Here is a 51,995-nt window from a genome sequence, read left to right as displayed (position 1 = left end):
CATACTTTCAAAACCAAATCGGATTCGGAAGTAATTGTGCATTTGTATGAAGAATTTGGGTATGATTTTCTAAATCAATTAGATGGCGATTTCGCTTTTGTGGTTATAGATGGCGACGATTATATTGCTGGTCGTGATCCAATGGGTGTAAAACCTTTATATTACGGACTTGACGAAAGAGGTAGAATATATTTCGCTTCAGAAATGAAACCTATTGCCGACCAATGTAAAACTTTTTCAACTTTTCCTCCAGGACATTATTATACGCCAAAAACAGGATTTGTTAAATATTACAAACCAGAATATGATGATTATAGAAAAGCAACCAGCGAACTAGATTTAAAATTGATTCGAGACACATTAACCGAAGCAACTCGCAAACGATTAATGAGTGATGTGCCCATTGGAGTATTGCTTTCAGGAGGATTAGATTCGTCATTAACATCATCAATTGCTTCAAGGTTATTGAAAGAAAAAGGCAAAACTTTGCATTCTTTTTCTATTGGTTTAGATGCCGATGCGCCCGATGCCAAAGCTGCTCGTAAAGTAGCTGAATTTTTAGGAACTCAGCACCACGAAGTGCATTTTACTATCGAGCAAGGAATTGAAATTTTAGATAAATTAATTTGGCATTTAGAAACCTACGATGTGACTTCGGTAAGAGCAAGTACACCTATGTATTTCTTATCGAAAGCAATTACCGACATGGGAATAAAAGTAGTGCTTTCGGGAGAAGGAGCTGATGAGATTTTTGGAGGTTATTTATATTTTAGAAATGCACCATCAACAGAAGATTTTCAAAAAGAAACTATAGAAAGAGTTCAGAAACTATTCACTGCCGATTTGCTTCGTGCCGATAAATCGACAATGGCGCACGGATTAGAAGCTCGTGTTCCATTTCTTGATAAAACTTTTTTAGATGTTGCTATGCTGGTTAAACCAGAGGAAAAACAACCAAAAACATACGACGGAAAAGAGAAATATATTCTTCGTAAAGCCTTTGACACTTCTGACAATCCATATCTTCCGGATGAAGTTTTATGGCGTCAAAAAGAACAATTTTCTGATGGAGTGGGTTATAACTGGATTGATCAATTAATCGAATATTGTGCATCAAAAGTGACCGATGAACAATTGGATTCGGCCAAAGAATTATTTTCTTACAACACACCAACAACTAAAGAAGCGTATTTTTATAGAACCATTTTTCATAAATATTATCCACAGCAAAGTGCTGCCGAAACAGTACGAAAATGGATTCCAAAATGGCAAGAAAACGAAGATCCAAGCGGTCGTGCTAATGCGGCACATGTACAAGCTGATGTAGAGATTGCAAAATCAAATATATTAGCCTAACAATTTTAAATTTTTCTCTTAAAAACGTCTTGAAAAAATCAAGACGTTTTTTTATAATTATTAATAAACTGTTGATAACTTCATCCCTAAATCGTAGGTTTTGGTTTCAAAATCGTTCCTAATAGTATATATTTGCGTGTTAGACAAAAATTACATTTTTTAGAATAAATTTATATGAGCGACGAAATTAAGAAGGATAATTATTCAGCAGATAGTATTCAGGCATTAGAAGGAATGGAGCATGTTCGTATGCGTCCGTCGATGTATATTGGAGATGTAGGTGTTCGTGGTTTGCACCATTTGGTTTATGAAGTTGTCGATAACTCTATCGATGAAGCAATGGGAGGTCATTGTGATACGATTCGAGTAGATATAAATGAAGATGGTTCGGTTTCTGTAGAAGATAATGGTCGTGGTATTCCGGTAGGAATTCATAAAAAAGAAGGTGTTTCGGCTCTAGAGGTTGTAATGACTAAAATTGGTGCTGGAGGAAAATTTGATAAAGATTCGTATAAAGTTTCTGGAGGACTGCACGGAGTAGGGGTTTCTGTAGTAAATGCTTTGTCAAATCACTTGAGAGCGACAGTTCACAGTAGTGATGGTAAGATTTATGAACAAGAATATGAAAAAGGAAAAGCGCTTTATCCAGTAAAACAAATTGGAGAAACCAGCAAAAGAGGTACAATTGTAACTTTTTATCCAGACGATTCTATTTTTACACAAACAACCGAGTTTTCTTATGATACTTTGTCGGCTCGTATGCGTGAATTGTCATTTTTAAATAAAGGAATTACAATCACTTTTACAGATAAAAGAGAAAAAGATAAAGACGGAAATTTTGTTTCGGAAATTTTTCATTCAACAGAAGGACTAAAAGAATATATTCGTTATTTAGATGGAAATCGTGAGCCAATTATTGCGCACGTAATTTCGATGGATAACGACAAAGGAGAAATTCCTGTTGAAGTTGCCTTGATTTACAATACAAGTTATACAGAGAATATATTTTCTTACGTAAATAATATCAATACGCACGAAGGAGGAACGCACTTGCAAGGTTTTAGAACAGGTTTAACTCGTTCTCTAAAAAAGTATGCAGATTCATCTGGAATGTTAGATAAATTGAAATTTGAAATTTCGGGTGATGACTTCCGCGAAGGATTAACTGCTATTATTTCGGTAAAAGTTGCTGAACCTCAATTTGAAGGGCAAACCAAAACAAAACTTGGGAATAGAGAAGTAGTTTCTCCAGTTTCTCAAGCAGTTGGAGACATGATTGAAAATTATTTGGAAGAAAATCCAAATGATGCTAGAATCATTGTTCAAAAAGTAATTTTGGCTGCACAAGCACGTCATGCTGCTAAGAAAGCACGTGAAATGGTACAACGCAAAACCGTAATGGGTGGCGGAGGATTGCCAGGAAAGCTGTCAGATTGTTCAGAACAAGATCCAGCAAAATGCGAAGTATTCCTTGTCGAGGGAGATTCGGCAGGAGGAACTGCAAAACAAGGACGTGACAGGGCTTTTCAAGCTATTTTGCCATTAAGAGGTAAGATTTTGAATGTTGAAAAAGCAATGCATCACAAAGTTTTTGAAAACGAAGAGATTAGAAATATTTTTACAGCATTAGGAGTAACTATTGGTACTGCCGAAGATAGTAAAGCATTAAACTTAGAGAAATTACGTTACCATAAAGTAGTGATTATGTGTGATGCCGATATTGATGGTAGTCACATTTCTACCTTAATATTAACGTTCTTCTTCCGATTTATGAAAGAACTAATAGAAGAAGGTCACGTTTATATTGCAACACCACCATTATACCTTGTGAAAAAAGGAAATAAAAAGGAATATGCTTGGAATGAGGCGCAACGTGATGATGCCAACGAAAGAATGGGAGGAAGCGCTGCAATTCAACGTTATAAAGGTCTTGGAGAGATGAATGCAGAGCAATTGTGGGACACTACTTTAAATCCTGAATTCAGAACTTTACGCCAAATAAATATTGATAGTTTAGCGGAAGCTGATAGAGTTTTTTCAATGTTAATGGGTGATGAGGTTCCGCCTCGTAGAGAATTTATCGAGAAAAATGCAGTATACGCAAATATTGACGCATAAAAGATAATTGATTATTTGTTGATTTGGTTAAACCATTTAACAAATAGTTAGATTAATAAATAAACGAATTACCAAATAAACAAATAAACTTAAAAATGAAAGTTACAGTAGTAGGAGCAGGGAATGTAGGAGCATCTTGTGCAGATGTTATTTCTTATAGAGGAATTGCAAGTGAAGTAGTATTATTAGATATCAAGGAAGGTTTTGCCGAAGGTAAAGCTATGGATATCATGCAATGTGCTACTAATACAGGTTTTAATACGCAATTGTCAGGAGTTACAAACGATTATTCTAAAACAGCAAACAGTGATGTTGTTGTAATTACTTCTGGAATTCCTAGAAAACCAGGAATGACTCGTGAGGAATTAATTGGCATCAATGCTGGAATCGTTAAGTCGGTTGTAGAAAACGTATTGGTTCATTCTCCAAATACTATTGTAGTGGTGGTTTCAAACCCAATGGATACGATGACTTATTTAGCTTTGAAAGCTACAGGTTTACCAAAAAACAGAATCATAGGTATGGGTGGTGCTTTAGATAGCTCACGTTTTAGATATTACTTATCGAAAGCGTTAGACAAACCTTCGAACGATGTTTCTGCAATGGTTATAGGAGGTCACGGTGATACAACTATGATTCCATTAACTAGATTGGCTTCTTATAACGGAATTCCAGTTTCTGAATTTCTTTCTCAAGAACAATTAGATAAAGTAGCTGCCGATACTATGGTTGGTGGAGCAACATTAACAGGATTATTAGGAACTTCAGCTTGGTATGCTCCAGGTGCTTCAGTTGCTTATCTTGTAGATAGTATTTTAAATAATCAAAAGAAAATGATTGCTTGTTCAGTTATGCTGGATGGGGAATACGGACAATCAGATATTTGTATCGGAGTACCTTGTATTATTGGTAAAAACGGTATCGAAGAGATTGTTAATATTAACTTAAACGATAACGAAAAAGCATTATTTGCAAAAAGCGCTGATGCTGTTCGTAATATGAATGCTGATTTAAAATCAGTTTTAGCTTAATTTACTAACTACAAATTATACTAAGAATTTCACAATGTTCACAAAGAATCTAAAAACCTAGTGAACTTTGTGAAATTCTTTGTGTTCTTTGTGGTTAAATTTATATATTTGCACGTTTTGTGAAAATAGGATATTGTTTTTCACCCTATTTTTATAATTCAAAAATAAAGAAACCAAACAAAGAATTAATTAATTTTTACACAGAATGCAGAATAGAGGACTTATTAAATTTATTGCAATAATATTTGCACTGGTAAGTATTTACCAACTTTCTTTCACATTTGTTGCTAATAAAGTGAAAAGTGATGCAAAAGCATTTGCAGCTGGAAAACCAGAAAAAGAAGTAAAATATCTTGACTCGATAGGGAAAGAAAAAGTGTTTAACTTAGGTTTTACAAGTTTTACTTATGATGAGGTAAAAACAAAACAAATTAACAAAGGTCTTGACTTAGAAGGTGGTATCAACGTGATATTGCAAATCTCTGTTAAAGATGTTTTGAAACAATTAGCTAATAACTCTACAAATCCAGTATTTGTTAAGGCTTTGGCTGATGCAAAAACAAATCAAAGAGGTAATCAGTCTTATTTAGATGCTTTTTACGAAGCTTTTGATGCAAATTCTAACGGAACTACATTGTTATCTTCTCCAGATATTTTTGGAAACAGAAACTTAGCAGAAGAGATTAAAATGCAAATGTCTGATTCTGATGCTAAAAAAGTAATTAACAAAAAAGTTGAAGAATCTATCGAAAGTGCATTTAGAGTGCTTCGTGAGCGTATCGATAAATTTGGTGTTACACAACCTAATATTGTAAAGTTAGGAACTTCTGGTCGTATTCTTGTTGAACTTCCAGGAGCAAAAGATGTAGATAGAGCTAAAAAATTATTGTCAAGTACTGCTCAATTAGAATTTTGGGAAACATTAAAAGTTGAAGAAATTGGTAATTATTTAGGTTCAGTAAATGAAGCTTTAAAGAAAACTGAAAAATCAGCAGTAGCACAAGCAGCTCCAAAAGCAACTTCAAAAATTGATTCACTATTAGTAGATAAAACTGCAAAAGACTCAACTGCAACTAAAGCAGATGCTGGGCCGTTTTTCAGTAAAATCGTTAGTGGAGGTCAACAAGGGAGTCCAGTGTTGGCTTATGTAAAATCTAAAGATACAGCGGTAATTAATAGTTATTTCAAACGTGCAGATATCAAAGCTTTATTATCAAGTGATTTAGCAGATACTAAATTTGTTTGGGGAAAACCATCTGAAAAAACAGGTGATGTTGTAGAATTATATGCATTAAAAGGAAACAGAACAAACACACCTCCTATGAGTGGTGGCGTACTTGTAGATGCTTCTAATTCGTATGACCAAACAGGAAAACCATCTGTAACGATGCAAATGAATGGTAAAGGAGCAAAAATCTGGGAAGAACTAACAGGAAGAGCTTATACTCAAAAAAGTAACATTGCTATTGTTTTAGATAATGTTGTTTACTCGGCTCCAGGTGTTTCTTCTGGACCAATTGCTGGTGGACGCTCTGAAATTTCAGGTTCATTTACTATTGATGAAACTAAAGATTTAGCTAATGTTTTGCGTGCTGGTAAATTACCTGCAGCTGCAGAAATTGTGCAATCTGAGGTGGTAGGGCCATCCTTAGGACAAAAAGCTATTGATAGTGGTTTAAATTCTTCTATTGTTGGTTTATTACTTGTTTCATTATGGATGTTAATCTATTATGGTAAATCAGGTTGGTATGCAAACATTGCATTAGGAATCAATTTATTATTCCTTTTTGGTGTAATGGCAAGTTTTGGTTTTGTATTAACATTGCCAGGTATTGCAGGTATCGTTTTAACAATGGGTACAGCTGTTGATGCTAACATTATTATATACGAGCGAGCAAAAGAAGAATTACGTGCAGGATTAAGTCTTGATGAGGCAGTTAAAAAATCTTTTAGTTGGACAGGGGCTATGCGTTCTATTATTGATGCAAACGTAACACACATTTTAACAGGATCTATCCTTTATATTTTTGGGACAGGACCTATCAAAGGATTTGCATTAACTTTATTAATAGGTATTATAACTTCATTATTTACTTCTATTTTTATTACAAGAATCTTCTTAGAAAGAGCTGTAAGTAATGGAACTAAGTTAGAGTTTGCAAACAGTTGGTCTAAAAACTGGTTTACAGGATTCAATTTTGATTTCTTGAAAATAAAAAGAGGAACTTATATTTTCTCATCTTGTGTTATTATTATCAGTTTAGTTTCTATATTCTTTGTAAATGGATTAGATCAAGGTGTCGATTTTGTTGGAGGAAGAACTTTTCAAGTTAAATTTGAAAAAACAGTAGAACCAACAGCTATTGCTGCTGAATTATCAAAGAAAGATGTTTTTGAAAGTGCTGAAGCTAAAATATTTGGAACAGACGATCAGCTTAAGATAACTACAAAATACAAGATTAAAGAAGAAGGAGTAAGTGTTGATACAGAAGTGAATCAAAAACTATATAATGCTCTTAAATCACACTTTTCTCCAAGTATGACTTATGACAAGTTTATAAACTCTTACGATGGTAAAGAACTTGGTGTATTACAAGCATCAAAAATAAGTCCAGCTATTTCAGCAGATATTAAAACAAACTCATTTTGGGCAGTTTTAGGTGCTATGTTGGTTGTAGCGCTATACTTAGTGGTATCTTTTAGAAAATTAGGATATTCATTAGGAGCATTAGCAGCTGTTGCACATGACGTTATATTTGTATTGGGTATTTACTCTTTATGTTATAAATTTATGCCTTTTCACATGGAAATGGATCAGCACTTTATTGCAGCAATCCTTACAGTTATTGGTTATTCGATGAATGATACTGTAATTGTATTTGATAGAATTAGAGAATTTCTTGCTGGTAACAGAAAAGGAAACTTTAACCAAATCGTAAATGATTCGATTAACACTACATTATCTAGAACTATCAATACTTCATTAACTATGTTATTAGTATTATTGATTATGTTCATCTTTGGTGGAGAATCAATTAGAGGATTTATCTTTGCAATGTTAGTAGGTATTGCAGTAGGAACTTATTCATCTTTGTTTATTGCAACACCAGTATTAGTTGATACAATGTCTGCAAAAGATAAAGAAGAGATAGATACAAGACATGCGAAAGCAAATGCATAATATTTAAAATTAATATATAAAAAAATCCTTCGTTGAAAAACGGAGGATTTTTTTTGTACTTTTATTTTTGATGATTTGTTTGAATATCTTTTTAAAAACATACTTATGAGCCTAATATCTTGGTCAGATTTCGAGAAAGTAGAAATGCGAATAGGAACTATAATTGAAGTAAATGATTTTCCAGAAGCAAGAAAACCTGCTTACCAGCTTATAATTGATTTTGGAAATGAAATTGGTATAAAAAAGACATCAGCACAAATTACTAAACGGTATGTAAAAGGTGATTTATTAAACAAGCAAATTGTAGCAGTAGTTAATTTTCCTGCAAAACAAATAGGGAAATTTATGAGTGAATGTTTAGTTCTTGGCTCGATAGGAAATGAGAGTGATGTTGTTTTACTTTCTCCAGACTTAAATGTTGAAAATGGGCTAAGAATAGGATAAAAAAAAGCCCAAAATTATAATTTTGGGCTTTCAATTTTATTTATATAACTTAAGCTTTAATCCAATCTAGTATCGATTCATCAATAGGAAGGGTTTGCGGGGCAACTACTTTATCAAGATGTCCATTTTCATTAATTAAATATTTTTGAAAATTCCATCGTACTGTATTATCTTCTAATCCGTTTTTTGATTTTTGTGTCAAAAATTTATATAAAGGATGCATATCTTCCCCTTTTACAGATATTTTTTCCATCATAGGAAATTTTACTCCGTAATTTTTGCTACAAAATGTTGCTATTTCTGCATTTGTTCCTGGATCTTGTTGGAAAGCATTAGAAGGAAACCCAATAATTACAAAATTGTTTTTTTGAAATTCATCATACAATGCTTGTAATTGTTCGTATTGTGGCGTTAATCCGCACTCAGAAGCGGTATTTACAATCATTATTTTTTTGCCTTTTAACGAAGCAAAATCAAAATCTTTGCCCTGAATATCTTTAACTTTAAATTGATATATAGATTCTCCAGTCATATTTGCTTGGACTATTTCTCTGTCGGAAGTTACATTTTTTAAACTTTCTTCTTGATTTTTACAACTAACTAATAAAATTAGTGATATAGCACAAAATAATTGCTTCATTGGTTTGTTCGTTTTGGTTTTCTGAAAACGAATATAAGCAATTATTAAATACGATTACAAAACAAAATGATAAAAATAGTTAAGATTTAACATTCTTAATTTATTATAACCTAATGAATATAAAATATTTATAATTGTAGTTTACAGAAATCTACTTTTTATAGTATTTTTTATAATTTGGGTAGGTTAGCAATCCAATTAATGAAATTGTTCCTAATGAATACCAAATCCAATCGAGTGACTTAGCTTCTCCGCTAGCATAAGAATGCAAACCAACCAAATGAAAATTCACACCATAATAAGTAAATAAAATAGATACAAAAGCAAACATACTCATTATATTGAAAGTCCATTTTCCTCTTAACGATGGTACAAAACGAGCATGAATTACAAATGCATAAACCATAATGCTTATTAGAGCCCAAGTTTCTTTAGGATCCCATCCCCAGTAACGTCCCCAACTTTCGTTTGCCCATTGTCCGCCAAGGAAATTTCCTATAGTTAGCATTATTAATCCAATCGTTAGAGCCATTTCATTGATGTAGGTAATTTCTTGAATATTTAAATTCATTTTTGTTTTATTTTTTTCATTGGTAAAAAAGATAAGAACCAAAGAAACAAAACCTAAAATCATACCTAAAGCAAATGGACCATAACTAGCTACAATAACTGCTACGTGAATCATAAGCCAATATGAATTAAGTACTGGCTGTAAGTTTGCGATTTCTGGATCAATCCAATTAGCATAAGCTGCTGCTAAAATCATTGCAGATACAAAAGCTGCAGAAGCTACCGTTAGTTTAGATTTTATATCGAAAGCTAATCCAAAAAACATAGTTGCCCAAGCTACATAAACTATCGCTTCATATGCATTACTCCATGGTGCATGACCAGAAATATACCATCGGGCAATTAGTGTAATAGTGTGTAAAACAAATAGTAACCCAATGACAACATGCATCGAATTGACTAAAAATGTAATTGCTTTAGATTCTTTAAAAATTTGTAAAATGGTAAAAAACAACATTAATATTGCAGCTGTAATATACCAATAAGGAAGTTTTTGAAGAAGATCATATTTATTATATAAAATTTCTGAAGAAACTTTTTTATCTGTTGGCATGACCTTACTACCATATTTTTTTTGAAACTTCTTGATTCCATCAAGATAAAAATCTGATTCTTTGTACGTATTTTTTAAAGTAGCATTTTCTAACGACATTAAATAAATAGGTAAGATTTGTTTGGTAAAAGTCGAATCCATTCCTTTTAATCCTACATGATTAAGTTCTGCATACGATGCCCATTTGTTGTTTTCGTCATTAGGAATCGGAAAAATTTTAAGAATACTTCCAGATAATGCAGAATTCATTAGGTTTACTTTTTTGTCGGTCTCTACAAAATCTTTTTCAAATTGATTAGGATTCGCTGACTTGTAAGCATCATCTAAATATGGAGACAATTTATAATTTCCTTTTTCATCGAAAAAATTAATAAATTTCGCAAATTCTTGTTTTTTATCAATCCCAATAATATTACGAATACTATCATTTCCGGGTTTAATATATATTAATGGAACTTCATACCAAACTTGTGCGAATTGTGTCATCGAGAGGAATACTTGATCAGAATTCATTTCTTTGTAAGTATCGGAATGACTAACTTTTCTAAGTAATTCTGACGAAAAGGTATTTACAGGTTTCATTCTGCCACCTACATCTTGAATAATTAATCTTCCAAATTTTTCGGCATGAACTTCACTAACTTTATATTTTTCTAATAACGAATCTATTTGTTTTTCGGTTGGCATTTTACCTTGATGATTTTGTGTAAAACCACTTAATCCAAATAATAAAAATAGAATTGTAAGATTTACTTTTTTAATTTTTACAACTTCTAATTTTCTTTTTATATCGGCAAAACGAGAATTTTTAGTAAACATAATAGCCATCATAGCAAAAAATAATATAAAATAACCAATATATGTAACCCATGTTCCCCAAAAGTCGTGACTTACAGAGAGAACAGTTCCTTTCTCATCTGGATCGAATGAAGATTGGAAAAAACGATAACCTTTGTAATCTAAAACATGATTCATGAAAATTTTATAATCAAAATCCTTTGGAGAATCCTGTACTGTAACTTGACTTTCAAACGAAGAAAAACTTTTTTCGGTTCCTGGATATTTTTGAGCAGCAAAATCATTTAGTTTTATTTTGAATGGTAATTCGTATGATTTACTCCCAAAAGAAAGAGTATAATCTAGATTTCCAATTTTTACGGATTTTGGTTCTCCCATTTTTCCTTTAGAACCTACAAGAGTTACTTCTCGTTCTTGCCCTTCCGATTTTATTGTTAAAACAAGAGCATCATCTTCTTCTTTTGCTTTATAATTATTGCTAGATTCATAACCTATTGTTCCAGTTTTTGCAGGTTCAGGAAAAACAAATTGTGCACCACCTACATTATATAAAGATCGCATCATTAGTGGTTCGGTAGCGTCTTTAGTTACTCTTCCTTGTAGTTTGTCGGCCATTCTCATAAACTGACCTTCAAACGGTGTACTTATTGTATAAGCTCCTAAAGTTGTATTGATGTTTATAGCGCCTTTTGTGTATTTATTTAAAGCAAAAAGTATATTATTGATACTTTGTACTTCACCTGATTTTAAAAAATGTTCATTACGTTTTCCGCCTCCAGATTCGACCATTTTAAAATATAAAATGCCGTTTTTATCTTCCTTTATGGTTTGTTTTGCACCCATAATAAAGTTTTTTAACTCTATCGTAAAAGGTGTTTTATCGAAAATTTCATTTAAATAAAAACTATTTCTAGTTGCTTGCGAAAACAAAACCGATTGTTCGAAAGTACGACGTTTCATTTCGCCTTTATACTGTCCATCTACATTTATAGATAGAAATGTTTTATCAGAATAAAAATGATTTTCTGAAGCGCCTTCTCGAATAGGCATCATGCCTTCGTAGCTAATATAACGAGTAATTCCAGCGCCAACAATAATAAAAACAAATGATAAATGAAGTAGCAACGTTGCCCATTTTTCTTTTTTTAATAATTGATAACGCTTTATATTTCCAATAAAGTTTATCATAAATACTAACATAATTCCTTCAAACCACCAGGAATTGTATATTAAAATTCGAGCAGTTGTTGTATTGTATTTACTTTCTATAAAAGTTCCAGTAGCCATTGCAATTGCAAAACCTAGAAATAATATAGCCATTAATCTTGTTGAAAATAATATTGATTTTAATTTTTCCATAATAAATTTTGGAGTCGTTTTTTATAAAGTGTCACAAAAATACTCAAAAATGTTTGTTTGGTATTTATTCTAATCTTTATTTAACAAGTTTTAATGAAATTTTAATTTTAGAATTATGTAAAAACGTAATTGCTAAAAAAAGTAAAGTCAAAAATATATCAATAGATATTTCCTTTATTTATTAAAAGTTGAAATAAACTAAAATTTAGATTATTGAAAGGTTTTTTATATCAAATCAAATTTAGCAGCCATTTTAATTAATAAAGCAGTGTTACTTGCATCTAATTTGAGCATTAGGTTTTGTCTATGCGTGCTAACAGTTGTGATACTAATAAAAAGTTTATCGGCAATTTGCTGGTTGGTAAGTCCTTCAGCAATTTCTATTAAAACTTCTTTTTCTCTTCTAGTAATAATGGGAGATTGATCATATTTTGAAGTATTTTGCTTCTGGTAATTGACATTAAAAAACATATTTCCTTTAGAAACTTCATCAATGGCTTGAAAGATTTCTTCTTTTGATGAATTTTTTAATAAATAGCCGCTTGCTCCATTTTCTATCATTTTAGAAACATAACTTCTATCATTAAAAGTGCTTAAAGCTAAACATTGAATTTTGGGAAACTCACTTTTTATTTTCTTGCATAACTCAATACCACTAATGTCAGGTAAATTGATATCAAGAAAAGCAATGTCGACTTCATTTTTTTTGATAAAATCGAAAGCATCGAAAGCATTTTCAGCGGTTCCAACAACAAAAACATCTTCATTTTGTTTAAGTAGGGCTTTAAAACCTTCTATAACCATGGGGTGATCATCGACTATAAATATTTTTTTTTTCATTTTATACTACTTCAAATTCAATATGTGTTGATGTTCCTTTTTCGTCCGATTTTATATCCATTTTACCATTCAAATAATCAACTCGATGTTGAATATTAGACAAGCCTATTCCGTTTTTCTTAGTTATGCTTGTATCATATCCTTTTCCATTGTCTTCAACTGTTAGCGAAATAATATTTTTATTTCTAGAAAGTTGAATGTTAATGTTTGTCGCTTTGGCATGTTTTATTGTATTATTCAATAATTCTTGTACAACTCTGTAAATTACTATTTCGGTACTTTGTTCGAGTCGTTTTTCCATTCCAAAACTTTGGTAAGAGATCTCTAATTCTACATCTTGAGAAACCGATTCGCAATAATTTTTAAGTGTGTCATTTAACCCAAATTTCAATAATGCTTCGGGCATCATATTGTGTGCTACACGGCGCATTTCAGCTATAGCGTTATCTAATTGTGAAATGCTTTTCGTGAAAGCGATGGCATTTTCTTCTGATAATATCACATTTCCTTTCATACTATTTAATTGAAATTTTACTCCGCTTAACATTCCTCCTAATCCATCGTGTAAGTCACGAGCTAATCTCGTTCGCTCTGTTTCTTCACCTTGTAGCATATTTTGGGCAGCGTCTATTTGTTTTTCGGTTTCTAATTTATTAATATACTGTAATTGTATGGTTTGTTTGTTTTTGTAATTGCGATATCCTAAAAATCCAATAATAAAAAGTGCAAAAACAGTTACAGTAAGTGCATAATTGAAGATATTTTTTTGTTTTATAGTCGTTTTTTGCAGTTTTATCTGGCTGTCTTTTTTTTCAGATTCATATTTTGCTTCACGTTCAGAAAACTGTAATGTGCGCTCACTGTTTAAAATAGTATCGTTTAATGTTGAATATTTTTTAAAATATTGATATGCTTCTTTATATCTTTTGGTCTCAAACATAAACTGATGCATTACTTCAAAATATCCTCTCTTTTCTGTAGGATCTTCACTTTGCAAATAATAATTACTACATTCATCAAAATATTTCTCAGCTTTAGCATACTGCTTTTTCTTCATTGCTATTCTTCCTAGTTGCCAGATAGAATTCGCTATTCCATCTTTAATCTTAATTTCTTTAGCTGTATGTAAGCTTTTTTGTGCAAAAATTTCTGATGAGTCTATTTTATTCATCTCAAAATATTCTTGAGAAATATTATGGTAATATCCTTGTAAATAAGTTTTTGGAATTTGTCCTTTTTCTAATTCAGGCAAATATTTCAATCTAGTATGAAGTGCTTTTTCAACATTACCGTTTTCAAAATAATTATCAGCTTTTTGTTGTGTATAAAAAGCAATAACAGTAATATTCTTATACTTATTCGCAATAGTTAAAGCTTTATTTATATACTCATCTGCTTTGGGTAAGTTTTTTAATGTGTTAAAAACAGCACTCATATTATAAAACAAATCCGATTTCCTCTTGTCAAGTATTCTATTTGTGAGTGTTTTATCTTCAAATATTTTCGGATTATCAAATATTTCTTGTGCTTTTAGAAAATAGTCGATACAACTATCATATTCTCCTTTCCAATATTTTACATTGCCCATGTTAAAATAAGCCCCAGCCATTAGATATAAATGGTTGTTTTTTTTTGCTGCCATCAATGATGATTTATGACATTCAAATGCTTTATCTTTATAATCGAAACTACTGTTCCAAAGACCTAAGAGTCTGTAACTATTAGCTATAGCATCATAGTTTTTAATAGAAATACTTTTTATTAATGCTTCTGTAATCAATTTTTTTGAGAGCAAACTATCTACTTCTCTTATATCATATCCTAAATAACTTAATTGTCTTATCTGAGAGGTGTCTGTTGGGAGTTTATGAATTTGAGTAATAATTTGTTTCAAACTATCTGATTTTTTTTGCTGTCCGAAAACCATAAGTTGTACAAAAAATATTCCAGTTATAAGTAATGATTTTCTCATCTAATAATCAATTGATTTTCAATTTTATTGAAATATTCTTCTATTTAAAATCTAAATAGAATTCTAATTAACAAAGTAACTCAAAGATTAACATCTCTTTATCCTATAAAAGTAGGATATTTAAAATCATTATTTTATATGAATACAGGTTTTTTGTTTTAAAATAATTTTACATAACGATTAAAACAATAAAAAACAGAACTATGAAAAAATTAAATTTATTATTAGCTATTTGCCTTATTGGCTTTGCTTTTTCTTGTACTCCAGACGAAGAACCTTTACCAGTATCAAATGTATTAACAGTAACAACTGCAACTCCTACAGGTATTACAGATGTTCAAGTTACATTAGGAGGAGATGTTACAAACGATGGGGGAAGCCCAGTTACGGATAGAGGTGTTTGTATAAGTCTTACCGTAAATCCAACTGTAGACGATCCTACAAATGATGATGTGTTACAAATAGGTACAGGAAATGGGGTTTTCTCTGATACTTTTACTGGCTTTCCTGCGAGTACAACTATTCACGTTAGAGCTTATGCAAAAAATAGTACAGAGACTGTTTATGGGGAAGATAAAGTCTTTACTACTTTAGCAAGTCCTGGATGTCCAGTTGTAAATGTAACAGGAAATATTAGTACGCCAACTACTTGGACAACAGGTAATGTATATGTTATAACAGGAACAATAACAGTAACATCAGACTTAACTATACAACCAGGGGTTATTATAAAATTGGGCAGCGCTGGTAATATCGATGTAAATAACGGCGGAAAAATTTTAGCTAATGGGACTTCTACTAATAGAATCGTATTTACATCTATTGCAGATGATTCCTATTGTGGAGATACAAATGGGGATGGAACGGCAACTACTCCTCAAAAAGGAGATTGGCTTAATCTTTACTTAAACGGTGGAACAGGACATATTTTTACCTACTGCGATTTTCTTTATGCAGGTGCAAATGATGGTGGTTATCGTTCTGCGGTAATAGTATCTGTTGCTGGACCATCGTTTACTTTTGATAATTGTAGTTTTGCTCATACAGCAAACGGAACTAACTTTACTGGTGGTTTTGCTTTCTATGCAGGATCATATATGAGCAATCCAAGTATTTCTGTTTTTACAAATAATGTGTTTTATGATAATTATTATCCAATTTATTTGAGCGCTACTTATTCAATAAATCCTAATAATTCCTATAGTAATCCTGCGAATCCATCACAAAAAAATGCAAGAAACTGTATTTGGATGTATCCTGATGCTGGAAATAATATAGCGGTTACAATAGATGAAACAGAAGTTCCTTATGTTATGGATGGTTATTTGCAAAAAAGTACTGGTTCTATAACTATTGGTGCTGGTGTTGTAATGAAATTCCCTACAGGAAATACTTATGGACTAAATATAGGTTCTCTATCCTTAAGCCCATCTGCTTTTCTAACTTCTATTAAAGATGACGTTCATGGTGGAGATACTAATGGTGATGGATCTGCGACAGCTCCTGCAAACAATGATTGGTACGGATATTGGAACTGGACAAACTCTGTTTGGGTCCACGGTGCAAATATTTTATATGCTGCAAATTAAAGTTTGTTTGATTTAGTTGTTTTCTAATCGTCTCGTTAAATAGATAACGAGACGATTTTTTAAAAATGAATCAAATATAAATAATATGATTTTAGATTGCCCCATGCTACTATTATCAATAAATTAAAAAATAGTCGTTATGAAAAGATTTTATACACTCATTATTTTGGCTTTAAGCTATAATTCCTTTGCACAAGTAGGAATAAATACTATAACACCAACATCTATGCTAGATGTAAACGGACAGATTACGATTGATCAAAAAAATTTCGGAGGTTATGGCGGTTTACTTATAAAAGGGAATGCGCCAGGAAGTAATTACCCGAATATTTGTTTTTCTACGACAAATACATCAGGAAACGATATTATTTCTAGTTATATAGGAGGGAACATAAACAGTAATACAGCTGGTTTCGAAGCTATGGATTTAGTTTTTCTAACGTCACAAAATGGTTTAGGAAGTCTATCAGAAAGAATGCGGATAAAAGATAATGGTTATATTGGAATTGGAAATCCAAATCCATCCCAAAAATTGGATATAACAGGCAAAATAAAAATTACCGATGGAACAGAAGGAACTGGTAAAGTACTTGTAAGTGATGCAACAGGGGTAGCTTCTTGGGTGACAACTAATTCTATCAAATCCGCAATAACTGGAGTTTTTGCTGGAGGAGGAGCTAATTTTGGGAATGGAACTCCAATTGGAGGTCAATCGGCAATGACATACTGTAATGCTTATATCGATTTGCCTGTTGGGAAATGGATGGTTTTTGGTACTTATCTACTAGCAGGATCTACTATTTTAACAAGCGGACAAAGTGCTTTTATTAGAACTTCTCTTTATTTGAGTAATACTGTTGTAGGATCAAACCCTTATATTCTGTCAGGTGGATTGATATCAGGAATTTTAGCAGGTCCAACAGAATTTGGAATCGCAAATGGACAAACAATTATAAACAATACTTCTGGAGGAGTAATAAGGTTTTACTTGTGGGCAAATATCACGAAATATGGAACTACTCCTGCAACATTTGGTATGTCTGGAGTAGGAAGTTCATTTTGGTCTGAAAATCAATTGACCGCAATTCCTATGAATTAATATTTTTATTATTTTATAATTAAGAAAAGGCTTAATGAACTTGTTAAGTCTTTTCTCATTATAAATAAAAAAGCGTTGCATATAATTAGATTTTAAAAGAACTTATTAAATGGTTAGAATTACAAAATAAATATAAAAAATAGTACATTTGTTGCTCATTATAAATATACAATATGCAACATATTATAGATCGCTTTATAAGCTATGTAACTATAGATACGGAGTCTGATCCTAACTCAGAAACTACACCAAGTACTGCAAAACAATGGGATTTAGCTAACAAATTAGTTGAAGAACTAAAAGCTATTGGTATGCAAGACGTTACTATAGATGATAAATCATACATTATGGCAACTTTGCCTAGTAACGTTTCTCACGAAGTTCCTACTATTGGTTTTGTTTCTCATTTTGACACCACTCCAGATTTTACAGGAAAAGATGTAAAACCTCAAATTGTAAAAAATTACGATGGTAATGACATTGTATTAAATGCAGAAAAAAATATAGTACTTTCTCCTAAATATTTTAAAGATTTATTGCTTTACAAAGGGCAAACATTAATCACAACCGATGGTACAACATTACTTGGTGCCGATGATAAAGCGGGAATTACAGAAATTGTTTCGGCAATGGAATTTCTTATTAAAAACCCAGAAATTAAACACGGAAAAATTCGTGTAGGTTTTACACCCGATGAAGAAATAGGTCGTGGCGCACATCATTTCGATGTGGAAAAATTTGCTTGCGACTGGGCTTATACTATGGACGGAAGCCAGATTGGAGAATTAGAATATGAAAATTTTAATGCTGCTGGAGCTAAAATAACTTTTAAAGGAAAAAGTGTACATCCTGGTTATGCAAAAGGAAAAATGATAAATTCTATGCTATTGGCTAACGAATTTATTAATGAGTTACCAAAAGATGAAATTCCTCAAGAAACAAAAGGTTACGAAGGGTTTTTCCATGTAACACAACTTTCAGGTAGTATTGAAGAAACTCATTTAGAACTCATTATTCGTGACCACGATGCAAGAAAATTTAAAAAGAGAAAAGAACTTATTCATACTATCACAAAAAAAATGAATAAGAAATATGCCAAACAATTTGGTGAAGATATTGTGATTACTGATGTAAAAGATCAATATTACAATATGAAAGAAAAAGTTGTTCCCGTATTTCATATTATAGATATTGCCGAAAAAGCCATGAAAAATTTAGGTATTAAACCACTTATAAAACCTATTCGTGGCGGAACCGATGGTTGTCAGCTATCATACAAAGGATTACCATGTCCTAATATTTTTGCTGGAGGACACAATTTTCATGGGAAATACGAATATGTTCCTGTAGAAAGTATCCAAAAAGCAATTGATGTGATTGTTCAAATTGCTCAAATTACTGCTTCAGGTGATTACAAAAAAGACACAGATAAAAAGAAATAGATTCCTAATAATCTTATAGTTTTTATGTGAACAAAAATCCTTTCAGAATTTTAACTCTGAAAGGATTTTTGTTTTAAATTCCAGCGATTTCTTTAATCTCGTCTATAATTCGTAAAGCTAATTTATCTGCTTCTTGTTGTGTTGCTGCTTCGGTATAAATACGAATAATAGGTTCAGTATTCGATTTTCGTAAATGCACCCAGTTTTCTGCAAAATCTATTTTTACACCATCTATAGTGGTAATGTTTTCATTCTTATATTTTTCTGTCATGGCAGTTAGAATCGCATCGACATCTATTTGTGGCGTTAATTCAATTTTATTCTTGCTCATGTAATATTGTGGATAACTCGCACGTAATTCAGCAACGGTTTTCTCTTGATTCGCTAAATAAGTTAAAAATAAAGCAACTCCAACCAAACTATCACGACCGTAATGTAACTCTGGATAAATGATTCCTCCATTACCTTCACCTCCAATAATAGCATTCGTTTTTTTCATTAACTCTACAACATTAACTTCACCAACTGCACTAGCTTGGTAGCTTCCGTTGTGTTTGTTCGTAATATCACGTAAAGCACGAGATGATGACATGTTAGAAACCGTATTTCCTGGCGTTTTACTCAAAACATAATCGGCACATGCTACAAGAGTGTATTCTTCTCCAAACATTTCTCCATCATTAGATATAAAAGCCAGACGATCTACATCAGGATCTACAACAATTCCAAAATCGGCTTTTTCTTCGAGAACCAATTTGCAAATATCACCCAAATGTTCTTTCAATGGTTCTGGATTGTGCGGGAAGTCTCCGTTTGGCGTGCAATATAATTTCACCACTTCAACCCCCATTTGCTCTAACAAATTAGGGATAATAATTCCTCCCGAAGAATTTACAGCATCAACTACTACTTTGTATTTTCTTTTAGCAACTGCTTCGGCATCAACTAAAGGTAAATTTAATACTTCATCAATATGAATATCCATATAAGAATCGTTAACGGTGATCTCTCCTAGAGTATCTACATCCGAGAAATCGAAAGCTTCAGCGTCTGCTATTTCTAGAATTTTTGCACCATCGTCACCGCTCAAAAATTCACCTTTGGCATTTAATAATTTTAATGCATTCCACTGTTTGGGATTATGAGAAGCAGTAAGAATTATTCCGCCATCAGCATTTTCTAAGGGAACGGCAATTTCGACAGTTGGAGTGGTAGAAAGGCCTAAATCGATTACATCAATTCCCAAACCTAATAATGTGTTCATAACCAAATTATGAATCATTGGTCCTGAAATTCTAGCATCTCTACCTATAACGACTTTCAATTTGTCTTTATTACTATTTTGTTTTAGAAAAGTTCCATAAGCCGAAGCAAATTTCACGGCATCAACTGGTGTCAAATTGTCTCCAACTTTTCCTCCAATAGTTCCACGAATACCAGATATTGATTTTATTAAAGTCATTTTTTGTTTTTTATTTTAAAATACAAATATAAAAAGGTTCAAAGAACAAAGGTGTCAAGGACTAAGTTTTTTTATATATTTACAAAAACCTTTGCAAAATAGATTCTTAGAACCTTAGCGACTCTTAAAATGAACTACCTAGCCCATATTTTTCTTTCTGGAGATAACGATTTACTAAAAATCGGCAATTTTATGGCCGATGGTATTCGAGGAAACGATTATTTAAATTTTCCAGAAGAAGTGAAGAATGGAATTATTTTGCATCGTCATATAGATACTTTTACTGATGCACATCCTATTTACCGAAAAAGTAAACATCGTTTGCACGAAAAGTATGGGCATTATGCTGGGGTAATTATGGATATTTTATATGATCATTTTTTAGCAAAGAACTGGGGTGTATATTCTGATGAAAGGTTAGAAGATTATGCTGCTAATTTTTATATGTTATTAGAAAATAATTATAATATTCTTTCTGAAAAAGCAAAAGAAATTTTGCCATATATGACAGAAAGAAATTGGTTGGTTAGCTATGCTACAATTGCAGGAATTGAAATAATTTTATTTCAGATGGATTATCGAACAAAGCATAGAGCAAACATGCAAGAGGCAGTTGTCGAATTACAAGAGTTTTATTCAGAATTTGAACAAGAATTTACTTTGTTTTTTGAAGAATTGAGAGCCTTTTGTTTAGAAAAGATAAATTAAGACAACTATATATGGAATTAGTTTTTGCTTCAAATAACAAAAATAAAATACAAGAAATACAAAGCATGCTGCCTGAAAGCATCAAAATTTTAAGCCTTTCAGATATTGGTTGTCACGAAGAAATTCCGGAAACTGCAAATACTATTGAAGGCAATGCAATCTTAAAAGCCAACTATGTAACACAAAAATATGGTTACAATTGCTTTGCTGATGATACTGGTTTAGAAGTAGAGACACTAAATGGTCAACCAGGTGTTTTTTCAGCTCGTTATGCTGGCGAACAAAGAAATGACAATGATAATATGACTAAATTATTATTTGAATTAGAAAATGAAACCAATAGAAAAGCACAATTCAAAACCGTTATTTGTTTAAATATAAATGGAGAGCAGTATCTTTTTACAGGGATTATAAAAGGAAATATTACAAATGAGAGATTTGGTAATCAAGGTTTTGGCTACGATCCCATCTTTCAACCTGAAGGTTATCAACATACGTTTGCGCAAATTTCACTCAATGAAAAAGCAAATATTAGCCATCGCGGCATAGCAACGAGACAACTTATAGCCTTCTTTGAAAATTAACTTATTGATTTTCAATTATTAATAAATTTTTAATTCTCAATTTAACATTAGTTTATCTCGTTTATTCGGTGTACTTTTGCACCGAATTTAAAAATAAATAATGAACAAATTTGAACAATTAGGATTGAGTGAGTCGCTACAACGTGCGATTATCGATCTAGGATTTGAGAATCCGACCGAAGTGCAAGAGAAAGCGATTCCTATGCTATTGGAAAAAGACATTGATTTAGTTGCGTTGGCTCAGACAGGGACAGGGAAAACGGCAGCTTTTGGTTTTCCGCTTATTCAAAAAATTGATGCCAACAACAAAAATACACAGGCGTTAATTTTATCACCTACTCGCGAACTATGTTTGCAAATTACAAACGAGATTAAAAACTACTCAAAATACGAAAAAGGTATTAATGTAGTGGCCGTTTACGGAGGTGCAAGTATTACAGAACAGGCAAGAGACATCAAAAGAGGCGCACAAATTATTGTAGCTACTCCAGGCAGAATGCAAGACATGATTAATAGAGGATTGGTAAACATTACTCAGATTAATTATTGTGTATTAGATGAGGCAGATGAAATGTTGAACATGGGTTTCTATGAAGACATTGTAAACATTTTATCGACAACTCCAGACGAAAAAAGCACTTGGTTGTTTTCGGCTACAATGCCACAAGAAGTTGCTAGAATTGCAAAACAGTTTATGCATGATCCGCAAGAAATTACGGTTGGTGCTAAAAACTCAGGTTCGGCAACTGTTTCTCACGAATTTTACTTAGTAAATGCACGTGATCGTTACGAAGCTTTAAAACGTTTAGCAGATGCTAATCCAGACATTTTTTCGGTAGTTTTTTGTAGAACAAAACGTGATACACAAGCTGTTGCTGAGAAATTAGTGGAAGATGGGTATAGTGCTGCAGCTTTGCACGGAGATTTATCTCAAGCGCAACGTGATGGAGTAATGAAAGCTTTCCGTGGTAGACAAATCCAAATGCTTGTAGCGACTGATGTTGCTGCTCGTGGAATCGATGTTGATAATATTACTCACGTAGTAAATTACCAATTGCCAGACGAAATAGAAACCTATAATCACCGTTCTGGTCGTACTGGTCGTGCTGGAAAATTAGGAACTTCTATTGTTATTGTAACTAAAAGTGAAATTCGCAAAATTTCTTCTATCGAAAGAATTATCAAACAAAAGTTTGAAGAAAAAACAATTCCTTCTGGAATAGAAATCTGTGAAATCCAATTATTGCACCTAGCGAACAAAATTAAAGATACTGAAGTTGATCACGAAATAGACAACTATTTACCAGCTATCAATAGCGTTTTAGAAGATTTATCTAAAGAAGAGCTAATTAAGAAAATGGTATCGGTAGAATTTAATCGTTTTATCAATTACTATAAGAAAAATAGAGATATTTCTAATCAATCTTCAGGTTCAGACAGACGTGAACGTGATGAAAGAGCACCAAGAGAAAACAATAATAATGGAGCAACTCGTTATTTTGTAAATATTGGTTCTAGAGATGATTTCGATTGGATGCAACTAAAAGATTTCTTAAAAGAAACACTAGACTTAGGTCGTGATGATGTATTTAAAGTAGATGTAAAAGAAGGTTTCTCTTTCTTTAATACAGATGCTGAGCATACTGATAAAGTAATGGAAGTGCTTAACGGATTCGACCTTAACGGAAGAAGAATAAATGTTGAGATTTCTAAAAATGATGGTGGAGGTTCAAGTTCTGGACGTCGTGATCACAACGGAAGAAGTTCTGGTGGTTTTGGTGGAGGAAGAAGTTCTGGCGGAGGTTTTAGAGGAGAAAGAAGTTCAGCACCAAGATCTGGTGGTGGAGCTTTTGGACCAAGAAGCGAATCAAGAAGTTCAGCTCCAAGAGAAGGTGGATTTAGTAGAGGATCAGCTCCAAGAGAAGGTGGTTTTGGAAGAAGTGAATCTTCTGATAGAGCACCAAGAAATGAGAGACGTTCAGGTTTTACACCACGCCCTTCAGAATCTGGTGCAGATTCTAGACCTAAGAGACCTAGAAGAAGCTAAAGTATAAAAGTTAAAGTCTAAAAGCCTTGAAAAAATTAATTTTCAAGGCTTTTTTTATGTAAAAAAAAAATAGTATTTGAGTTTTTTATATAAAAAAAGGATATAATGAAACTTATTTTCATCATACCCTTTTTACCAGTAGTTTTAGTAAAGTAGTTAAATCTATTAACTACATATTATAAATAAAAAATAGAAACTATTTTTTATTTAGTGCTTCACTCATTTCGTTAGAAATTGCTGAACGCTCCATTTTTAATTTCCCAGACATTGTTTCAATAATAACTGTTTTTTCTGCTAACTCAGCTACTTTTCCATGTAAGCCACTTTTTGTAACTATTTTGTCACCCACTTTTAGTGATGCTTCAAATTCTCTTTCTTTTTTTGCCTTGGTTTGTTGTGGTCTAATCATAAAAAAATAGATTACAACAAACATTAAAAGAAATGGTAAAAATTGTGTTAATTGTGCCATGATGATTTAGTTTATTTTTTTTGTAGGATTATTTTTTTCCTGTTTTTGGATTAATATTGGCTTTGAAATTAATAATCTCACTACCAATCTCTGTATTTGTCCTTAATGTTACTGTTTTTTGTTGTAAACCCATTTTTCCTTCAGAGTTAAAGCTAATTTTTACTTCACCACTTTCGCCATTTTTTATAGGAGTTTTTGTCCACTCAGGAACAGTACATCCACAACTAGCATGAGCATCTAAAATTACCAAATCGCTTTTTCCTGTATTCTTAAACTTAAATACATGGGATACCTTATCTCCTTGCGTAATATTACCAAAATCGAAATCGGAGTTTTCAATTTCAATTTTTGGATATTCTCCAGGTTTCATGATTTTCTTTGGGACAAGAGCCATTTGATCTGATTGGTCTTGCGCTACAACCATATTATTACTGTCAAGAATAATCGAGCTATTTGGGTCTTTCTTTTTACAAGATGCAGTCGATAATAATGATGCAACTACAATAAAAGTCATTATATTTTTAATCATAAATTTATTATTTTACATTAAACCTCTTCCTGTTTTTTTCAACTTACCATTTGTTTCAAATTCTTTGACTAAGTTGTCTAAAATTCCATTTATAAAAATACTACTTTTAGGTGTAGAATATTCTTTAGCAAGTTCAAGATACTCATTAATTGTAACTTTTGCAGGAATAGATGGGAATTTTAAAAATTCACAAATAGCCATTTTTAAGATAATTGTATCTATTTCGGCAATACGATCTGCTTCCCAATTTGGCGTTTTTTCTGCAAATTCTTTTGCCAACTCTTTGTCATTAAGAACTACTTTTCTAAACAGATTTCCTACAAATTCTTTGTCTTCTGTATCGTTGTATAATTTTGGGACAAAGAAATTACCATTTTCAGTATTCTGAATTGCTTTTAATTGTTTTAGAATTAATGTGTTTACTAATGGAATGTCATCTATCCAAGTTAGTTTATGGTCTTCTAGGTACTCGTATAATTTAATGTTTGGAGCAATGATTTCGGCAAATACTGAAGCAATAAAATCTCTATCTTCTTCAAAATTAGATTTTGTATTACTCATATAATTTTCGTACAAAGAACTTTCTTTGATGGCTTGTTGTAAAATTATAATGTAATCGTCGTTAAGCTTCCAATTGTTTATTTTTCTGTCTTCGAGTGCATTTAGTAATGATTTATTCTCGGTTAGAATATTCAAAACTTTATTGTTTACAAACTTTAGGTTAGGATTTTTCTCTTCTTTAGTAACTAGGTGTTTGTTACGGGAAATTTCTATCAGTGTGTCTTCTTTAGATTGAATTTCGACCAATGTAGATACCATTATTAGGTATAAATCTTGTACATTTTCGATACTTTGAAATAAGAATTTTTCTTCTTTCTCCAAATTATCTGATTGTGTTTGACGCATAGAATATAGCGTCTGCATTACTTTAACTCGAATATGTCGTCTGTTTAACACTTTGTAAGAACATTTAAAAATTAATGAAGCGAAAGAAATTCTTTCGCTTCACAAAAATACATTTTTTTTTAGATTTCTAGACATTTAAACATTTTAGAATCTAAAAATATAAGAAGTTTATAATCTATTTAGCGATTTCTTTTTTTCTTAAATCGATACGGTTTTGTGCAATTCTCATTGCAGCTTGATGTGTAGTGATTTTATTTGCATCAGCATAATCAAAAATCTCTAATGTTGTATTATAAATATTTTCGGTTCTACGCATTGATTCTGCCATGTCATAACCTACAATTTCAGCATAAACATTAATGATTCCACCAGCATTAATTAAGAAATCAGGTGCGTAAACAATCCCTTTTTCTTGCAATATTGCTCCGTGTGTGTTTTCGTTTCCTAACTGATTGTTTGCTGCTCCAGCGATAACTTTTGCTTTGATTTTATGAATTGTATCATCGTTTATAGTTGCTCCAAGGGCACATGGTGCATAAATATCGACATCGGCACCGTATAAATCGTCGCCAGTGTAAATTTGCGCTCCATATTTATTACCTATTTCTTCTAATCTTACTTGATTTATATCTGAAATGATAACTTTTGCACCTTCTTTTGTTAAGTAATCTACAAGAGTTTCTCCTACATGTCCAATTCCTTGTACTAAAACTCTTTTACCATCTAGAACATCTGAACCAAATTTATATTTAGCTGCAGCTTTCATTCCCATATAAACTCCATAAGCAGTTACAGGAGAAGGATTTCCAGAGCCCCCTTTTTCGATAGAAACACCAGTTACGTGAGGTGTTTGAAGACGGATTAAATCCATATCTCCAGTAGTTGTTCCTACATCTTCGGCAGTAATATATTTACCACTTAATGAGTTAACATATTGACCAAATTTAGCAATCATTTCTGGTGTCTTATCTACTTTAGAATCACCTATAATTACTGCTTTCCCACCACCAAGATTTAATCCTGTAATAGCAGATTTGAAAGTCATACCGCGTGACAAACGTAGAACATCGTTAAGTGCTTCCCACTCGTTTGCATATTTCCACATTCTAGTACCACCAAGCGCTGGTCCTAAAACTGTATTGTGTATACCAATTATTGCCTTCAAACCAGTATCTTTGTCATTGCAAAAAACAATTTGCTCATGATTATCGAAAGATAGTTGTCCGAAAACAGGATCAATTTTATGAAGTTCGTTAGCTTTTAAAGTTTCAGTAATCATAATATTTTTTTTTAAGTTTAGAGGCAATTTTAAAAAAGTCGATGCAAAATTACGTTTTTAATTCAGAAATTAATAATTTTTAATCCGATTGTTAATAAAAAATTATTAAATTCATAATTATATAATAATTAAAAAAATAAATAATTAACCTTTTTTGTTGTAAAAATTTGAATTTACATACAATTATTGAAATAAAATGAAAGAATTACGCTATCTAAACCCATATTTTTTTAAATACAAGTTTCATTTTTTGCTGGGAATATTATTCACCATTGCCGCAAGAATATTTTCTTTATTTACTCCAAAACTGATTGGAAGTTCAATAACTGCAATCGAGGATCATTTAAAATTAAATGCATCAAATCCAATTGTTATTAGAGAAGTTTTAGTTAAAAACATTTTGTTAATAATAGGAACCACATTATTGGCGGCTATATTAACGTTTTTAATGCGTCAGATGCTTATTGTTATGTCCAGACATGTTGAATTTGATTTAAAAAATGAAATTTTTAAACAATATCAAAATTTAACGCAAAACTTTTATAAACATAACAGAACTGGGGACTTAATGAATCGTATTAGTGAGGATGTAAGTAGAGTAAGAATGTATGTTGGGCCAGCAGTTATGTACACTATTAACACAGTTATTAGTTTTACAATTATTGTCATATATATGTATCAAATTTCTCCTTTACTTACATTATATACCCTCTTGCCTTTACCAATTCTTGCTTATTTGATTTTTAAGTTAAGTACTGAAATTAATATACGCAGTACTATTTTTCAAGAAAATTTATCAACTTTATCCAATTTTTCTCAAGAAATTTTTTCTGGTATTCGAGTTATAAAAGCTTATAGTATTGAAGATGTTAAGCAAGATGAATTTGATATTTTATCTATACAAAGTAATGAAAAGAGTATGAAGCTAGCTAAGACTCAAGCTTTATTTAGTCCTCTTATTTTACTTTTAATAGGAGTTAGTAATCTTTTAGTTGTTTTTTTAGGTGGAATGATGTACATCAATGGAAGTATAAAATCTATTGGAGATATTGCAACATTTATTTTAGATGTTAATATGTTAGTTTGGCCTGTAGCAACAATAGGATGGGTTTCTTCATTAATACAAGAGGCGGAAGCATCTCAAAAGCGTATTAATGAGTTTCTAAAAATAGAGCCTGAAATAAAAAACAATAATTTGACTCCCATGACTTTTATGGGGAATATTAAATTTAATAATGTGTCGCTTATTTATGAAGATACAAATATTAAAGCTTTAGATAATATTAGTTTTTCGGTAAATGAAGGAGAGACTTTAGCTATTATAGGAAGAACTGGCTCTGGAAAATCGACAATTTTATCATTAATAAGTAGATTATATGATCCTACATCTGGTAGTATTACTATAGATGATATACGACTTACCGAAGCAAATTTAAAAGATTTGCGTAATAGTATTGGAGTTGTACCACAAGATGCTTTTTTATTTTCGGATACTATAAAAAATAATATCAAGTTTGGTAAAGAAAATGCTACAAATCAGGAAGTAATATTAGCAGCAAAAAACGCTGTGGTTCATGATAATATTGTCGATTTTAAAGATCAGTACGAAACTATACTTGGAGAACGTGGAATAACGCTTTCTGGTGGACAAAAACAACGTGTTTCTATTGCTAGAGCGATTATTAGTAGCCCTGAGATTTTACTGTTAGACGATTGCTTATCTGCTGTAGATACAGAAACCGAAGAAGCTATTTTAAATAATCTCCAAGTTATTTGTAAGGGAAAAACGACGATAATTGTAAGCCACCGAGTTTCGTCAGCAAAAAATGCGGATAAGATTATTATTATTGATGGAGGAAAAATTGTACAAGAAGGAACTCATAATCAATTAGTAAACCAAGAAGGTTATTACAAAGCTTTATATTTAAAACAAATTGCTGAAAAAGAAATGTTATAATTGTTGTTTTGTTTTGATTTTTTTTTCACTTTTGACGAAACAAACAACCAAAAAACTACAGAATGAATAGGAATGAAAATGATATGTTAGAAAAAGAAGAAATTTTTTCCAAAGTATTAAGAGCAGGGAGAAGAACTTATTTTTTTGATGTACGATCTACAAAAGCTGATGATTATTATGTAACCATAACCGAAAGTAAAAAATTTACCGAAGAAGATGGTTCTTTTCACTTCAAAAAACATAAAATTTATTTATATAAAGAAGATTTTGCAGCTTTTGCCGAAATCCTCGAAGAAATGACTTCTTATGTGCTAAATAATAAAGGGGAAGAAGTGATTTCTGAAAGACACCAAAAAGATTTTAAAAAAGAGTATATTTCAGACAAATCATCTGATGAAATACCATCGACGGAAAGTTTTACAAACATAGATTTCGAAGATATTTAAGAGAAATAAAAAAATAAATGCACTATACTATTGGTATAGTGCATTTATTTTTTGCCATAATACATTATCAAAATCAGATAATGCAAGGTTAACAGCATCTGCTGCATCTCCCATTCTAATTACAACCATTTTTTTACTAGGAATGACATATATCTTTTGATCGTTTTTCCCTAATGCCATAAACATATCTGTTGGCCCAGAAGGAATAATGCTTCCAGGATATTGAAACTGACTTTGAGGCAAGTGATAACTAGATTTTCCATTAAGCCACCACAAATACCCATATCCTTGATTTATTGATTGAGAAGTATTCGTGGCTTCTGTAAAATAGGCTTCGTTTAGTATTTGTTCTGATTCCCATTTTCCTTTGTTAAGCATTAATAAACCAAAACGTGCCATACTACGTGTGTTGCTCCAGTAAACTCTTAAGCCACTCGGGTCATTATACCAAAGATCATTTGTATTCATACCTATTTTGTCTCTCAATTTCGTGTTAAAATAGTTATTCCAGGTTTGCCCTGTTGCTTGTGTTACTACATCTTGTAGTTTTACATAGACATTATGATAAGCCCAACGCGTTCCTGCATCTGCAACATATTGTAAATTTGCTGGAGATACATCGTCACCTAGTGCGTCATTTAAACCAGAATTCATAGATAATAAATTTTTACAGGTAATTAAGTTCTCTTTTGCTAAAGGAGCAGTTGTCCATCCGTTACCCAAATAGGTAGAAACCTTATTATTTATATTTAGTAATCCTTCTTGTTGTGCAATTCCAGTTATTGTTGATGTTAAGGTTTTTCCAGCACTTGCCCAATACCATAAAGTACTTTGAGTGTGTCCGTTAAAATAATTTTCCATTACAATACGACCATTTACTAAAATAATAAATGATTTAGAATTTTTTAGAGCTAGATAATCTAAAAGTGGCTGCACTGCAGATTGATTCCAATTTAAAGATTCGATTGTCTTTGTATCCCAAGTAGTACTTCCAATGGTTGGGTAATACATAGCTTCTGTAGGAGTTGGAGCTACTGGAATTGAAGTAGAATCATCCGAACTACAGCTTACTAGTGTAATTGCACTTAATGCTAAAAATAATAATGATTTCATAAGTATTAGTTATTAGTTTTAAAATTAGACAATATATTTTCTAAAAGGTTTAATTTAGATTTTTTTTATTGTCATTTTTTTAATAAAAACTAAAAAGTGTAAGCGTTTTGCTGTGGTTTACTCATAAATGTCCAAGCTACAATACGGCTGTTTTTCTGACCTTGAGCCATATCGATAGTTTTTATTTCTACAGCAGAAACTTTATCTAAAGTCTTGTATATACTTGGTAAATTATCTTTTTTAGAAACTAATGTTGTAAACCATAAAACTTGTAATGGGTATTTTGCAGATTCGTAAATCATTTGAGTAATAAATCCAATTTCGCCACCATCACACCATAATTCGGCATTTTGTCCACCAAAGTTTAAAACAGGATTTTTTGTTCTAATTTCCTGTAAATTATTTACTTTTCTTATTGATGATTTTGCTGCTTCGAGTGCCGAATTATGAAAAGGAGGATTACAAATCGTAAAGGCAAATTTATCTTCTGGTAGTATGATGTTTTTAAAAATAAATCTTGGTTCTATTTGTAATTGCAAACTGGTAGCATCAATAAGTCTTGGATTTTGTTCGATGATTTTTTTGCAATTTTGAATGGCATTGTCATCAATATCGGTTCCTACAAAACTCCAATTGTATATAGAATTTCCTAGTATTGGATAAATACAATTTGATCCAATTCCTATATCTAAACCAACTACATTTTCATTTTCTGGAATTATTCCGTTGTTTGTTTGTGCTAATAAATCAGCTATATAATGTATGTAATCAGCTCTTCCGGGAATGGGTGGACAAAGATAGTTTTTAGGAATATCCCAATTCTGAATATTGTAATCGGTTATTAGTAATGCATTGTTTAGTGCTTTTACAGCATCAGGATCACTAAAATCGATGGTTTGAGTATCATATTCATTTATAAAAACATGATTTTTTAATTCGGGAGATATTTTTATTAACTCATTAAAATCATATCCAAATCTATGCTTATTTCTGGGATGAAGATTTGTTTTTTCGGTAACTATGTTCGCTTTCATATTCTTAATTTCGCTTGCAAAGATAGCTAAGAATAGCACATGGATAACACTACTTTTAGTTACTTTTTAGAGAATTTAATCGAAACATTCCATTAGTAGTAAATCACCTTCTTGATGTTCGATTGTTACAATTCCGTCTTGATGGACATGATTACTACTTCCTGTTCTGTATCCTATTGTTAAAGTATCGTTCTCTAAAGGATAAAATAAATTTTTAGAATGAATTCCTGAGACTTTTCCTATTGGGATTAATGAAATTGGAGTGTTTGCTGTATACCATTTTTCGAAACGATTAGGTAATAAGAATATCTTAGAATGGTCATCTATGATAACAATTTTTAATAAATTTCTGTATCTAACAATATTGGTTAGGTTTGTAATTGTATGGTCTGCTCTTTTTCCTGTTGCCCAAACAACATTAACCATTGGAATATTTTTTTCTATAAGATAATCAAATGCTTTTTCGAGATCAGTTTTATTTTGATCTGGAGCATATACTATTTCGAGAGGAAATTGTTTGTCTTTGTAATATTCTGGATCGAAACCACGATCAAAATCACCTAATAAAACATCTACTTTTATACCTAGTTCTAATACTCGTTCGATTGCCGAATCTAACACGATTACAAGTGGAGACCATTCTAGTAATTGCCCTAATAGTTCTTCACTACAAGCTGCTCCGTTGGCAATTATTAATGCAGGTTCTTGGTCGTCTCGAACGATATGGTGTGAGGACATTTTATTATAATTTTTTATTTATGATGTAAATATAGTAATTCATAGTTTTATAGCCCAGATTGTAATGGAAAACAAAACAGAGAGAAAAACTTTAGTTTTCTTATTATAAAAAAGCGACTTAAAGAAGCTCTTTTTCTAATTTAGAAAACTGTTTTTTCTCTCTGTTTTTTTGAAATGGAAAGCTGGATTAGCTACTGAACAGTATAAACATCAGTATCAACTTCTCCTAAACTAAAATACCCTAATGGGAAATTTTCTTCATTTGTTTGGTTTATAATATTTCCTCTTAAGGTTGCTGGCGGTGTTGCAAATGGATTTCCACCATCGGTAGCAGCAATGTTAAGGAGTTTTTCCATGTAATTATTATAACGTTCGGATATGCCTTGTAGATAAATGTCTAGCTGATCTCCTGTTTTCAATTTATCATCTGTATAGAAACCAAACATTTGATTTCCTTGAAAAAAACGATCTTTTATAACACCAAATTCTGTAAATGCTTTGGTACTGTTTTTAAAACCAATTAAATAGAAATTATCTTCTAAACCGTTGTCTTGGTAGAAAAATTTCACTTGAATTAAGTCTGTTCCTCCAACACCAGGAACGGATACTTGACTAATATTATTAATATTTGGTGTGGCTAATAATTTATCGGTAGCTTTATAAGTTTGCCCATTATTGATTACTGTTAATGTGTAATTTTCATTTACAACTGGAACAAAGCTAGTACAGATATATTCACCAGTATTTGGAGTTTCTATAAAATTGAAAACTGTATTTGTGCTATTTGTAACATAAACAGTAGCTCCAGAAACTACTGGAATTATATTAGTATAAAAATCAGTTGTTGTGGTAAGTTTTATTTTTTGTTCATTTCCTGAAGTTCCTTTTTGCCATTTTATAACAGCATCTATAACGAGTTTTGGTTGTGCTGTGTCTAAAGAAATATCTACAGGGTTTTCACAACTTGTTAAGAAAATTGCAGTTATAATTATAAATAAATAATTTGATATTGTCTTCATGTTTTTAGAATTTGAAATTATAAGAAACGGATGGTACAATTCCGAAGATTGATAATTTAATAGCTTCATTATTGCCATAATCTGCGTTTTGGCGAAAGCTTATTGAAGCTGCATTTTTTCTAGCATAAATATTATAAATACTAAAAACCCATTCGCCTTGTCTTCCTTTCTTTTTGTCAGGTTTGGGAACATAAGTTGCCGAAATGTCTAAATGATGATAAGTTGGTAAGCTATTTTTATTTCTTAATCCATAACTAGGAATTGTAATACCTTGATATATATATTGTCCGTTAGGATAAGTTACTGGTTGACCAGTTTGTAATGTGAAATTAGCTCCAAAAGTCCATTTTTTATTCAAATTATAAGTACTTGTAACTGCAAGATTATGTAGTTTGTCATAAGCAGAGCGATACCAATCACCATTATTTATACCTACTTCATTTGGAGTTCTTCCTGGAGTTTGTTGTTGTGATTTTGAAATCGTATAAGCAATCCAACCATTTAGTTTTCCTGTATTTTTCCGAATCATAAATTCTAAACCATAGGAACGCATTCTGCCATTTAGGATTACTTGTTCGATGGCTTCATTTGCAATTAGATCAGCACCATCAATATAATCCATTCTGTTTTGTATTTTTTTGTAAAAACTTTCAATTTCAACAGAATATTTATCGTCACTAAAATTATTAAAATAACCAACAGCAACTTGGTCTGCAATTTGAGGTTTTATATAATTGTCACTTGGTGTCCAAACATCAAGTGGAGTAGGTGAGGCTGTATTCGAAATGAGTTGTAAATATTGTACCATTCGATTATAACTTGCTTTTACTGATTGATTATTATTTAATTCATAAGCTACAGAAAAACGAGGTTCAAGATTATTAAAACTAGCTATGGTTTTGTTTTTTCCAAAAGATTCAGTTCCTATCGGTTTTGCTTTTTCATAAATTTTTAAATCTGAATCATAAAACACAGGTTGGTCGTTTGTATAAAGATTTACTGTCGAATTTCCTAGGCGATAAAACATACTATAACGCAAACCATAATTTACGGCTAACTTATCTGTTATTTTTTGCTCTGCATCTACATACAAAGCAGGTTCGAAAGCATATTTTTTTTCTAACTGTTTGTAGTTTATACCAGATTCGGAATTTATAGGCTCTATAGTTCCTGGATTAAAATTGTAATAAATACCATTAGCACCATAATTTAGTTTTATTTTATCTGACAAATAATATTTAAAATCATATTTAAGATTGTAATTTTTAATGCCTGAATTCCAATTAAAACCTATAAAATCTAATGTTAATCCGTAATAATAATCACTATAAATCATCGATAAATTTGAAAAAAGTTTATCGGAATATAAATGATTCCAGCGTAAGTTTAAAGTCGAATTTCCATACGTATTTGTGAAAGTTTTATTTAAAGAAAAGACATCACGTCCAAAATATCCAGAAACATATAAGTTGTTATTCTTGTTAAGCTTATAATTCAGTTTTGTGTTTAAATCATAAAAGTAAGCAACATTTTTATTGTCTGTTAATTTCAGAAATAAATGCGCATACGAAGCACGGCCACCTATAAGAAAAGAACCTTTGTCTTTTACAATTGGGCCTTCAGCAAGAAGACGACTGGAAATTAATCCAATTCCACCATTTACATGAAAATTTTTACTGTTTCCATCTTTCTGATAAATATCTAAAACCGATGATGCTCTGCCTCCAAAACGTGCTGGTATTCCTCCTTTGTATAGTTTTAAATCTTTTATTGCATCAGGATTAAAAACTGAAAAAAAACCAAAAACGTGAGAAGAATTAAAAATAGTTGCTTCGTCTAATAAAATTAAATTTTGATCTGCACCACCACCACGAACATTAAAACCTGATTGTCCTTCGCCAGCATTTGTAACTCCGGGAAGAAATAAAATAGCTTTTAGAACATCAACTTCTCCTAGAACAACAGGCATTTGCTTGATAGTTGCAATAGACATTTTATTGACACTCATTTCTGGTTTTCGAATGTTAGATCTAGTTTTTTCGGTAATAACAACTTCCTCTAATTCTTGTCCTGAATCTGATAAACTATAATTTCTCTTAATATTTTCTGTTAGAGAAATTGTTTCTTCAATTGTTTGAAAACCCACATAACTAATGGTGATTTCGTAATCTCCTTTAGGGAGTGTTAGGGAATAAAATCCGTATTCGTTTGTGACTGCAAAAGCTTTTGTATCTTTTGAAGAAATGTTTACGCCTATAAGAGTCTCATTATTTTTTGCGTCAGAAATTATTCCTGAAATAGTAAATCTATCTTGCGCAAAACTTGTTGTAAAAGCTAATAGAAAAAAGTATAAAGTAAGGATTTTTTTTGTAGTCATAGCTTTTATATTTTCAATTTTAAGAGTTACAAATTTGACGAATTAATACGATTTTTGTTACATATCAATTGTTAATCTATGGTTAAAAAAAAAGACAATCAGAAATGATTGTCTTTTTGTAGATTATTTATATGAAGGATTATCCTAATTTTTTATCTAAATTCTCTTTTATTGCAGCTAAGAAATTTTCAGTAGTTAAATAATCAGCATCTGTTAAACCTTCTGGTTTTACTAAGATAGCTAAATCTTTAGTCATTTTTCCGCTTTCAACAGTTTCTACACAAACTTGTTCTAGTTTTAAACAAAAATCTATTAATTCTTGATTATTATCTAATTTTCCTCTGTGTTCTAAGCCGCGAGTCCAAGCAAAAATAGAAGCGATTGGATTAGTAGAAGTAGCTCTTCCTTTCTGGTGTTCTCTATAGTGACGTGTTACAGTTCCGTGTGCTGCTTCTGCTTCAACGGTTTTTCCGTCAGGAGTTACAAGTACTGAAGTCATTAATCCTAGTGAACCAAATCCTTGTGCTACAGTATCAGATTGAACGTCACCATCATAATTTTTACAAGCCCAAACAAAACCACCATTCCATTTCATGCAAGAAGCAACCATGTCATCGATAAGTCTGTGTTCGTAAGTAATTTTTAGAGCTTCAAATTTAGATTTATAGTCGCTTTGATATACTTCTTCAAAAATATCTTTAAAACGTCCGTCGTAAGCTTTAAGAATAGTGTTTTTTGTAGATAAGTATAATGGCCATTTTTTTGTTAATGCCATTTGGAATGACGAATGAGCAAATCCGTAAATACTTTCGTCAGTATTATACATAGACATAGCTACTCCGTCTCCTTCAAAATTATAAACTTCCCAGTTTTGAGTTTCGCCTCCGTTTTCTGGAACAAAAGTCATGGTTAGTTTTCCTTTTCCTTTTATAACGGTATCAGTCGCTTTATATTGGTCTCCAAAAGCGTGACGACCAATTACGATTGGTTTTGTCCAACCTTGTACATATCTTGGAACGTTACTCATGATAATTGGCTCACGGAAAACGGTTCCTCCAACAATATTACGGATAGTGCCGTTTGGAGATTTCCACATTTTAGAAAGGTTAAATTCTTTTACACGTTCTTCATCTGGAGTAATGGTAGCGCATTTGATACCAACATTGTATTTTTTTATAGCTTCGGCAGAATCGATAGTGATTTGATCCTTTGTAGCCTCACGACTTTCTATTCCTAAATCGTAATATTTTATATCTAATTCTAAATAAGGAAGAATTAATTTGTCTTTAATAAATGCCCAAATAATTCTTGTCATTTCATCGCCATCCAATTCTACAACTGGATTGGCTACTTTAATTTTTGCCATTATAATGTATGTTAGTTTATTGTTTTTAAAAAAATCTTATAGCAAATATAAGAAATCAATTTTTAAAATAATTACTTTAGATGACTATATCGATTGAATTGTGATTTTCGTAAAATTGAAACTTGTAATTATTGAATTCATAATTTAATGTTCATTTTTTTGCAAAAAAAATCCTCGAATATTCGAGGATTTTATAATATAAAAAGATATTTGATTATCTTCTTTTATCTCTAATTTTTGCTTTTTTACCAGTAAGTTCTCTGAAGTAGAAAATTCTAGCTCTACGAACTGCACCTTTTTTGTTGATTTCAATTTTCTGTAAAGCTGGCAAGTTTACTGGGAAGATACGTTCAACTCCAACTGCACCTGACATTTTACGAATTGTAAAAGTTTCAGTATTACCTGAACCTCTTCTTTGAATAACAACTCCTTTAAAAAACTGAGTTCTTGTTTTTTCACCCTCTTTAATTTCGTAGTAAACTGTGATTGTGTCTCCAGCTCCGAATACAGGGAAATCTTTTCTTGTTACAAATTCGTCTTGAACGAATTTCATTAAATCTGCCATGATAATTTTTTTAATTATGGTTTTAAATCAGAGCAACATTCACGGATTTCGCCAGAGGTTGGTCTAATGGAGTGCAAAAGTAAAAAATAATTATGAATTAACAATTGATAATTTGATAATTATTTTTTATTCTCCTAATAAATCAGGTCTTCTATTCTTAGTGTGTTCATACGCCATGTCTTCGCGCCATTTGTCAATTTTCGCAAAATGCCCGCTGGTAAGTACTTCGGGAACTTTCCAACCTTTATAATCCGCTGGACGAGTATATATAGGGCCAGATAATAAATTATCCTGAAAACTATCTGTTAATGCTGAGGTTTCGTCACTTAAAACACCTGGAATTAACCTAATTAAAGCATCGCATAAAACCAAAGCACCTAATTCGCCACCTGACAAAACATAATCACCTATAGAAATTTCTCTTGTAATAAAATGATCACGAACTCGCTGATCGACACCTTTATAATGACCACATAGAATAATAATATTCCCTAATAATGACATGGTATTTGCCATTTTCTGATTCAAAGTTTCACCATCTGGTGTCATATAAATTACTTCGTCGTAGGTTCTTTCGGATTTCAAATGCGTGATGCAATCATCAATAGGTTGCACGTTCATTACCATTCCTGCGCCACCACCAAACGGATAATCATCGACCGATTTCTGTTTGTTTGTAGTATAATCACGTAAATTATGAAAATGAACTTCGACCAATCCTTTGTCTATAGCACGTTTCATAATCGAAGCTTCAAACGGGCTTCGCAATAATTCTGGTAAAACGGTAATAATATCTATTCGCATGTTCTTTATTGAAAAGTGCAAAGTTACAAAGATAAAAGTTTTTTTAGGAGCTATTTCCTGCTGTCCGTTGCAATCTTTTACTTTTTAAAGAAAAAAGCAAAAGGATTTCCACTTCCATCAGGGCTAAACTCCAAACTGACGCAAATGGTGATCAACATGTTTCCACATTAATTTATCCCAATCTTCATAAGTCATTTTCCCCCAAAAAGGATGATTAACAAGTTTAATTGATTGATGTCCTTCGGCAAAACGGCTAAAATTTTTAATTAATTCGTTTCTGGAAGCTTCAAAATCATATTTATTGGTAAAAATAAATTCTTTAGCAGTTGGACTATTTTTTTTAAACTCGGAATTGAAAACTTTATTTTTTAGTATTTTCCCTAAGAATTTCATTAGGAAATTGACTTTTATTTTGTTTTCTCCAAAAGCAACAATTATAGCTTCATTAGTGTGTTTGCACATTTGATCGACACTCATTTTTCCCCAAAGAGCTTGGCTTTCTGGAGTTAGTTTATTTATTCGAGTAATCATGGTAGCATTACTAGCTGCATCAAAAATAGAGTTCATGTCTAAATTTTTAAATTTTAAGGAAAACAAATATAGAATAATTGTATTAACTAAGTATTTCTTAAAATTTTCATTCCATGATTTTCTAATCTGTTTTTTTAGATTACTTTTATATCCATCAAATAAAAAATACTATTATGCAATTTTTCTCAAAAATAATTAAGGCAAGTACATTTTTTGTCTTGATTTTCTCACTACAAAATCAATCGCTTCAGGCTCAAAAAAAATCTATTAAAATGACTAATCCACTTTTGCAAAAAAGTACGTTGCAGTACCAAGCGCCACCGTTTAATCTTATTAAAGACGAACATTTTAAACCTGCTTTCGATTATGGTTTAAAAATACATGATCAAGAGATTATGAAAATCGCAAATAATCCTGCTAAACCCACTTTTCAAAATACAGTTTTAGCATTAGAAACTTGTGGTGTCGATTTAGGTAGAGCCGCAGGTGTTTTTTACAACTTAACAGGTTCTAACACGAACCCAACATTGCAAGCTATTGAAGCAGAATATGCACCCATTTTCTCTGCACATAATGATAAAATTTATTTAAATAGTAAATTGTACAATCGTATTAAGTCTTTGAATTTAAATCTTTTGAAAGGCGAAAATAAAAAACTTACTCAATATTATTTGCAACAATTCGAATTAGCAGGCGCTAATTTATCTGATGCAGATAAAGAAAAAATGAAGAAAATAAATGAAGAGTTGGCCACTTTAGGAACACTTTTTACAAATAAATTATTAACTGCTCGAAAAAATGGAGCTGTTTTATTTGATAATTCTTCTGACTTAGATGGTTTAAGTACCGATGAAATTGCTGCTGCAAAAGGCAAAGCAACTGAAGCTGGTCATGACGGAAAATATTTAATAGGATTACAAAATACAACGCAACAACCATTATTACAAAGTCTTAAAAATAGAGCTACAAGAGAAAAATTATTTAAAGCTTCTTGGTCTCGTGCCGAAAAAAATGATGAAGGAGATACTCGTGAAGTTTTAGAGAAAATGGCAAAATTACGTTTGCAAAAAGCAAATTTAATGGGCAAGAAAAGTTTTGCAGAATGGAGATTGCAAGATCAAATGGCACAAATACCAGCCAATGCCATGAATTTATTAGCAAAAATTGCAACTCCAGCAGTAGAAAAAGCAAAAGTAGAAGCACAAGAAATTCAAAATTTAATTGACGAACAAAAAGGAGGTTTCAAACTAGAGCCTTGGGACTGGAATTTTTATTCTGAACAAGTACGCAAAGCTAAATATGATTTAGATGAAAGTCAAATAAAACCTTATTTCGAATTGACTTCGGTTTTAGAAAAAGGAGTGTTTTTTGCTGCCAAACAAATGTATGGTATCACATTTAAGGAAAGACATAATTTGCCAGTGTATCATCCAGATGTAAAAGTATATGAGGTTTTTGATAATGATGGAAAATCAATAGCCATTTATTATTTAGATTTTTACACCAGAGATAATAAAAACGGTGGAGCTTGGATGAATAATTTTGTGAGTCAGTCACATTATTTAAAACAAAAACCTGTAATTGTAAATGTTTATAATTTTGCAAAACCAGTAAACGGAAATCCTTCTCTAATTAGTTTTGACGATGTAACGACTATGTTTCATGAGTTTGGACACACTTTACACGGCCTGTTTGCTAACCAGCAGTATGTTACACTTTCTGGAACATCAGTGCCTAGGGATTATGTAGAGTTTCCTTCTCAAATTAATGAACATGCAGCGTTGGATCCAGTTGTTCTAAAAAATTATGCCATTCATTATCAAACTAAACAACCTATTCCACAAGAATTAATTGAAAAAATTAAAAAAGCAGAAACTTTTAATAAAGGTTATGAAGTAACAGAATTATTAGCAGCTGCAACTTTAGATATGGCTTGGCATAGTGTCGAAAATGAATCTGATTTTAAACCTACTTTGCAGTTCGAAAAAGAAGCATTGCAAAAATATGGTTTGTTAGTGAATGAAGTACCAACTAGATATCACACGCCTTATTTTGCTCATATTTGGGGTGGAGGTTATTCGGCAGGATATTATGCTTATACTTGGTCTAAAACATTAGATTATAATGTGTATGATTGGATGCAAGCGCATGGCGGAATGACCAGAGCAAACGGGGATCGTTTTAGAAAGTATATTCTATCTGTTGGAAATAGTGTTGATCTTAATCAAGCTTTCAAGGATATGATAGGGCATGATATGCAAATCGAGCCTTATTTGAGGATTTCGGGATTATCGGATAAAAAATAAATAAATTAATAATTTTAAAAATGGCGTCTATTGTAGATGCCATTTTTTTTATAAAATTGTTTATTAATGTTTTGGTACAATTAATACTGTTTAATTTTAGCCCCGATTACTTCACTTAATTTTCATTTTCCTTGCAATGACATATTACAACGTAAAGCAGGAAAAAAGGTTGAAATAGAAACCAAAGGTTGTGCTTCCAGTTTAGCATTTATTTTGTAAATTTGCACTTTAAAAATAAAATTCATTATCATGGAAAACGGAATATACGCTAAATTTAATACAGCAAAAGGGTCGATTTTAGTAAAACTAACACACGATTTAACACCAGGAACGGTTGGTAATTTTGTAGCACTTGCTGAAGGAAATCTAGAAAATAAAGTAAAACCACAGGGGACACCTTACTATGATGGACTAACTTTTCACCGTGTTATTCCTGATTTTATGATACAAGGAGGTTGCCCACAAGGAACTGGAACTGGAGACGGAGGTTATAAATTTGATGATGAATTTCATCCGAGTTTAAAACACGATAGACCAGGCGTTTTGAGTATGGCAAATGCTGGACCTGGAACTAATGGGACGCAGTTTTTTATTACACATGTACCAACAAGTTGGTTAGATGGTAAGCATACTGTTTTTGGTCATGTTGTAGAAGGTCAAGATGTTGTTGATGCAGTTGAAGGAAATGATATTCTAAAAACTTTAGAAATTGTTAGAGTAGGTGAGGAAGCTGAAAAATGGAATGCTGTAGAAGCTTTTAGAACTTTTGAAGGTTCTCGAGCAAAAAGAGAAGCGGCAGAACGCGAAGCTGCTGAAGCAAAAATGGAGCAATTGGCTGCTGGTTTTGATAAAACAGAAAGTGGACTTCGTTATAAAATGATTCAGAAAGGTTCTGGTAAAAAAGCAGAAAATGGTAAAACAGTTTCAGTACATTATGAAGGATCGTTAGAGTCAGGAAAAGTTTTTGATTCTTCTTATCCTCGTAAAAAACCAATCGATTTTAAATTAGGTCAAGGACAAGTAATTGAAGGTTGGGACGAAGGAATTGCTTTACTTCAAGTAGGAGATAAAGCACGTTTTGTGATTCCGTCACACTTAGGTTATGGTTCTCGTGGTGCTGGTGGCGCTATTCCGCCAAATGCTACCTTGATTTTTGATGTAGAATTAATGGATGTGAAATAATATTTTCATTAAAATAAACTTAAATCCCAATATAAAACTGTTGGGATTTTTTTATATTTACAATTCTAAAAACTAAAACTATGAAAATAAGAATTATAGCAGTGGCAATTTTAGGAATATTTTTATATTCTTGTTCGCCAAAAGTTATTGCTCCTGTCACTGAAGTAAAAAAAGTAGAGCTTACTCCAGAATTAGCAGCAGGAAGAACGCTCTACGAAAATAATTGTGCTAAATGTCACAAATTATATTCGCCAACAAATTTTTCTGAGCAAGATTGGAAACCAATTTTAGTAAGAATGCAAAAGAAAGCAAGACTTGATGATGCACAAATGGTTGAGATTTCTAATTATATATATTCTCAGTTATAATTGACTAATTAAATAGTAATCTAAATCCGAAAATTAAGTATAAATCTATATGCTTAATTTTCGGATTTTTTTGTAAATATATTTGTGATTTTAATTTTATCTGAGTTAGTGTTCTAAAGGTCTTTTTTTAATCATGCCACCTTTAGTATCTTTTACACTATTCATTACAACAAAAGCTGTTGGTTCAATTTTTTCGATTTCGGTGGTTAATTTATTAAGTTCTAGTCTGGTAATAACAGTATAAATAATTTCTACATCTTTTGTTTCTCCACGTTTTCCGTAACCTTTTTTTCCACTGTATACTGTTACACCACGTCCCATTTTATGTATGATCATTTGTCGGATCTCTTCGCTGTGTGAAGAAACAATCGTGACACCAGTGTACTCTTCGATTCCTTCTACAATAAAATCTAATGTTTTAGAAGCTGCTAAATAGGTAATCATCGAGTACAAAGCAATTTCTACACCTAAAAAATAGGCTGCTGCAGCAAAAATAAAGACATTGATTATTATTATAATATCACCAATTGTTGTACCAAATTTACGACTTAAAAAAATAGCTAATACTTCGGTTCCGTCAATAACAGCACCGCCACGGATTGAAAAACCAATACCCGCTCCAAGAAAAAAACCACCAAAAATAGCTACTAATAGATTGTCTTTAGTAACATCAGGAAAAGTAATTGTAGCCAATACTATTGAAAGTCCTGTTATAGCTATAGCAGTTTTGAAAGCAAACTGTTTTCCTAAGATATTGTATGCAAGTATAATAAAAGGAATATTTACACAAATAATAAGTATATAAAGAGGTATTCCTGTTAATGCCGAAATAAGTAAAGAAATACCCGTTGCACCACCATCTATAAAATGGTTAGTTAATAAAAAACCTTTAAATCCAAATGATGCTGAGAAAATACCAATTGTAATTAGAATTAAGTCTTTGAAAAGCCTCTTAATATTGATTAAAAACTCTCTATAACCTTTAGCAAAAGCAAAGTTTGAGTAGTTTTTATTGTTTGCAGTTTTTTCACTCTTATATCTAAGTGTAGTTTGAATAATGACTTGTTTCCAAAATGAATTCATATTTATTGTTGTTTTAACCTTTTAGTTAGCTTGTAGTTGTTTCAGCTTGAGTAATCCGAAAACTTTTGAAGACTAAAGATACAAAACGAAAAATGGAATTAACAAAAAACCTGAAATAGTACAAAAACTATTCTCAATAAGAACAACAGTTATTTTGTAATTCCAATTATGACACCAAAATCACCATCAACTTGTTCCCATTTTTTTTCGGGCAAATATGTTCTTGAAACAAATCCATCTAAATATAAGGCATTTTTACAACCTATTTTTTTAAAATATTCTGCAAACTCATAAAAGTTTATTTCTTTTTTTGACATTGCAAATATAATTTCGTCGTTTGGTAAAATCCCAACCCCGTTTCTAATATTATAATTGGTCGATTCTTTTTTAAAAGCCGAATGAATTTCTCCATTAATCACGAGCATTGGTCCTGATTGTGTTGCAAACTTTATATTTCCATTATTAACAAATTCATTCGACTTACAAATAAATGGTTTTTTGTTTGTTGTAATATAAAAAACGCCATTAGGCTTTAGATAAAAATTACCATTTCCACTAGTTGTGTCAATTTTTACTTTTTCTATTTTATTTTCGATGTATAATCCTTGGGGTGAATGGTCTTTTTTATACATTCCAGCATTTGTTGCAAATAAAAGTTCTTTGTTCTTTACTTTAAGCCAAAGTTTTAGATTTTCTGCATTCTTAAAGTTTTCATTACTTTCATTTTTTAAATAGAATTCGATATTCTGCTTTTTTGGATTTGCACAATAACTAATAAATCTTTCGTCGTTAATTTCTGATTTTCTAGATTGATGAAAAAATCCAAAAGAAGTAGTAGTTACAATCAATAAAAATAGGAAAATTCTTTTTTTTGTCATTTTAGAAATAGATCTTACAAATCATTCTGGCTAAGAATAATTTTTTCAATGATTTGCTTGTAAAATTAAGTATTATGTAAGATTCAAGATGTTTATCATCCCGTTTAGTTTCTAAATTAATAATGTTTTAAAATAGTTTAACTAAATTTTTATTTTCTTGAAAACAAATTTTCTACAACCCAAGCTGGGCCAATCATTAGGAACTGTAAATCTTTTATAAATGAAGGTTTTTTACCTTCAATACTATGTCCGTAAAATTGTCCAATCCAAGCGATGACAAAAACACCGATTGAAAAAAGCCATAATGGTAATATTTGACCGATGTAGTAATTTAAAACTAAACAAATGGCTGAGAAAATAGCAATTTTAATTGCCATCGTATAGGATAATCTAATATAGAAAATTAGGACAAAAAGTAAAACTACAACTGCCCAATTTTCTATTATAGGTACATTTAATTTTAAAGCATTTCCAATAAGCTCAGTAGGAATACTCATTAATAATCCAACAATAGAAAAATAAATAGAAGGAACACATATATAATGTATCATTTTATTTTTAGGGTTCTGATGACTTACTGCATACTCTTCAAACCATTGATCTAATGTTTTCATTTTTAATTAATTTATTATATTATAAAAATTTAAATACTCATATTATTTTCTAGCTGTAAAGCCTACAGGGATTAGTAATTCTCCTTTTTCAAACTTGTTAATGTAAAGTAATACTGGTTTGGTTTGCCCTTCCCAAGTTATTTCAAAAATATCTATTGTTCCTGCTCCCGTATCTGTTTTTCTAGTTGGAAACGGGCAACAAGCATCTTTTTTTTTAAATTTTATTTTCTCTCCTTTTGGTCCTGCCAAAGCATTTAAAAAACGAATTTGATTATTTAGTCCATCTTGTACCGAAGTAAAATTTACATTTACAGGATAATCTTCATTATAACCATATTTTTTTGAAGTAGCATTTTTTGTAATTATAAAACTCCCAAAAGCTTCATTTAATTCTGGTCCAATAACTGAATTGTCTATGTTTCTAATAGTCGATTTTATACTAATGCAAGAAGACACTAATAAAATTACAACACAACTAATAACAATTTTTTTCATTTTCTTAAATCTTTCTATTATTGTAACAAATATAGGAAGATTCTATTATTTTTGTAAAAAAAATATTCGATGGAATATATCACTCATACATGGCATTGGTCTATATCAGGATTCCTAATAGGGATGGTTATGCTAATGATTACTTACTTTGGGAAAACATTTGGAATGTCGTCTAACTTAAGAACAATGTGTTCGATGGTTGGAGCTAATAAATGTGCATCCTATTTTGATTTTGATTGGAAAGAACAAAAATGGAATTTAGCCATTGTTGTAGGTGCTATTGCAGGCGGTTTTTTTGCATATCATTTTTTAAGTAGTGCAGATATTGTAAATATTAACCCAAAAACAATTGCGAACTTAAATAATATTGGTATTGATGCACCAAATGGGAAACTAGCTCCAGATGTTATTTTTAGTTTGCATGCTTTGTCAACTTTCAAAGGTTTTGCAATTCTTATACTGGGTGGCTTTTTAATTGGTTTCGGGACACCTTATGCTGGTGGTTGTACTTCAGGACATGCAATATCTGGACTAAGTAATTTACAATTACCATCTCTAATTGCTGTATTAGGTTTCTTTTTAGGAGGTTTAGTCATGGCTCATTTTGTAATTCCAATTATATTTTAGTATGAAATTATTGAGATTTATTTTAGTAGGATTTTTATTTGGTGTTGTGCTTACAAAAGCAGAAGCTATATCGTGGTATCGTATTTATGAAATGTTTATGTTTCAGTCTTTCCATATGTACGGAATCATTGGAGTTGCAATTATGACTGGTGTTTGTGGGATAAAAGTTATCAAGAAAAGAGAAATTAAAGACTATAAAGGGAAACCTATCGAAATTTTAGCCAAGGACAAAGGATATACAAGGTATATTGTTGGCGGTTTTATGTTTGGCTTAGGTTGGGCATTAGTAGGTGCTTGTCCAGGACCAATTTTTATTTTACTAGGAACAGGAATAATTTCAGTTTTTGTCGTTTTACTCGGAGCCTTACTTGGCACTTTTGTTTACGGATTACTAAAAGAAAAATTGCCTCATTAATCTTTTTGATTCAGTTTTAAAATCCCTGTTGTAATACAATACTGCGCTACAATATAAGTAAACATAATGATGAAGTTAGCATTCAAAATTGGATTATAAAATTTATTAATTGCTAGACAACTATCTGAAGTAACAAAAAAGATTGCACCTATTAGTATTAATAGATTCATTGGTTTTTTCCAAGAAAAATAACCTTTTATAGCCATAACAAGCATAAATGAAATTGTAAAGGCATAAACTAAAACTGGAATTTTTAAATCTCCAAGCTTTGGAAACAAAATAAATAGCATACTTCCTAGATAAATCAAAGTAGATGTAAAACCAAGCCAAAACTGCCAGATTTTAGCATAATTTGCTTCCGATTTTTGTTTTATAAATAGTAAAATAAACAAAATATGAGCAATTAAAAAGCAAATCAATCCAAAAATAAAATACAACTCTCCTTTGTCTGCAAACATTAAAATAATATCACCAATCCAAGAAAAAATTAAGGCATATAGCAACCATTTTTTTGTATGAAAATCATTTGATTTGTAGGTTACTAAAATTAAAAAAGGTAACAAGAACGGTTTGAAATACCAAGCAATATTGTCTTGATTAAAAAAAATCAGCAATAGATAAAAAGTACTTATTACTAAAAAAGAATTTAGAAATTTACTCATTTTTAAGTATTTAAAATTGCTTTATTTTCTAATTTAAAATCGATCGTTACAAAGTAAATATTAACTAATAATGAAATTGCTAAATAACCTAAAACTAAATAATTTCCTGTCGATATTATTGAGTTAAGTCCAAACCAATCTCCATAATGCATAATAATCCCTATCACAAAAAATAATCGAATACTTTCCCATATAATCGAGTACTTATTTTTATCCATCAATTCTGTATAACTATAAATTGTGATGAGTACGAACAAACCATAAACAAAAATATTAGGAAGTCCAATGGTTGCAATATTGTTAAATAAGTAACTCACAAAAAGTAGCGTAATTAGCATTTGTGTTACTGACCAAATAATTAATTTGTTAGAATTTTCAGTTCCATATTTATCAAAATCGAATACATTATTTATTTTGTTAATAGGATATTTTTCTTCAAAATTCTCTGGTCGCCAACCTGTTGGCATAAACCAAACTCTAAATTTGTCTTTCCATTTTTCAGCATACCAAGCATCACGGATCATAAGCCACAAATGTTGGTAATTTATTTTTATTGGGTTCCATGTTTCTGCGGGACGAGTAATACCAAAAACAGTGGGAACTTCAGGTAATTCTTCTTGGAAAGTGCCAAATAATTTATCCCAAAAAATAAATATCTGAGAATGATTTTTATCCATATACTCAGGATTTATGGCATGATGAACCCTGTGGTGTGAAGGAGTTACCAATATTTTTTCTAGAAACCCCATTTTTCCAATATACCTAGTGTGATACCAAAATTGTAAGAATAATTGAATAGGAAGTGTAATTGCAATAACAGAAGCAGGGACGCCTAAAATTGCCGCAGGAATAAGTAAAAAGGTAAACAAATTTACAAAACTTGAAACGGTTTGACGTAATGCACATGCCAAATTAAATTCTTCCGAACTGTGGTGAATAGCATGTTTATTCCAAAAAAAGTTAATTTGATGTGCCCAACGATGTGTCCAATAACCATAAAAATCGATAACAAAAAAAGCAATAATATAGGTTAAAACAGTCGCTTCTAGATTAAAAACAGCTAGTTTAGAAACCAACCATTCGTAGCTTAATAAAGAAATACTTAGTCCTAAAACATCTTTTACAGAGTTTGTAATACCAGAACTTATACTCGAAACGCTATCCATCAAAGGAACGTGATCTATACCTTTATAATAACCATATATTTTTTCTATTATAATTAATAATAAGAAAAGTGGCATTGCGATAATTAGTATTTTCCCGTATTGCTCCATTGTTAAATTTTAAAAACTGTTTTGAAATTGATTAAATTATTTCGGCACTTAAACCTGCTTCTAGTAATGAGGAGCATTGTGGTTTTAGTTCGTCAAAAGTTCCAGTTTTTACAATACATTTGCCTTTGTAATGAACTAATAAAGCACATTGTTCAGCTTGTAATTCATCATGATTACAAACTCTAATTAAAGTGTCTATAACGTGATCAAAAGTATTTACATCATCATTGAATAATACAATTTCGTTGTTTATACTTACTGCTTCTAGAGTATCAGTTTCTACTTGTGTTTTTTCTATTGTTGCCATTTTTTTGGACTTTAAATCATTAGACTTTAAACGCTAATTTACATATTTTAATGATACCCAATTATTTCGTTCAAATTTTTTAACGTAAGTTAATCCTTTTTCAGTACAAGAAGCATCTATAAACGGGATGTCTTCCGTGTAAAAACCACTAAAAAGAATTGTACCTTTTGGGCTCAAACAATCTACATAAGCTTGCATATCGTTTAATAAAATGTTACGATTAATGTTAGCAATAATCAAATCGTATTTTTTATCTTTTAATAAAGCAGCATCACCTTCGTAAACAGATATGTGTTTACAATTATTACGTTCTGCATTTTCGATAGAATTCAGGTAACACCAATTATCAATATCGATTGCATCTATTGGTTGAGCTCCTTTCATTTCGGCAAGAATTGCTAAAATTGCTGTACCACAACCCATATCTAAAGTTTTCATTCCAGTGACATCTATTTCTAATAAATGTTGAATCATCATGTGTGTTGTTTCATGATGACCAGTTCCAAAACTCATTTTAGGCTCTATAACAATATCAAATTCAGCATTGGTTTTCGGGTGAAAAGGTGCTCGAACATGGCAATTTCCGTCTACATCGATTGCTTCAAAGTTTTTTTCCCATTCTTCATTCCAATTTACTTGCTCTATTTCTTCGAAAGTATAAGAAATTTTAAACTCAGGATTCTCTAAAATGTAAATATCATTTAGAATGTCATTTGTCCAAAGTGTTTTTTGTACAAAAGCCGAAAAACCAGTTTCAGTTTCAATAAAACTTTCAAAAGCTTTTTCGCCTAATTCGGCAATAAGAATTTCTGAACCTAACTCTTTTGGTTCTACCGAAAAATGATAACCTAAATATATGTTTGACATGATAGTTTTTATTTTTGCAAAGGTAATAATCCTTTTATAATTTTAGTTTTATTATGAAATAAGTTACGTAAAAATTACAATTCATAAACTACTAAACCACTTCTAAATTTTGGTTCGATGTAAGTACTTTTGGGTGGCATAATTAAATTATTGTCTGCTAAAGATTTTATTTCAGAAATGTCTGATGGATAAAGCATAAATCCAACTTCAAACTCATCTTCATCTATTAAATTTTTGATAATAGCAATAGATTGTTTTCCAGAAACATAATCGATACGTTCGTCATTTCTTAAATCCTCTATTCCTAATAGTGGGTGCAAAATAGTATCGTATAAAATTTGTGCATCGAGATTTTCGATTCCGAAGTGTTCCGATTTATGAATATTTTCTGATTTGTAAAATAAAGCATAAAAATGACCATCAAGATACATTCCGAATTCGTACTTGTTTTGTGGTTTCCACAATTCTTGATTTTTGTTTTCGATGTTGAAGTACTGAGCTATTTTTGCGATAAAATCATCTTTTGTAAAACCATTCAAATCTCTAACAATTCTATTAAATTCATATATTTTCACATTGCTTTCGGCAATAAGAAAACTCATGAAATACTTGAGATTTTCGTTTTTAGTGTCTTTGTTTTCGTTTAATAATAATTCAGCTGCTGAGGAACGATGGTGACCATCAGCAATATAAAGATTGGGAATGTTTTCGAAATGATTTTGCAACCAATCTATTTCGCTCTGCGTATCAATTTTCCAAAGCGTGTGTTTTTCTTTTGTGGTTGTAGCAAATTCATAAAGCGGTTTGCTTTTTTTTCGTAAAGAAATATAAGTATTTATTTCAATGCTATCAGGGTAAGTTATTAAAACAGGTTCGGCATTAAAATCTGTGTATTTCATGTAATCTTTTATCAGTTCTACTCGAAACTGTAAAGTATCTTCATGTTTTTTAATCACATTATTTTTATAATCCTCTACCGAAGTTCCTGCTATAATTCCCGAAAATATGTTTGATTTTGTTTGAATTTCGTACAAATAAAAAACAGGAGATTCTTCTTTAATTAATATTTGTTCGTCTTTAAAATCTTGGTATTTATGTGCCACACTCTTGAAACGCTTGTCAATCGTGATTTTTTGAGCATTGGCAAATGCAGGATGTATGACATGTAAAAATGAATACGGATTATAACTTAACCAAGCGGCTAGTTCTGCCGAATTATAATCGTCATAAGTTCTACAAGTTACCAATCCTACTTTGTCGGCAGAAGGGCGAACGGCTTTGAATGGAATTATTTTTGCCATTATTCAATTGATAATTGACAGTTGATAATTGATAATTACTAACTATCAATTATCAATTATCCATTGTTAATTATGAGAATTGTTTTGAAACTTTTTCTGCTTTTTTGCTTTCGGCATAATCATAAAAACCTTCACCAGATTTTGCTCCTAATTTTCCAGCCATCACCATATTTACTAATAATGGGCAAGGTGCATATTTAGGGTTTTTGAAACCGTCGTACATCACGTTTAGAATGGCTAAACAAACGTCAAGACCAATAAAATCGGCTAATTGTAACGGTCCCATTGGGTGCCCCATTCCTAGTTTCATTACAGTGTCAATTTCTTGAACACCAGCTACTTTATTGTATAATGTTTCGATGGCTTCGTTAATCATGGGCATCAAAATTCTGTTGGCTACAAAACCTGGATAATCATTTACTTCGGTAGGTGTTTTTCCTAGTTTAATAGATAAATCCATGATGGTTTTAGTCACTTCGTTGGTTGTATTGTAACCACGAATGATTTCGACTAACTTCATAATAGGCACTGGATTCATAAAATGCATTCCTATAACTCTTTCTGGATGCACCACCGAAGCTGCTATTTGTGTAATTGAAATGGAAGAAGTATTGGTTGCTAAAATGGTATTATGATCGCAAACATCGCTTAATTGTTTGAAGATGTTTAGTTTTAAAGTTAGATTTTCAG

The 51,995-nt window shown here is 31.2% G+C and carries 46 protein-coding genes; 18 read left to right on the top strand and 28 right to left on the bottom strand.

The window, feature by feature from the left end; all coding sequences use genetic code 11:
• From asnB to ACKVOV_RS02760, 5 genes are all read left to right on the top strand, one after another.
• Positions 1-1,356: asparagine synthase B (gene asnB, locus ACKVOV_RS02780; protein WP_409205254.1), on the top strand; the 1,356-nt coding region annotated here is incomplete at its 5' end.
• Positions 1,357-1,530: 174 nt separating this feature from the next.
• Positions 1,531-3,474 (top strand): DNA topoisomerase (ATP-hydrolyzing) subunit B, encoded by a 1,944-nt coding sequence (gene gyrB / locus ACKVOV_RS02775; RefSeq protein WP_409205253.1) that lies wholly within the window; start codon positions 1,531-1,533, stop codon positions 3,472-3,474.
• Between the two features lie 95 nt (positions 3,475-3,569).
• On the top strand, positions 3,570-4,505 hold the full coding sequence (locus ACKVOV_RS02770) for a malate dehydrogenase (protein WP_409205252.1): 936 nt from the start codon (positions 3,570-3,572) through the stop codon (positions 4,503-4,505).
• Between the two features lie 205 nt (positions 4,506-4,710).
• Complete coding sequence (secDF, locus tag ACKVOV_RS02765; protein WP_409205251.1) at positions 4,711-7,686, top strand: protein translocase subunit SecDF; 2,976 nt, start codon at positions 4,711-4,713, stop codon at positions 7,684-7,686.
• A 105-nt stretch (positions 7,687-7,791) separates the two neighbouring features.
• Complete coding sequence (locus ACKVOV_RS02760; RefSeq protein ID WP_409205250.1) at positions 7,792-8,130, top strand: tRNA-binding protein; 339 nt, start codon at positions 7,792-7,794, stop codon at positions 8,128-8,130.
• A 49-nt stretch (positions 8,131-8,179) separates the two neighbouring features.
• On the opposite strand, the gene ACKVOV_RS02755 is transcribed toward ACKVOV_RS02760, so the two are convergent.
• The 4 genes from ACKVOV_RS02755 to ACKVOV_RS02740 form a co-directional block, all read right to left on the bottom strand.
• Positions 8,180-8,770, bottom strand: a complete 591-nt coding sequence (locus ACKVOV_RS02755; RefSeq protein WP_409205249.1) for a glutathione peroxidase — start codon at positions 8,768-8,770, stop codon at positions 8,180-8,182.
• A gap of 151 nt (positions 8,771-8,921) precedes the next feature.
• On the bottom strand, positions 8,922-12,050 hold the full coding sequence (gene ccsA, locus ACKVOV_RS02750) for a cytochrome c biogenesis protein CcsA (protein WP_409205248.1): 3,129 nt from the start codon (positions 12,048-12,050) through the stop codon (positions 8,922-8,924).
• A gap of 225 nt (positions 12,051-12,275) precedes the next feature.
• Positions 12,276-12,890: a response regulator gene (locus tag ACKVOV_RS02745; protein ID WP_409205247.1), complete on the bottom strand. Its 615-nt coding sequence runs from the start codon at positions 12,888-12,890 to the stop codon at positions 12,276-12,278.
• A 1-nt stretch (position 12,891) separates the two neighbouring features.
• Positions 12,892-14,862: an ATP-binding protein gene (locus tag ACKVOV_RS02740; RefSeq protein ID WP_409205246.1), complete on the bottom strand. Its 1,971-nt coding sequence runs from the start codon at positions 14,860-14,862 to the stop codon at positions 12,892-12,894.
• Between the two features lie 203 nt (positions 14,863-15,065).
• Here ACKVOV_RS02740 and ACKVOV_RS02735 point away from each other — a divergent pair, with 203 nt between their 5' ends.
• The 3 genes from ACKVOV_RS02735 (at position 15,066) to pepT (ending at position 18,992) form a co-directional block, all read left to right on the top strand.
• On the top strand, positions 15,066-16,451 hold the full coding sequence (locus ACKVOV_RS02735) for a hypothetical protein (protein WP_409205245.1): 1,386 nt from the start codon (positions 15,066-15,068) through the stop codon (positions 16,449-16,451).
• Positions 16,452-16,590: 139 nt separating this feature from the next.
• The gene (locus ACKVOV_RS02730; RefSeq protein WP_409205244.1) at positions 16,591-17,550 is read left to right on the top strand and encodes a hypothetical protein; all 960 of its coding nucleotides are present in this window, start codon (positions 16,591-16,593) and stop codon (positions 17,548-17,550) included.
• Positions 17,551-17,723: 173 nt separating this feature from the next.
• Positions 17,724-18,992 (top strand): peptidase T, encoded by a 1,269-nt coding sequence (gene pepT / locus ACKVOV_RS02725; protein WP_409205243.1) that lies wholly within the window; start codon positions 17,724-17,726, stop codon positions 18,990-18,992.
• Between the two features lie 73 nt (positions 18,993-19,065).
• Here the strand turns inward: pepT and glmM are convergent, their stop codons facing one another.
• Positions 19,066-20,454, bottom strand: a complete 1,389-nt coding sequence (gene glmM / locus ACKVOV_RS02720) for a phosphoglucosamine mutase (RefSeq protein ID WP_409205242.1) — start codon at positions 20,452-20,454, stop codon at positions 19,066-19,068.
• A 129-nt stretch (positions 20,455-20,583) separates the two neighbouring features.
• Between glmM and ACKVOV_RS02715 the strand changes: the two genes are divergently transcribed.
• The 3 genes from ACKVOV_RS02715 to ACKVOV_RS02705 all read left to right on the top strand — a co-directional run bounded on the left by ACKVOV_RS02715 (position 20,584) and on the right by ACKVOV_RS02705 (position 23,793).
• The gene (locus ACKVOV_RS02715) at positions 20,584-21,162 is read left to right on the top strand and encodes an ACP phosphodiesterase (RefSeq protein WP_409205241.1); all 579 of its coding nucleotides are present in this window, start codon (positions 20,584-20,586) and stop codon (positions 21,160-21,162) included.
• 11 nt (positions 21,163-21,173) lie between these two features.
• A complete protein-coding gene (locus ACKVOV_RS02710; RefSeq protein ID WP_409205240.1) occupies positions 21,174-21,746 on the top strand; it encodes a non-canonical purine NTP diphosphatase in 573 nt (190 codons plus the stop codon).
• Between the two features lie 100 nt (positions 21,747-21,846).
• Positions 21,847-23,793, top strand: a complete 1,947-nt coding sequence (locus ACKVOV_RS02705; protein WP_409205239.1) for a DEAD/DEAH box helicase — start codon at positions 21,847-21,849, stop codon at positions 23,791-23,793.
• A gap of 196 nt (positions 23,794-23,989) precedes the next feature.
• On the opposite strand, the gene yajC is transcribed toward ACKVOV_RS02705, so the two are convergent.
• From yajC to ACKVOV_RS02685, 4 genes are all read right to left on the bottom strand, one after another.
• Complete coding sequence (yajC, locus tag ACKVOV_RS02700) at positions 23,990-24,262, bottom strand: preprotein translocase subunit YajC (RefSeq protein ID WP_409205238.1); 273 nt, start codon at positions 24,260-24,262, stop codon at positions 23,990-23,992.
• A gap of 28 nt (positions 24,263-24,290) precedes the next feature.
• Positions 24,291-24,791: a DUF1573 domain-containing protein gene (locus ACKVOV_RS02695; protein ID WP_409205237.1), complete on the bottom strand. Its 501-nt coding sequence runs from the start codon at positions 24,789-24,791 to the stop codon at positions 24,291-24,293.
• Between the two features lie 12 nt (positions 24,792-24,803).
• Positions 24,804-25,715, bottom strand: coding sequence for a transcription antitermination factor NusB (gene nusB / locus ACKVOV_RS02690; RefSeq protein ID WP_409205236.1), 912 nt, complete (start codon positions 25,713-25,715; stop codon positions 24,804-24,806).
• A 157-nt stretch (positions 25,716-25,872) separates the two neighbouring features.
• Positions 25,873-26,976, bottom strand: a complete 1,104-nt coding sequence (locus tag ACKVOV_RS02685) for a Glu/Leu/Phe/Val family dehydrogenase (RefSeq protein WP_409205235.1) — start codon at positions 26,974-26,976, stop codon at positions 25,873-25,875.
• A gap of 196 nt (positions 26,977-27,172) precedes the next feature.
• Here ACKVOV_RS02685 and ACKVOV_RS02680 point away from each other — a divergent pair, with 196 nt between their 5' ends.
• The gene (locus ACKVOV_RS02680) at positions 27,173-28,933 is read left to right on the top strand and encodes an ABC transporter ATP-binding protein (RefSeq protein ID WP_409205234.1); all 1,761 of its coding nucleotides are present in this window, start codon (positions 27,173-27,175) and stop codon (positions 28,931-28,933) included.
• Positions 28,934-28,995: 62 nt separating this feature from the next.
• Positions 28,996-29,379, top strand: coding sequence for a PUR family DNA/RNA-binding protein (locus tag ACKVOV_RS02675; RefSeq protein WP_409205233.1), 384 nt, complete (start codon positions 28,996-28,998; stop codon positions 29,377-29,379).
• Between the two features lie 27 nt (positions 29,380-29,406).
• On the opposite strand, the gene ACKVOV_RS02670 is transcribed toward ACKVOV_RS02675, so the two are convergent.
• The 9 genes from ACKVOV_RS02670 to ACKVOV_RS02630 form a co-directional block, all read right to left on the bottom strand.
• Positions 29,407-30,492 carry a serine hydrolase domain-containing protein gene (locus ACKVOV_RS02670; RefSeq protein WP_409205232.1) on the bottom strand — a complete coding sequence of 362 codons (1,086 nt, stop codon included), beginning with the start codon at positions 30,490-30,492 and terminating at the stop codon, positions 29,407-29,409.
• A gap of 89 nt (positions 30,493-30,581) precedes the next feature.
• On the bottom strand, positions 30,582-31,526 hold the full coding sequence (gene rlmF / locus ACKVOV_RS02665; protein WP_409205231.1) for a 23S rRNA (adenine(1618)-N(6))-methyltransferase RlmF: 945 nt from the start codon (positions 31,524-31,526) through the stop codon (positions 30,582-30,584).
• A gap of 75 nt (positions 31,527-31,601) precedes the next feature.
• Positions 31,602-32,264 (bottom strand): thiamine diphosphokinase, encoded by a 663-nt coding sequence (locus ACKVOV_RS02660; RefSeq protein WP_409205230.1) that lies wholly within the window; start codon positions 32,262-32,264, stop codon positions 31,602-31,604.
• A 191-nt stretch (positions 32,265-32,455) separates the two neighbouring features.
• Positions 32,456-33,283, bottom strand: coding sequence for a DUF4249 domain-containing protein (locus tag ACKVOV_RS02655; protein ID WP_409205229.1), 828 nt, complete (start codon positions 33,281-33,283; stop codon positions 32,456-32,458).
• Positions 33,284-33,287: 4 nt separating this feature from the next.
• The gene (locus tag ACKVOV_RS02650) at positions 33,288-35,660 is read right to left on the bottom strand and encodes a TonB-dependent receptor (protein ID WP_409205228.1); all 2,373 of its coding nucleotides are present in this window, start codon (positions 35,658-35,660) and stop codon (positions 33,288-33,290) included.
• A gap of 139 nt (positions 35,661-35,799) precedes the next feature.
• Positions 35,800-37,026 (bottom strand): isocitrate dehydrogenase (NADP(+)), encoded by a 1,227-nt coding sequence (locus ACKVOV_RS02645; RefSeq protein ID WP_409205227.1) that lies wholly within the window; start codon positions 37,024-37,026, stop codon positions 35,800-35,802.
• 214 nt (positions 37,027-37,240) lie between these two features.
• The gene (gene rplS / locus ACKVOV_RS02640) at positions 37,241-37,591 is read right to left on the bottom strand and encodes a 50S ribosomal protein L19 (RefSeq protein ID WP_315196550.1); all 351 of its coding nucleotides are present in this window, start codon (positions 37,589-37,591) and stop codon (positions 37,241-37,243) included.
• A 126-nt stretch (positions 37,592-37,717) separates the two neighbouring features.
• Positions 37,718-38,395, bottom strand: coding sequence for a tRNA (guanosine(37)-N1)-methyltransferase TrmD (gene trmD / locus ACKVOV_RS02635; protein WP_409205226.1), 678 nt, complete (start codon positions 38,393-38,395; stop codon positions 37,718-37,720).
• Positions 38,396-38,518: 123 nt separating this feature from the next.
• Positions 38,519-38,962, bottom strand: coding sequence for a DUF1569 domain-containing protein (locus ACKVOV_RS02630; RefSeq protein WP_409205225.1), 444 nt, complete (start codon positions 38,960-38,962; stop codon positions 38,519-38,521).
• A 137-nt stretch (positions 38,963-39,099) separates the two neighbouring features.
• Here ACKVOV_RS02630 and ACKVOV_RS02625 point away from each other — a divergent pair, with 137 nt between their 5' ends.
• The 3 genes from ACKVOV_RS02625 (at position 39,100) to ACKVOV_RS02615 (ending at position 42,782) form a co-directional block, all read left to right on the top strand.
• Positions 39,100-41,232, top strand: a complete 2,133-nt coding sequence (locus ACKVOV_RS02625) for a M3 family metallopeptidase (RefSeq protein WP_409205224.1) — start codon at positions 39,100-39,102, stop codon at positions 41,230-41,232.
• A 249-nt stretch (positions 41,233-41,481) separates the two neighbouring features.
• A complete protein-coding gene (locus tag ACKVOV_RS02620; RefSeq protein ID WP_409205223.1) occupies positions 41,482-42,414 on the top strand; it encodes a peptidylprolyl isomerase in 933 nt (310 codons plus the stop codon).
• An 80-nt stretch (positions 42,415-42,494) separates the two neighbouring features.
• Positions 42,495-42,782 carry a cytochrome c gene (locus tag ACKVOV_RS02615; RefSeq protein WP_409205222.1) on the top strand — a complete coding sequence of 96 codons (288 nt, stop codon included), beginning with the start codon at positions 42,495-42,497 and terminating at the stop codon, positions 42,780-42,782.
• A gap of 105 nt (positions 42,783-42,887) precedes the next feature.
• Here ACKVOV_RS02615 and ACKVOV_RS02610 read toward each other — a convergent pair whose 3' ends face one another.
• The 4 genes from ACKVOV_RS02610 to ACKVOV_RS02595 all read right to left on the bottom strand — a co-directional run bounded on the left by ACKVOV_RS02610 (position 42,888) and on the right by ACKVOV_RS02595 (position 45,852).
• The gene (locus tag ACKVOV_RS02610; RefSeq protein ID WP_409205221.1) at positions 42,888-43,865 is read right to left on the bottom strand and encodes a YitT family protein; all 978 of its coding nucleotides are present in this window, start codon (positions 43,863-43,865) and stop codon (positions 42,888-42,890) included.
• A 149-nt stretch (positions 43,866-44,014) separates the two neighbouring features.
• A complete protein-coding gene (locus ACKVOV_RS02605; protein WP_409205220.1) occupies positions 44,015-44,743 on the bottom strand; it encodes a phosphodiester glycosidase family protein in 729 nt (242 codons plus the stop codon).
• Positions 44,744-44,892: 149 nt separating this feature from the next.
• Complete coding sequence (locus ACKVOV_RS02600; RefSeq protein ID WP_409205219.1) at positions 44,893-45,357, bottom strand: DUF962 domain-containing protein; 465 nt, start codon at positions 45,355-45,357, stop codon at positions 44,893-44,895.
• 42 nt (positions 45,358-45,399) lie between these two features.
• Positions 45,400-45,852: a 2-dehydro-3-deoxyphosphooctonate aldolase gene (locus tag ACKVOV_RS02595; RefSeq protein ID WP_409205218.1), complete on the bottom strand. Its 453-nt coding sequence runs from the start codon at positions 45,850-45,852 to the stop codon at positions 45,400-45,402.
• 69 nt (positions 45,853-45,921) lie between these two features.
• On the opposite strand from ACKVOV_RS02595, the gene ACKVOV_RS02590 reads away from it, so the two are divergent.
• Together ACKVOV_RS02590 and ACKVOV_RS02585 are read left to right on the top strand one after the other, a co-directional pair.
• The gene (locus tag ACKVOV_RS02590; RefSeq protein WP_409205217.1) at positions 45,922-46,479 is read left to right on the top strand and encodes a YeeE/YedE family protein; all 558 of its coding nucleotides are present in this window, start codon (positions 45,922-45,924) and stop codon (positions 46,477-46,479) included.
• Position 46,480: 1 nt separating this feature from the next.
• The gene (locus ACKVOV_RS02585; protein WP_409205216.1) at positions 46,481-46,894 is read left to right on the top strand and encodes a DUF6691 family protein; all 414 of its coding nucleotides are present in this window, start codon (positions 46,481-46,483) and stop codon (positions 46,892-46,894) included.
• On the opposite strand, the gene ACKVOV_RS02580 is transcribed toward ACKVOV_RS02585, so the two are convergent.
• From ACKVOV_RS02580 to ACKVOV_RS02555, 6 genes are all read right to left on the bottom strand, one after another.
• On the bottom strand, positions 46,891-47,556 hold the full coding sequence (locus tag ACKVOV_RS02580) for a lysoplasmalogenase (RefSeq protein WP_409205215.1): 666 nt from the start codon (positions 47,554-47,556) through the stop codon (positions 46,891-46,893). The two genes, ACKVOV_RS02585 and ACKVOV_RS02580, sit on opposite strands and share 4 nt — an antisense overlap.
• Before the next feature lie 2 nt (positions 47,557-47,558).
• On the bottom strand, positions 47,559-48,830 hold the full coding sequence (locus tag ACKVOV_RS02575; protein WP_409205214.1) for a sterol desaturase family protein: 1,272 nt from the start codon (positions 48,828-48,830) through the stop codon (positions 47,559-47,561).
• Positions 48,831-48,861: 31 nt separating this feature from the next.
• Entirely contained in the window at positions 48,862-49,137 is a 276-nt protein-coding gene (locus ACKVOV_RS02570; protein ID WP_409205213.1) for an ATP-dependent Clp protease adaptor ClpS, read from the bottom strand.
• Between the two features lie 33 nt (positions 49,138-49,170).
• On the bottom strand, positions 49,171-50,004 hold the full coding sequence (gene prmA, locus ACKVOV_RS02565) for a 50S ribosomal protein L11 methyltransferase (RefSeq protein WP_409205212.1): 834 nt from the start codon (positions 50,002-50,004) through the stop codon (positions 49,171-49,173).
• A gap of 74 nt (positions 50,005-50,078) precedes the next feature.
• Complete coding sequence (locus tag ACKVOV_RS02560; RefSeq protein WP_409205211.1) at positions 50,079-51,305, bottom strand: DUF1015 domain-containing protein; 1,227 nt, start codon at positions 51,303-51,305, stop codon at positions 50,079-50,081.
• A 70-nt stretch (positions 51,306-51,375) separates the two neighbouring features.
• On the bottom strand, positions 51,376-51,995 hold a 620-nt coding region (locus ACKVOV_RS02555), incomplete at its 5' end, for a 3-hydroxyacyl-CoA dehydrogenase family protein (protein ID WP_409205210.1).

This window comes from Flavobacterium sp., from assembly GCF_046153165.1.
Classification (GTDB): Bacteria; Bacteroidota; Bacteroidia; order Flavobacteriales; family Flavobacteriaceae; genus Flavobacterium.
This window is presented reverse-complemented; position numbering and strand designations above follow the sequence as displayed.

What these genes read in the sequence shown, in the direction of transcription:
- gyrB (WP_409205253.1), top strand. Translation starts at nt 1,531, where the DNA reads ATGAGCGACGAAATTAAGAAGGATAATTATTCAGCAGATAGTATTCAG.
- ACKVOV_RS02770 (WP_409205252.1), top strand. Translation starts at nt 3,570, where the DNA reads ATGAAAGTTACAGTAGTAGGAGCAGGGAATGTAGGAGCATCTTGTGCA.
- secDF (WP_409205251.1), top strand. Translation starts at nt 4,711, where the DNA reads ATGCAGAATAGAGGACTTATTAAATTTATTGCAATAATATTTGCACTG.
- ACKVOV_RS02760 (WP_409205250.1), top strand. Translation starts at nt 7,792, where the DNA reads ATGAGCCTAATATCTTGGTCAGATTTCGAGAAAGTAGAAATGCGAATA.
- ACKVOV_RS02755 (WP_409205249.1), bottom strand. Translation starts at nt 8,770, where the DNA reads ATGAAGCAATTATTTTGTGCTATATCACTAATTTTATTAGTTAGTTGT.
- ccsA (WP_409205248.1), bottom strand. Translation starts at nt 12,050, where the DNA reads ATGGAAAAATTAAAATCAATATTATTTTCAACAAGATTAATGGCTATA.
- ACKVOV_RS02745 (WP_409205247.1), bottom strand. Translation starts at nt 12,890, where the DNA reads ATGAAAAAAAAAATATTTATAGTCGATGATCACCCCATGGTTATAGAA.
- ACKVOV_RS02740 (WP_409205246.1), bottom strand. Translation starts at nt 14,862, where the DNA reads ATGAGAAAATCATTACTTATAACTGGAATATTTTTTGTACAACTTATG.
- ACKVOV_RS02735 (WP_409205245.1), top strand. Translation starts at nt 15,066, where the DNA reads ATGAAAAAATTAAATTTATTATTAGCTATTTGCCTTATTGGCTTTGCT.
- ACKVOV_RS02730 (WP_409205244.1), top strand. Translation starts at nt 16,591, where the DNA reads ATGAAAAGATTTTATACACTCATTATTTTGGCTTTAAGCTATAATTCC.
- pepT (WP_409205243.1), top strand. Translation starts at nt 17,724, where the DNA reads ATGCAACATATTATAGATCGCTTTATAAGCTATGTAACTATAGATACG.
- glmM (WP_409205242.1), bottom strand. Translation starts at nt 20,454, where the DNA reads ATGACTTTAATAAAATCAATATCTGGTATTCGTGGAACTATTGGAGGA.
- ACKVOV_RS02715 (WP_409205241.1), top strand. Translation starts at nt 20,584, where the DNA reads ATGAACTACCTAGCCCATATTTTTCTTTCTGGAGATAACGATTTACTA.
- ACKVOV_RS02710 (WP_409205240.1), top strand. Translation starts at nt 21,174, where the DNA reads ATGGAATTAGTTTTTGCTTCAAATAACAAAAATAAAATACAAGAAATA.
- ACKVOV_RS02705 (WP_409205239.1), top strand. Translation starts at nt 21,847, where the DNA reads ATGAACAAATTTGAACAATTAGGATTGAGTGAGTCGCTACAACGTGCG.
- yajC (WP_409205238.1), bottom strand. Translation starts at nt 24,262, where the DNA reads ATGGCACAATTAACACAATTTTTACCATTTCTTTTAATGTTTGTTGTA.
- ACKVOV_RS02695 (WP_409205237.1), bottom strand. Translation starts at nt 24,791, where the DNA reads ATGATTAAAAATATAATGACTTTTATTGTAGTTGCATCATTATTATCG.
- nusB (WP_409205236.1), bottom strand. Translation starts at nt 25,715, where the DNA reads ATGCAGACGCTATATTCTATGCGTCAAACACAATCAGATAATTTGGAG.
- ACKVOV_RS02685 (WP_409205235.1), bottom strand. Translation starts at nt 26,976, where the DNA reads ATGATTACTGAAACTTTAAAAGCTAACGAACTTCATAAAATTGATCCT.
- ACKVOV_RS02680 (WP_409205234.1), top strand. Translation starts at nt 27,173, where the DNA reads ATGAAAGAATTACGCTATCTAAACCCATATTTTTTTAAATACAAGTTT.
- ACKVOV_RS02675 (WP_409205233.1), top strand. Translation starts at nt 28,996, where the DNA reads ATGAATAGGAATGAAAATGATATGTTAGAAAAAGAAGAAATTTTTTCC.
- ACKVOV_RS02670 (WP_409205232.1), bottom strand. Translation starts at nt 30,492, where the DNA reads ATGAAATCATTATTATTTTTAGCATTAAGTGCAATTACACTAGTAAGC.
- rlmF (WP_409205231.1), bottom strand. Translation starts at nt 31,526, where the DNA reads ATGAAAGCGAACATAGTTACCGAAAAAACAAATCTTCATCCCAGAAAT.
- ACKVOV_RS02660 (WP_409205230.1), bottom strand. Translation starts at nt 32,264, where the DNA reads ATGTCCTCACACCATATCGTTCGAGACGACCAAGAACCTGCATTAATA.
- ACKVOV_RS02655 (WP_409205229.1), bottom strand. Translation starts at nt 33,283, where the DNA reads ATGAAGACAATATCAAATTATTTATTTATAATTATAACTGCAATTTTC.
- ACKVOV_RS02650 (WP_409205228.1), bottom strand. Translation starts at nt 35,660, where the DNA reads ATGACTACAAAAAAAATCCTTACTTTATACTTTTTTCTATTAGCTTTT.
- ACKVOV_RS02645 (WP_409205227.1), bottom strand. Translation starts at nt 37,026, where the DNA reads ATGGCAAAAATTAAAGTAGCCAATCCAGTTGTAGAATTGGATGGCGAT.
- rplS (WP_315196550.1), bottom strand. Translation starts at nt 37,591, where the DNA reads ATGGCAGATTTAATGAAATTCGTTCAAGACGAATTTGTAACAAGAAAA.
- trmD (WP_409205226.1), bottom strand. Translation starts at nt 38,395, where the DNA reads ATGCGAATAGATATTATTACCGTTTTACCAGAATTATTGCGAAGCCCG.
- ACKVOV_RS02630 (WP_409205225.1), bottom strand. Translation starts at nt 38,962, where the DNA reads ATGAACTCTATTTTTGATGCAGCTAGTAATGCTACCATGATTACTCGA.
- ACKVOV_RS02625 (WP_409205224.1), top strand. Translation starts at nt 39,100, where the DNA reads ATGCAATTTTTCTCAAAAATAATTAAGGCAAGTACATTTTTTGTCTTG.
- ACKVOV_RS02620 (WP_409205223.1), top strand. Translation starts at nt 41,482, where the DNA reads ATGGAAAACGGAATATACGCTAAATTTAATACAGCAAAAGGGTCGATT.
- ACKVOV_RS02615 (WP_409205222.1), top strand. Translation starts at nt 42,495, where the DNA reads ATGAAAATAAGAATTATAGCAGTGGCAATTTTAGGAATATTTTTATAT.
- ACKVOV_RS02610 (WP_409205221.1), bottom strand. Translation starts at nt 43,865, where the DNA reads ATGAATTCATTTTGGAAACAAGTCATTATTCAAACTACACTTAGATAT.
- ACKVOV_RS02605 (WP_409205220.1), bottom strand. Translation starts at nt 44,743, where the DNA reads ATGACAAAAAAAAGAATTTTCCTATTTTTATTGATTGTAACTACTACT.
- ACKVOV_RS02600 (WP_409205219.1), bottom strand. Translation starts at nt 45,357, where the DNA reads ATGAAAACATTAGATCAATGGTTTGAAGAGTATGCAGTAAGTCATCAG.
- ACKVOV_RS02595 (WP_409205218.1), bottom strand. Translation starts at nt 45,852, where the DNA reads ATGAAAAAAATTGTTATTAGTTGTGTTGTAATTTTATTAGTGTCTTCT.
- ACKVOV_RS02590 (WP_409205217.1), top strand. Translation starts at nt 45,922, where the DNA reads ATGGAATATATCACTCATACATGGCATTGGTCTATATCAGGATTCCTA.
- ACKVOV_RS02585 (WP_409205216.1), top strand. Translation starts at nt 46,481, where the DNA reads ATGAAATTATTGAGATTTATTTTAGTAGGATTTTTATTTGGTGTTGTG.
- ACKVOV_RS02580 (WP_409205215.1), bottom strand. Translation starts at nt 47,556, where the DNA reads ATGAGTAAATTTCTAAATTCTTTTTTAGTAATAAGTACTTTTTATCTA.
- ACKVOV_RS02575 (WP_409205214.1), bottom strand. Translation starts at nt 48,830, where the DNA reads ATGGAGCAATACGGGAAAATACTAATTATCGCAATGCCACTTTTCTTA.
- ACKVOV_RS02570 (WP_409205213.1), bottom strand. Translation starts at nt 49,137, where the DNA reads ATGGCAACAATAGAAAAAACACAAGTAGAAACTGATACTCTAGAAGCA.
- prmA (WP_409205212.1), bottom strand. Translation starts at nt 50,004, where the DNA reads ATGTCAAACATATATTTAGGTTATCATTTTTCGGTAGAACCAAAAGAG.
- ACKVOV_RS02560 (WP_409205211.1), bottom strand. Translation starts at nt 51,305, where the DNA reads ATGGCAAAAATAATTCCATTCAAAGCCGTTCGCCCTTCTGCCGACAAA.